Origin of the sequence: Kitasatospora hibisci, assembly GCF_043950205.1 — a bacterium.
Classification (GTDB): Bacteria; Actinomycetota; Actinomycetes; order Streptomycetales; family Streptomycetaceae; genus Kitasatospora; species Kitasatospora hibisci.
In genome coordinates, this window is sequence record NZ_CP171642.1 from 5,155,529 (window position 1) to 5,213,199 (window position 57,671).

Here is a 57,671-nt window from a genome sequence, read left to right on the forward strand (position 1 = left end):
GCTGGCCGCGCTCGGCGGGCAGGAGGGCACCCTCTCCGCGCTCACCGCCGAGTACGACCGCTACGCCGCCTCCGGCGAGATCAACAGCACCGTCGCCGACCAGGCCGACCGCGCCGCCGCCGTCCGCGCCGCCTACGCCGGCCTGGAGGGCACCACGGTGGACGAGCTGGACGGCCTCACCGTGGCCGGTCCCGACTGGTGGTTCAACCTGCGGGCCTCCAACACCGAGCCGCTGCTGCGCCTCAACGTCGAGGCCAAGGACCCGGCGAAGATGGCGGAGCTGCGCGACGGCGTCCTCGCCGTCGTCCGCGCCTGACGCACGCCCCCTGTGCCCCGGCCGGTAGGGTTTCCTCTCGGCCGGGGCACCGCCGTGCCACCCCTCCGACACCCCGCCATCCGAGACTGGGAGCCCGAACGCCATGAAGCTCGAATCCTTCCTGCTGGAGATCCTGGTCTGCCCGCAGTGCCGGGCCGCGCTCGTCGAGGGCGGCACCGAGGACCACCCCGAGCTGGTCTGCACCGGCGCGGACTGCGGCCTGGCGTACCCCGTCCGCGACGGCATTCCGGTGCTGCTGGTGGACGAGGCCCGCCGCCCGGCCTGATCCTGGGGGCGGGACGCCTGCACCCCCACCCCGCAGCCCCTCAGCGCCCAGCCAGCAGCCGGAGGCCCGCCGCATGCTCGACGACACCCTGCTCGACGACCCGGCCGCCCTCCAGCGCGCCGACCACGACCGCGCCCTGCTCGCCCTGGCCGGCGCCGGTGCGCGGGTCCGCACCGCGCTGCGCCTGGCCGGCGCGGCCGGCGTCGACGAGCTGCGCCCCGACGGCCGCCCGCGCGCCGTCCTGGTCGCCGGCCACGGCAGTGCCCTGACCGCCGGTGAGGTGCTCGCCGCGCTGGCCGGCACCGCCAGCCTGGTCACCACGCTGCCCCCGGGCGACGCCGAACCCGTCCCGCGCCCCGACCGGAGCGCCGCACCGGCCGCCTTCACCGCCGGCCTGGCCTGGCAGCTGCCCGGCTGGGCCGGACCGCTCGACCTGCTGGTGATCAGCTCCGCCGACGGCGGCGAGCGGGGCCTGATCGCCCTCGCCGAGCAGGCGTACGCGCGCGGCTGCGCCGTCGTGATCACCGCCCCGGCCGGCAGTCCGCTGGCCGAGGCCGCCCTCCAGGTGCGCGCGCTTCCGCTCCCGTACGTGCCGGCGAATCTTCCCGAGGCCGGCCGACTCCCGGCCGGCCCGGGCACCGAGCCCGACCTGCCGGCCGAGGACCCGGCGGCGCTCTGGGCCCACCTCACCCCGCTGCTGGCGCTCGCCCAGAAGCTCGGCGTCACCCAGCTCCGGTACGACGCCCTGGCCGCCGCCGCCGACCTGCTGGACGCGACCGCCGTCCGCTGCCGCCCGGACGCCGCGGCGTACACCAACCCGGCCAAGGGCCTGGCGGCCCGGCTGGCCGGCACCGTCCCGCTGCTCTGGGCCGAGGGCCCGGTGGCCGGGGCGGCCGCCGGCCGGTTCGCGGCCCAGCTCGCCGACCGGGCCGGTCGCCCGGCGTTGTCCGGGCTGCTGCCGCAGGTGCTCGTCGCGCACCGCGGCATGTTCACCGGCCAGCTCGGCGCCGGCGCCGACCCGGACGACTTCTTCCGCGACCGGGTCGAGGAGCCGGACCCGCTGCACCTGCAGGTGCTGTTGCTGCGGCACGTCCCGGAGGCTGGCGGTGCCGGTGGGGCAGGGGGCGCCGGCGGTGCCGTCGGGGCGGCGGGACGTGACGACGACGGTGGGGAGGGCACCGGCCCGGCCGAGGTGCCCGCCGACGACGAGGGCCCGCGCAGCTTCGGCGCGAGCCGGGCCCACCGGCTGGCCGCGGCCCACGACGTCCGGCTCACCGAGTACGCCAGCGCCCGGTCCGAGCCGCTGCACGCGCTGACCGACCTCGTCGCGCTGACCGACTTCGCCGCCGTCTACCTCGGGCTCGCGGCGGCGCAGTCCTGATCGCGGTCCGGCACGCCGGGTACCGTATGCGCTCGACAGGACCCGGCGGGCCCGACGGGCTCGGCGGCGACGCCGTGATGCGGCGACCGTCCTGCCACAGACCGGCCGAGTTCGACCGAACGCGACCGAGACGAGCGCGGGCTGCACGCCCCCGGCGGAGGGACCATCCCGAGCATGAGCACCGAAGGCGGTACCAAGGCCCTGGTGGCGGCCCTGTCCGCGAACCTGGGCATCGCGGTCGGCAAGTTCGTGGCCTTCGCGTTCTCCGGGTCCTCCTCGATGCTGGCCGAGGGCGTCCACTCGCTGGCCGACTCCGGCAACCAGGTGCTGCTGCTCGTCGGCGGCAAGCGTTCTCAGCGGCGGGCCACCCCCGAGCACCCCTTCGGATACGGGCGCGAGCGCTACGTCTACGCCTTCCTGGTCTCGATCGTGCTGTTCAGCGTCGGCGGCATGTTCGCCGTCTACGAGGGCTACGAGAAGATCGTTCACCCGCACGAGCTGGAGAACTGGTACTGGCCGGTCGGCGTGCTGGTCTTCGCGGTGCTGCTGGAGGGCTGGTCCTTCTTCACCGCCTTCCGCGAGGCGGTCAAGGACAAGGCCGGGCACGGCTGGCCGGCCTACATCCGCCGGGCCAAGGCGCCGGAGCTGCCGGTCGTCCTGCTGGAGGACTCCGGCGCGCTGATCGGCCTGGTGCTGGCGCTGTTCGGTGTCGGCCTGACCGTGATCACCGGTGACGGCGTCTGGGACGGCATCGGCACGATCTCGATCGGCGTCCTGCTGATCGCCATCGCGCTCGTGCTGGCCGTGGAGACCAAGTCGCTGCTGGTCGGCGAGTCCGCCCACCAGGAGGTGGTGGCCGAGATCCGCGACGCGCTGGTCGACCACGACACCGTCACCCGGGTGATCCACATGCGCACCATGCACCTCGGCCCGGAGGAGCTGCTGGTCGCCGCCAAGATCGCGGTCAACGCCGAGGACACCGCCGCCCAGGTCGCGGAGGCCATCGACGCCGCCGAGGTACGGGTGCGCCGGGTCGTCCCGATCGCCCGCGTCATCTACCTGGAGCCGGACGTCTACAGCGCCGAGAAGGAGGCCGCGGGCGAGGACCCGTTCGCCACCCCCGGCGGCCCCCCGCCCGGCGCGCACTGAGCCGAGCCCGGCCGAAAACGGCCGACGCGAGGCCGACTCAAGGGCCGCCGGTGTAGATTCGTCCCCAGAGCCAGAACGTCGCTGCTGATGGCGGTCGATCGGTGGCCCGCCCCCCACCGGGGGCGTGCACCGATTGAGGGAGAGAGGTCCTCCGACGGTTTGTGCTGAGCAGCAGGGCACCGGTGCATCGCGTTCCGTTCCGGTGGCCCCGGCGTTGCCGCGCACCCGTGCGGCCCCGCCCTGCCGCGACGCACCCGAGGACCTTGGCCGTGCCCCACCCCATCCGCGAGGAGCAGACGCATGTCGACCGACATCACCGGTGACTTCAAGGTCGCCGACCTTTCCCTGGCCCCGTTCGGCCGCAAGGAGATCCAGCTCGCCGAGCACGAGATGCCCGGCCTGATGGCGATCCGCGCCGAGTACGCGGAGTCCCAGCCGCTGGCCGGCGCCCGCATCACCGGCTCGCTGCACATGACCGTGCAGACCGCCGTGCTGATCGAGACCCTGACGGCCCTCGGTGCCGAGGTCCGCTGGTGCTCCTGCAACATCTTCTCCACCCAGGACCACGCCGCCGCCGCCATCGCCGTCGGCCCGAACGGCACCCCGGAGAACCCGCAGGGCGTGCCGGTCTTCGCCTGGAAGGGCGAGACCCTGGAGGAGTACTGGTGGTGCACCGAGCAGGCGCTCACCTGGCCGAACGGCCAGACCCCGAACATGATCCTGGACGACGGCGGTGACGCCACCCTGCTGATCCACAAGGGCGTCGAGTTCGAGAAGGCCGGTGCCGCGCCGGACCCGGCCACCGCGGACAACGACGAGTTCCGGATCATCCTGGAGCTGCTCAACCGCACCCTGACCGAGACCCCGAACAAGTGGACCGAGGTCGCCGCCACCATCAAGGGCGTGACCGAGGAGACCACCACCGGTGTCCACCGCCTGTACGAGATGCACCGCGACGGCAAGCTGCTGTTCCCGGCGATCAACGTCAACGACTCGGTCACCAAGTCGAAGTTCGACAACAAGTACGGCTGCCGCCACTCGCTGATCGACGGCATCAACCGCGCCACGGACGTCCTGATCGGCGGCAAGGTCGCGGTCGTCTGCGGCTACGGCGACGTCGGCAAGGGCTGCGCCGAGTCGCTGCGCGGCCAGGGTGCCCGCGTCATCGTCACCGAGATCGACCCGATCTGCGCGCTCCAGGCGGCGATGGACGGTTACCAGGTCGCCACCCTGGACGACGTCGTCGAGACGGCCGACATCTTCATCACCACCACCGGCAACAAGGACATCATCCTGGCCTCCCACATGGCGCGGATGAAGCACCAGGCCATCGTCGGCAACATCGGCCACTTCGACAACGAGATCGACATGGCAGGCCTCGCGAAGCTCCCGGGCGTCGTGAAGACCGAGGTCAAGCCGCAGGTCCACGAGTGGCGCAAGGCCGACGGCCGCACCGTCATCGTGCTCTCCGAGGGCCGCCTGCTGAACCTGGGCAACGCGACCGGGCACCCGTCGTTCGTGATGTCCAACTCCTTCGCCAACCAGACGATCGCGCAGATCGAGCTGTTCACGAAGACCGCGCAGTACCCGATCGGCGTCTACGTGCTCCCGAAGCACCTGGACGAGAAGGTCGCCCGCCTGCACCTCGACGCGCTGGGCGTGAAGCTGACCACCCTGACCCAGGAGCAGGCCGACTACATCGGCGTCCCGGTCGAGGGCCCGTACAAGCCGGAGCAGTACCGCTACTGATCCGGACGCGTCGGTCCGGACGCGCTGGTCCGGACGCGCTGGTCCGGACGCGCTGGTCCGGACGCGCTGGTCCGGACGCGCTGATCGAACGCCGGTGGCCGGCACCCTGCTCGGGGTGCCGGCCACCGGCGCGTCCGGGCCCGTGCGGTCCGGCCGTCGGTTCAGTTCAGGACGTCGGTGGTCCAGGCGCTCTCGTCCGCACCCGGCACCTGGGTGCGGGCGAGCAGGCCCTCCAGACCGCCGATCTGCTCCAACGACGGCGCGATGCCCGCGCCCGCGGCCACGCAGACCCGTACCTGCTTCTCCTCCCGGCAGGCCGGCGGGTGCGGGTCGGTGTAGGGCGAGCCGTCCGTCCCGGTGGCGGAGGGGCTGGGCCCGGGGCCGATCGGCTCCATGGTCACCGAGACGTTCCTGCCCTCGAACTGGAACATCAGCCACAGCTGCCAGGGGAGCGAGCCGTCCCCCGTGGACGGCTTCGAGAGCGACACGTCCGTCGCCTCGAACACCTCCGGCAGCGGCGCGAACCGCACCGGCAGCGGGACGTTCCACTTCCCGTACTCGGCCCCGGCCGCCACGCGCAGCAGCACGTCGTCGGCGAGGTCCTTCGGCAGACCGCCGTAGGCACGGATCTGCGCCCACCGGCCCGACGGGGTCTGCCAGCGCAGCAGGCGGTCCCCTTGGCCCCGGGCCCCGGCCTGCTGGTCCACCAGCCAGAAGGCCGGCTGCCCGTTGACGGCGGCCGTCGGGACCTTCTCCCGCTCCTCGCCCGGGCCCTGCTCGATCGCCGGCTCGGGGCCGGCCGGGAAGAGGCTGAGGATCATGCGCGGAGCGGACTCGCCCCTGCCGCGGGCTTCGGTGAAGGTGCCGTGGTAGCCCGTCTCGTAGCCGACACCGCTGTTGCCGCCGACCCAGTCCGGCAGCCAGCCGAACCGGACCTCGGTGGTGAGCGGGTCCACCCCCGAGCGGGTCGGTGCGGGGCTCGGCGACGCGGTCGAGGGCACGGTCACGGGCGGTGCGACCGCGGGCGCGGCAGGAGCGGTGCTGCCGGCCGGGGCGAACAGCAGCGTGCCGCCCACCACCAGGGCGGTCGCGGCGGCCACGGCCCCGATCGCCGTCCGCCGGCGGCGGCGCAGCAGGGCCTGGCCCCGGACCATCGCCCGGGCGGGGTCGTAGCCGGCCACCGGGGCGGGCTGGTCCGCCAGCGCGACCAACTGCTCGGCCAGGTCGGGGTGCTCGTTTCCGGTCATGGCGTCCTCTCTGCGGCGAGGGGGCGGACGGTGAGGGTGCGGCGGAGGGTGTCCAGCCCCCGCGAGGTCTGGCTCTTGACGTTGCCCGAGGAGCAGCCCATCGCCTCGGCGGCCTGGTCGACCGTCAGATCGCAGTAGTAGCGCAGCACCACGGTGGCGCGCTGCCGCGGCGGCAGCGCGGCCAGCGCCTGCCGGAGGTCGAGCGACGCGTCGAGATCGACGGCCGCGGCCTCGGCGTCCGGGGCGCCCCAGCCCCGGCTGGTCCGCCGCCACCACGGCGAGCGCTGCTCGGCGAGGAAGGTGTTCACCAGCACCGTGCGGGCGTAGCCGTCCAGGTTCTCCACCCGGCCGGCCCTCGCCCAGTTCACGTACAGCTTGGTGATGGCCTCCTGGACCAGGTCGTCGGCCCGATGCCAGTCCCCGCACAGCAGATAGGCGACCTTCCGCAGCCAGCCGCTCCTCGAAGCCACGTACTCGGTGAACTCCGTGTCGCGTGCCTGCTTCGCCATCCCCGCCCCCCTTCCTCCCGAACCAGCGGCGCCGTTGCGCGCCGTCCTCCCTCTAATGCGGCCGGCCGCCCCGACGTTGCATGCCGATCGCCGGAGATCGTCGACGTAGGCTTCGGGCATGCCCAACGGCCGGTACTCGCTTCACGACACCCATGACCACGTACTGCTCGGCGAGGAGCGCTTCAGCTGCGCGCCCGGCGCGGCCGGCTGGCGGTACGTCTCCAAGACGTACGGGCCGGAGGGACTGGTGCTCGGCACGTGCGACCTGACGCTGGACTCGCGGGCCCGACCGCTGCGGATGGAGCTGCGCGCCGGCGGCTGGCAGGTCCGCGGCGGCGCAGTGGACGGTGTGGCCTGGGTACGCACCGCCGCGACCGACCCGACCGGGGAGGACGCGGTGGAGGGGCACGACCGCGCCCACGGCTTCGCGGGCCGATCCCCCGGTTTTCTGGTCGCCACGGCGCGGCTGCTGCGGCTGCGGGAAGGCGCGAGCGCCCGGGTGCGCCTGGTCGCGTTCACGGAGCCGGTGCTCGCTCCGCGCACGTTCGACCAGGGCTGGCTGCTGGAGGGCGTGGACACCCACGAGACGGACACCGGCCCGCTGCTGGTCGAGAGGTACCAGGTGGCGGACCTGGAGACGGGCGAGCAGCAGGTGGTGCACCTGGCCGGTGACGTGGTGCTGGCCGCGGCCGGGGTGGAGCTGGAGGAGCTGGAGTCGCCGCCGAACGCCTGGCCGGCGGAGTTCGGCGGATAGCGCGGGGCTCAGGCGGGCGGCACGAAGCCGGTGCCGGCGGCCGGGCCGGTGGTCTGGCCGGACGTCTGACCGGTGGCCGGCTGGGGGGCGGGCGCGGACGGTGCGGCGGGGGCCGGCGCGGTGGCGGGGGCCGGGGTCTGCACCGGGGCCTGGGGTATCGAGGGCATCTCGGGCATCGGGGGCATCTGCGGCGTCGGGCCCGCCTGGGCCTGGGGGCGGGCCTGAGCCTGGGCCTGCTGGAACGCCTGACTCTGGGCCCGGGTCCACTCGCGGCGCTGCCGCTCGGTCAGCACCGCGCCGAGGTATGCCGCCGGGTGCAGCCCGTACGGGACCGGGTGGCCGGTCCGGGCGGCCAGGTCGTCGGCGAGCCGGGCCGACATCTGGTGCGCGACCGCCGGGTCCAGCTGGCCCACCCGGCCGAGCAGTTGCCGGATCGCAAGCCAGAGCGGCTCCGGTACGGCGGAGAGGTCCAACGCGACCAGCTCGCCGCCGATGGCCTGCAGCAGCTGAGGGTGCACCGGCGGAAGCGCGGCCGCGGCACCGCCGCCGCCCGGGACGCGCTCACGGACCACCAGCGTGCCGGCGAAGACGTCGCCCAGCCGTCGGCCGTCCGCCGAAACCGCGGAGCAGATGGCCGCCGGCACACCGCTCAGCACGATGATCTCGAAGAAGCCCACCAGGGCGCGGACCAGTGCGTGCCGGAACCGTACCGGCCCGCCGTCGGTGCGCACCACGCGCAGACCGAGGGCCGCCTTCCCGAGCGAGCGCCCGCGCGTGAAGGTCTCGACCATGATGGGCACCGCGACCATGAAGAAGACGGTCAGCCCGATCATGAGGGCGGCTAGGGCCGCCGGGTCGAGGTCGACGAGGGCGACGCTGAGCGTCAGGGTGCACACCAGCAGTGCGGCGAGCTCGACGGTCAGGTCCAGCCCGATCGCCAGGGCACGACTCGGAAGCTTCGCCGTGCGCAGGCCGAGGACGACCGCCTCACCCGTCACCAGGTTGCTCAAGACACCCGTCCGTTCCCGTCGGTGGTTCGTGGTCCGCTGGTCGTGGGCCCCCTGGTCGTGGGCCCGCGGTGCGCAGGTCTCGGTGCGCAGTTCGCGGTTCGCGGCGGAGAGCGTCCGCCGGATCGGCCCCGCGCCCCCGTCACTGCAGTCGTCAACATACGGGGCCCCGCGGCCACTCGGGAAGGGAGGCCCCGGGCGGGACGAACGGACCCGGGAGGTCCCGCCCGCGCCACGCGCCCCGGTGCCCTGGCATGCTGGGCCCACCTGTCCGCACCCGCCTGCCCGCGCGTCCTGCGCCGACCATGGAGCCGCCGAATGGACCTGGACGTCTTCGTCGCCACCCACCAGGGGGAGTGGGCCCGGCTGGACGCCCTCGCCAGGACCCGCCGGCTCACCGGCGAGGAGGCGGACGAGCTGGTCACCCTCTACCAGCGTGTCACCGGCCACCTCGCCAAGGTCCAGGCCGCCGCGCCCGACCCGACACTGGAGGGACGCCTGACCAGCCTGGTCTCCAGGGCCCGGGACGCGGTCACCGGCAGCCGTACCAGCGGCTGGCGCGACGTCGCCCGCTACTACACGGCGAGCTTCCCGGCCGCGCTCTACCTCTCACGCCGCTGGTGGCTGTCGGTCGCCCTCGTCTCGCTGTTCGGCACCGCCCTGATCGCCTGGTGGACGGCGAACCACCCCGAGGTCCGGAACAGTCTGGTCACCCCGGAGGCGCTGCACCAGCTGACCATGCCCGGCGGTGAGTTCGAGGCCTACTACTCGGAGCACCCGGCGAGTTCGTTCGCGGCCCAGGTCTGGACGAACAACGCCTGGATCGCGGTGCAGTGCCTGGTCTTCGGCGTCGCGCTGGGCATCCCCGTCCTCTATGTGCTCTGGACCAACGTCCTCAACCTCGGCGTCGGCATCGGTCTGATGGCCTCCGCCGGCCGGCTCGACGTCTTCCTCGGCCTGCTCATCCCGCACGGCCTGCTCGAACTGACCGCCGTCTTCGTGGCCGGCGGCCTGGGCCTGCGGTTGGGCTGGACCGTCATCGACCCCGGCCCGCGCACCCGCGCGACAGCGCTGGCCGAGCAGGGCCGCTCGATCGTCGGCATGGGAATCGGCCTTGCGACGGTCCTGGCCGTCGCCGGCGTCCTCGAAGCATTCGTGACCCCGTCCGGCCTGCCCACCTGGGCCCGGATCTCGATCGGCGCGCTGGCCGAGGTGGCGTTCCTGCTCTATGCCCTCGTGCGGGGACGGAAGGCCGCGGCGACCGGTGAGACCGGAGACCTCGACGCGGCCGACCGGGCGGACCTGCAGCCGGTCGCGGCCTGAGCCGGTGTGATCAACCAGCCTCTGACCTGCTACTCTTCTCGCATCCCGGCCGAACCATTGACGTGGTAGGGGTGGGCTAGTAGATTTGAACGGTTGGGACAGGTTGGACAACGACCTGGTCCAGGCGTTAGTGTCTACGACACCGCCGAATCGAGGTGAGTGCGCTTCACGAATGCGCGCCCTCCACGTAAGGCAAATCCCGGAACTGAGCACACCGAAAGCTTTGATAAGCTTCGGGGCGAAGTCGAAGGAAATCCCTCCAGCGGGAATTCAGAGAAACAAGCGCCGGTAAGAACGGCCGCGAGGATCTGATAAGCTGGAAACACGAAAGAACGAAGCGCCCGGAGGGCCGGTGTGAGAGCCGCCTGAAGGAAGTGTCCGTTCCTTGAGAACTCAACAGCGTGCCAAAAGTCAACGCCAGATATGTTGACATCCCCGGCCTCGGATTATCCGGGGTTGGAGATTCCTTTTGAAATAACACTAGCGAGGACGCAGTGCGCGGGGCCGCCCTATTCCGGTGGTTGCCGTGCCGCTCAACGCGGGTGTGAACCGGATAACCGGTAATCATTCACGGAGAGTTTGATCCTGGCTCAGGACGAACGCTGGCGGCGTGCTTAACACATGCAAGTCGAACGGTGAAGCCCTTCGGGGTGGATCAGTGGCGAACGGGTGAGTAACACGTGGGCAATCTGCCCTGCACTCTGGGACAAGCCCTGGAAACGGGGTCTAATACCGGATATGACCTTCCTCCGCATGGGGGTTGGTGGAAAGCTCCGGCGGTGCAGGATGAGCCCGCGGCCTATCAGCTTGTTGGTGGGGTAATGGCCTACCAAGGCGACGACGGGTAGCCGGCCTGAGAGGGCGACCGGCCACACTGGGACTGAGACACGGCCCAGACTCCTACGGGAGGCAGCAGTGGGGAATATTGCACAATGGGCGAAAGCCTGATGCAGCGACGCCGCGTGAGGGATGACGGCCTTCGGGTTGTAAACCTCTTTCAGCAGGGAAGAAGCGCAAGTGACGGTACCTGCAGAAGAAGCACCGGCTAACTACGTGCCAGCAGCCGCGGTAATACGTAGGGTGCGAGCGTTGTCCGGAATTATTGGGCGTAAAGAGCTCGTAGGCGGCCTGTCGCGTCGGATGTGAAAGCCCGGGGCTTAACCCCGGGTCTGCATTCGATACGGGCAGGCTAGAGTGTGGTAGGGGAGATCGGAATTCCTGGTGTAGCGGTGAAATGCGCAGATATCAGGAGGAACACCGGTGGCGAAGGCGGATCTCTGGGCCATTACTGACGCTGAGGAGCGAAAGCGTGGGGAGCGAACAGGATTAGATACCCTGGTAGTCCACGCCGTAAACGTTGGGAACTAGGTGTTGGCGACATTCCACGTCGTCGGTGCCGCAGCTAACGCATTAAGTTCCCCGCCTGGGGAGTACGGCCGCAAGGCTAAAACTCAAAGGAATTGACGGGGGCCCGCACAAGCAGCGGAGCATGTGGCTTAATTCGACGCAACGCGAAGAACCTTACCAAGGCTTGACATATGCCGGAAACGTCTAGAGATAGGCGCCCCCTTGTGGTCGGTATACAGGTGGTGCATGGTTGTCGTCAGCTCGTGTCGTGAGATGTTGGGTTAAGTCCCGCAACGAGCGCAACCCTTGTTCTGTGTTGCCAGCGAGTAATGTCGGGGACTCACAGGAGACTGCCGGGGTCAACTCGGAGGAAGGTGGGGACGACGTCAAATCATCATGCCCCTTATGTCTTGGGCTGCACACGTGCTACAATGGTCGGTACAAAGGGCTGCGATGCCGCGAGGCGGAGCGAATCCCAAAAAGCCGGCCTCAGTTCGGATTGGGGTCTGCAACTCGACCCCATGAAGTTGGAGTTGCTAGTAATCGCAGATCAGCATGCTGCGGTGAATACGTTCCCGGGCCTTGTACACACCGCCCGTCACGTCACGAAAGTCGGTAACACCCGAAGCCGGTGGCCTAACCCGTAAGGGGAGGAGCCGTCGAAGGTGGGACCAGCGATTGGGACGAAGTCGTAACAAGGTAGCCGTACCGGAAGGTGCGGCTGGATCACCTCCTTTCTAAGGAGCACATAGCAGCTTCGGGCGAATGTCCCGGAGTGCTCGCTCATGGGTGGAACGTTGACTATTCGGCACAGTTCAGACGATGTCTCCTAGTACTGCTTCGGCGTGGAAGAGAGGTCATGGTGTGGGTGTGTCGGGCACGTTGTTGGGTCCTGAGGGAACGGCTGTATGGTCGTTGCTTCAGAGTTGCCGGTCTCACTGAAGAGGTGCCTTCGGGTTCTTGGAGGTGGGTGACTGGTCGTTGTTTGAGAACTGCACAGTGGACGCGAGCATCTGTGGCCAAGTTTTTAAGGGCGCACGGTGGATGCCTTGGCACCAGGAACCGATGAAGGACGTGGGAGGCCGCGATAGGCCCCGGGGAGCTGTCAACCGAGCTTTGATCCGGGGGTGTCCGAATGGGGAAACCCGGCAGTCGTCATGGGCTGTCACCCGCTGCTGAACACATAGGCAGTGTGGAGGGAACGCGGGGAAGTGAAACATCTCAGTACCCGCAGGAAGAGAAAACAACCGTGATTCCGGGAGTAGTGGCGAGCGAAACCGGATGAGGCTAAACCTAGGTGGTGTGAGACCCGGCAGGGGTTGCCGCTTGGGGGTTGTGGGAATGAGCTTCAGTCGTCTGCCGGCGGCTGGGCGAGTCAGAAACCGTATGGATAGTCGAAGGACATGCGAAAGGTCCGGCGTAGAGGGTAAGACCCCCGTAGGCGAAATCTGTACGGCTTGCTTGCTCATCTCCCAAGTAGCACGGGGCCCGAGAAATCCCGTGTGAATCTGGCGGGACCACCCGCTAAGCCTAAATATTCCCTGGTGACCGATAGCGGATAGTACCGTGAGGGAATGGTGAAAAGTACCGCGGGAGCGGAGTGAAATAGTACCTGAAACCGTGTGCCTACAAGCCGTGGGAGCGTCGTCAGTGGGCTTGCCTGCTGGCCGTGACTGCGTGCCTTTTGAAGAATGAGCCTGCGAGTTTGCGGTGTGTAGCGAGGTTAACCCGTGTGGGGTAGCCGTAGCGAAAGCGAGTCCGAATAGGGCGATTGAGTTGCATGCCCAAGACCCGAAGCGGAGTGATCTAGCCATGGGCAGGTTGAAGCGCGGGTAAGACCGTGTGGAGGACCGAACCCACCAGGGTTGAAAACCTGGGGGATGACCTGTGGTTAGGGGTGAAAGGCCAATCAAACTCCGTGATAGCTGGTTCTCCCCGAAATGCATTTAGGTGCAGCGTCACGTGTTTCTTGCCGGAGGTAGAGCACTGGATAGGCGATGGGCCTCACCGGGTTACTGACCTTAGCCAAACTCCGAATGCCGGTAAGTGAGAGCGTGGCAGTGAGACTGTGGGGGATAAGCTCCATGGTCGAGAGGGAAACAGCCCAGAACACCGACTAAGGTCCCTAAGCGTGTGCTAAGTGGGAAAGGATGTGGAGTCGCAGAGACAACCAGGAGGTTGGCTTAGAAGCAGCCACCCTTGAAAGAGTGCGTAATAGCTCACTGGTCAAGTGATTCCGCGCCGACAATGTAGCGGGGCTCAAGCACACCACCGAAGTCGTGTCATTCACATAATAGGCCCAACGGCTGTGTGGATGGGTAGGGGAGCGTCGTGTGCCGGGTGAAGCGGCCGAGGAATCGAGTCGTGGACGGTATACGAGTGAGAATGCAGGCATGAGTAGCGATACAAGAGTGGGAAACTCTTGCGCCGATTGACCAAGGGTTCCTGGGTCAAGCTGATCTGCCCAGGGTAAGTCGGGACCTAAGGCGAGGCCGACAGGCGTAGTCGATGGACAACGGGTTGATATTCCCGTACCCGCTTTGAAGCGCCAACGCTGAACCTCTTGATGCTAAGCCCGTGAAGCCGGCCCGGAGTCTTCGGATGATGGGACGTGGTGGAGCCGGTGACCCAACGGGGTAGTAGGTGAGCGATGGGGTGACGCAGGAAGGTAGTCCAGCCCGGGCGGTGGTTGTCCCGGGGTAAGGGTGTAGGACGAACGGTAGGCAAATCCGCCGTTCACGTAGTCTGAGACCTGATGCCGAGCCGATTGTGGTGAAGTGGATGATCCTATGCTGTCGAGAAAAGCCTCTAGCGAGTTTCATGGCGGCCCGTACCCCAAACCGACTCAGGTGGTCAGGTAGAGAATACCGAGGCGTTCGGGTGAACTATGGTTAAGGAACTCGGCAAAATGCCCCCGTAACTTCGGGAGAAGGGGGGCCATTCCTGGTGATGACACGTGCTGTCTGAGCTGGGGGTGGCCGCAGAGACCAGCGAGAAGCGACTGTTTACTAAAAACACAGGTCCGTGCGAAGCCGTAAGGCGATGTATACGGACTGACGCCTGCCCGGTGCTGGAACGTTAAGGGGACCGGTTAGCTAGAGTTCGCTCTGGCGAAGCTGAGAACTTAAGCGCCAGTAAACGGCGGTGGTAACTATAACCATCCTAAGGTAGCGAAATTCCTTGTCGGGTAAGTTCCGACCTGCACGAATGGCGTAACGACTTCTCGACTGTCTCAACCATAGGCCCGGTGAAATTGCATTACGAGTAAAGATGCTCGTTTCGCGCAGCAGGACGGAAAGACCCCGGGACCTTTACTATAGCTTGATATTGGTGTTCGGTTCGGCTTGTGTAGGATAGGTGGGAGACTTTGAAGCGGCAACGCCAGTTGTTGTGGAGTCGTCGTTGAAATACCACTCTGGTCGTGCTGGATGTCTAACCTGGGTCCGTGATCCGGATCAGGGACAGTGTCTGGTGGGTAGTTTAACTGGGGCGGTTGCCTCCTAAAGGGTAACGGAGGCGCCCAAAGGTTCCCTCAGCCTGGTTGGCAATCAGGTGTTGAGTGTAAGTGCACAAGGGAGCTTGACTGTGAGACTGACGGGTCGAGCAGGTACGAAAGTAGGGACTAGTGATCCGGCGGTGGCTTGTGGAAGCGCCGTCGCTCAACGGATAAAAGGTACCCCGGGGATAACAGGCTGATCTTCCCCAAGAGTCCATATCGACGGGATGGTTTGGCACCTCGATGTCGGCTCGTCGCATCCTGGGGCTGGAGTAGGTCCCAAGGGTTGGGCTGTTCGCCCATTAAAGCGGTACGCGAGCTGGGTTTAGAACGTCGTGAGACAGTTCGGTCCCTATCCGCTGTGCGCGTAGGAGTGTTGAGAAGGGCTGTCCCTAGTACGAGAGGACCGGGACGGACGAACCTCTGGTGTGCCAGTTGTTCTGCCAAGGGCATGGCTGGTTGGCTACGTTCGGGAGGGATAACCGCTGAAAGCATCTAAGCGGGAAGCCTGCTTCGAGATGAGCACTCCCACCTCCTTGAGAGGGTAAGGCTCCCAGTAGACGACTGGGTTGATAGGCCGGATATGGAAGCCCTGTGAGGGGTGGAGTTGACCGGTACTAATAGGCCGAGGGCTTGTCCTCAGTTGCTCGCGTCCACTGTGTTGTTCTGAAACAACGACCCCCGCCATCGATGGGTGGGCGGTAGATAGTTTCATAGTGTTTCGGTGGTCATAGCGTGAGGGAAACGCCCGGTTACATTCCGAACCCGGAAGCTAAGCCTCACAGCGCCGATGGTACTGCAGGGGGGACCCTGTGGGAGAGTAGGACGCCGCCGAACAATTCTTCTGAAGAACCCCCGGTCCGGGAACGGATCGGGGGTTCTTCGCATTTCCGGACGATCAGGGCCTCTGGGAAATGCTGGAGGAAATGGCCTTCCACCATGCCCCGGACACCGCAGGGACCGGGTCGTGCCGGGCGCTCCGGGACGTCTTGCAGGACCCTGCCGAACGCCCTCAGAGGATCCTGAGAAGGGCCGCTTCTGCAGGGGCCGGGGGGGCCGACAACCTGGCGGCCCCGGAAGGGCTCTGAAGGCCGGGGGGAGGGATCCAGGGGGCAGGTGAGCCGACTCCGCCGCCCTCCAGGCACACCGGCCCCCAGCCGGGGAGGCGTACGCCAGAGCCCCGCTGCACTACGCAGCGGGGCTCTGGCGTGTCGGTGCAGGGCCGCGCAAGGGGCCGGCGGTCAGAGGCGGCCGGCGGCCTTGAGGGCGAGGTAGGCGTCGGCGAGGGCCGGGGCCACCGAGGCGGGCGGGGCGTCGAGGACGGTGATGCCCTGGCGGGTGAGGCGGTCGGCCGTGCGGCGGCGGTCGGCGCGGGTCTGCTCGGCCGCGGCCGCGCCGTACACGGCCTCGACGGTGCCGCGGCCGGAGGCCAGCTCGTCGAGGCGGGGGTCGGAGACCGAGGCGAGGACGACCTCGTGGCGCTTGGTGAGCATCGGCAGCAGGGGGAGCAGGCCGTCCTCCACGGGAGCCGCGTCGAGGCCCGTGAGCAGGACGATCAGCGAGCGGTGCGGTGCCATCTTCAGCGCGCCGGCCACCACCGACCGCATGTCCGTTTCGTAGAGGGCGGGCTCCAGGACGGCCATCGCGTTGGTGAAGGCCGGCAGGATCTCGCTGGGGGACCGCCCGGCCACGGAGACGCGCTTGCGCAGGTCGTGGGCGAGCAGGTCGACCCGGTCGCCCGCCTTGGTGGCGAGCGCGGTGAGCAGCAGTGCGGCGTCGAGCGAGGCGTCGAGGCGCGGTGCGTCGCCGACCCGTCCGGCGGAGGTGCGGCCGGTGTCGAGGACGATCAGGATGTGGCGGTCGCGTTCGGGGCGCCAGGTGCGGACCGCGACGGTGTGTCGGCGGGCGCTGGCGCGCCAGTCGATGGAGCGGACGTCGTCGCCGGCGAGGTACTCGCGCAGCGAGTCGAACTCGGTGCCCTGGCCGCGGGTCAGCACGGAGGTGCGGCCGTCGAGTTCACGGAGCCGGGCGAGCCGGGAGGGCAGGTGCTTGCGGCTGTTGAACGGGGGCAGGGCGCGGACCGTCCAGGGGACGAGGTGCGAGCCCTGACGGCCTGCCAGACCGAGCGGGCCGAGGGAACGGATCGTCACCTTGTGGGCGTGGTGGTCGCCGCGCCGGGTCGGGGTGAGGAGCGTGGTGACGCGGCGCCGCTCGTGGCCGGGGATGCGCAGGCCGTGCCGGGAGGCGGCCGACTCGGTGTCGGGCCGCCAGGCGGACGGGGCCCAGGCGTCGCGGATGCGGGCGCGGAGCGTGCGGCCGGAGGGGTTGGTGACGGTCAGTTCCACCGACGCGGTCTCACCGAGCCGGACGTTGGTGTCGCCGCCGCGGGCGAGCCGGAGGCTGCGGACCGGGGCTGCGAGCACCAGATCGACGGCGACGGCGATCAGGACGGTGCCGGTGACGGCGGCGAGGCCGACGGCGGAGGGCAGGAGCAGGCCCACGACGAGCGCGCCGAGTGCGGCGAGGAGGGCGGTACGCCCGGTGAGGGCCATGCGTTGCGCTCTTTCGTCGAAGCGGGGTCGTCAGGTGTGGGAGTCGTCGTTAGCGGGGCGGGCGTCGCACGCCCGCCCCGCCGGACTGCTCGGCTCAGCGCGGGGCGGGCGTCTGGGCGAGGACGGCCTGGATGACGGAGTCGGCGGTGACGCCCTCCATCTCGGCCTCGGCGCGCAGCGCGACGCGGTGGCGCAGGGTGGGCAGGGCGAGCGCCTTGACGTCGTCGGGGGTGACGTAGTCGCGGCCGGCCAGCCAGGCCCAGGCGCGGGAGGCGCCCAGCAGCGCGGTGGCGCCGCGCGGGGAGACGCCGATGGAGAGCGAGGGGGACTGCCGGGTGGCCCGGCAGAGGTCGACGATGTAGGCGAGGACCTCGGGCGAGACGGTGAGCTCGGCGATCTGCTCGCGGGCGGCGGCGATGTGCTCGGGGCCGGCCACCGGCCGGACGCCGGCGGCGGCGAGGTCGCGCGGGTCGAAGCCGGAGGCGTGCCGGGCGAGGACCTGGAACTCCTGGTCACGGTCGGGCAGCGGCAGGATCAGCTTCAGCAGGAAGCGGTCGAGCTGGGCCTCGGGCAGCGGGTAGGTGCCCTCGTACTCGACCGGGTTCTGCGTAGCGGCGACCAGGAACGGGACGGGCAGCGCGCGGGGCTCGCCGTCGACGGTGACCTGGTGCTCCTCCATGGCCTCCAGCAGGGCGGCCTGGGTCTTCGGCGGGGTGCGGTTGATCTCGTCGGCGAGCAGCAGGTTGGTGAAGACCGGGCCGGGCTGGAAGGAGAACTCGGCGGTGCGGGCGTCGTAGACGAGGGAGCCGGTGACGTCGCCGGGCATCAGGTCGGGGGTGAACTGGATGCGCTTGGTCTCCAGGCTGAGCGCGGTGGAGAGGGTGCGGATCAGCAGGGTCTTCGCCACGCCGGGGACGCCTTCGAGCAGCACGTGGCCGCCACACAGCAGGGCCACGACGAGGCCGGTGACGGCGGCGTCCTGGCCGACCACGGCCTTGGCGATCTCGGCGCGCAGGGCGGTGAGCGCCTGACGCGGGTCACTGGTGGTGCCGGGGGTGGCGGGCGCCGTGCCGGGGGTGATGCGGAGCTGGGCGGTGGCCTGTTCGGTCACGGCTTCCGTACCTGCCTTTCGAGGGCGTCGAGGTCGTCGGCGAGCCGCAGCAGGGCGGCGTCGTCGGTCGGGGGCGGGCCGTACAGGAGGGCCTGGACGTCGCCGGCGGGGCGGTCGGGGAGGCGGCCGAGGACGGCCGCGCAGAGCGCGGTGGGGTCGGGGAGTCCGGCGTCGAGCGGGACACCCAGGGCCGGGGCGAGGCGGTGCGCGGCGGCGCGGCGCAGCGCGTCTGCGGCGCGGCCGCGGGCTTTCGCCCGGTGGTAGAGCCGGGCGCGGCCCTCGGTGGTCTCCGCCGCCCGGACCACCACCGGGAGGTTCTCGCCGATGACGGGGCCGAGGCGGCGTGCGCGCCAGAGGGCGGCGAGCAGGACGGCGGCGACCAGCTGGTAGCCACCCCAGCGCCAGCCGTCGGGGACGAAGTCGCCGAGCTCCTTCCGGCTGCCGCCTTCGGCGAGCAGGGTGCCGTAGTCGGGCAGTTGCCAGGTGACGTCGGGCCGGGAGCCGAGCAGGCCGAGCGCGAGCGAGGCGTTGCCGTCCTTCTTGACGAGCTCATTGGTGAGGAAGTCGCCGCTGCCGAGGACGACGACCTCGGTGTCCTTGCCGGTCCGGAGGGTGACCAGGGGGTATCCGTGGCCGCGCGGGTAGCAGCCCTCGCCGCGGCTGCCGGCGGTGTAGAGCAGGCCGCCGAGGTGGGCGGTGCCGGCCCGGACGGCCTCGGGGAGCGAGCACTGGGCGGCGGTGCTGCGGACGGCCGCGTAGGGGGCGCCGCCGCCCTCGTCGGAGGGCCGTACGCCGGGGGCCAGGGCGCTGAGCGCGGCCGGACCGGGGGAGAGCAGGACCAGGCGGGTGTGCTTGGCGGCGGCGAGGGTGCGCAGTTGCTCGGGGGTGAGCAGGTCGGGCTCTTGGATGACGAGGGTGCCGCTGCCGGCAGGGCGTCCGCTGGGGTCCTCGGTGATGTCGACCCTGAGGCCCTCGCGCTGGAGCAGGGCGACCACGCCGTGGGTGCCGGTGGCGTCGTAGGAGCGCGGGTCGAGCCGGGGGTAGCGACGGTCCTGGTTCAGGCCGGCCAGCACGGTGGCGGCGAGCAGGAGCAGCGCGGCGCTGAGCAGGTACCAGCGGGAGCGGCGCCAGAGGCTGCGGCCGGTGGGCGCGAGACTGGTGGCGCTGCCCGGCGCCTGCGGCGGGCCGGCGGGTGAGGTCTGGGCGGCGGGGGAAGCGGCCGGGGCGGGCTGCGGCGGCCGGGCCGGTCCGGGGCCGGTGGTCGTCATGCCGCTCCTCCCGGCGCCGCGGCGAGGGCCGGGCGGGCGCGTTCGAGGGCCTGGTCGAGGTCGCGGAGCAGTTGGTAGGCGGCCCGGTCGGCGGTGCGGTCGCCGTAGGCGATGTCGTCGAAGGTGAGGGCGGCCGCGGTGAGGGCGGCGGCGTGCTCGGGCAGCGAGCGGCCGGCTTCGGCGGCGGCCTCGTCGGCGGTGCGGCCGGGGCGGGTGTCGAGCAGGGTGCGCTCCTCCAGGGCCCGGACCAGGGCGCGCATCTGTTCGCGGACGGCCTCGGCCCACTCACCGGCGGTGGCGTGCCGCTCGGCGTCGGCCCGGTACTGGGCGGCGGTGCGCGGTCCGGCGGTGCCGAAGACGTCGAGGGTGGTGCGGGCGGCCCGGCGGGGGGCGCCGAGCCGCCACCAGAGGCCGACGCCGACGAGGACGGCGACCACCAGGAAGACGATCAGCCCGGTGGTTCCGCTGGTGCCGTCGCCGGCGATGACGCCCAGCGCGTCGTTGATCCGGTCCATGATCCAGTCGTAGACCCGCTCCTGGAGGCTCGGGTCGTGGCGGTGGTAGTCCGCCTTGAGCAGCTCGTCGCGGGCGGCCTCGCGGGCCGGGTCGCGCGGCACGGTGATCGGCGCACCGCCGGCCGCCCGCGGAAGGTCCCCCCAGTTCGGCATCCGGCTCAGAGCCTCGCCGCGCTGGGGTCGCTCTGGCCGCTCCAGCCGGTGGCGCCGTACTCGGACAGGCCGGCGGCGCGGGCCAGCTCGATGTCCAGTGCCTCGCGCCGGATCCGCTGGTCGACGTAGAGGAGCACGCCGATGGCGGCGGTGAACGGGATGGTGATCGTGGCGGAGATGACGCCGGCGATGGCGGTGGTGATCAGCATCGCGGCCGGCAGGGTGGCGGCCTCGCCGTTGTCGACCTGGCCGACCAGGTCGTCGAAGCCGAGCACGAGGCCGACGACGGTGAACGGCACGCTGATCATCCCGGCGACGAGGGCGGCCATCAGCTGGCTGAGCAGGTTGATGCCGAACAGCCGCCACCAGGAGCCGCGGACCAGACGCCTGGAGCGGGAGAGGGCGGTCAGGATGCCCTGCTTCTCCAGCATCAGCGCGGGCGCGGCCAGGCTGAGCTGGATCCAGAGCCAGAGGGCGACCGGGAGGCTGAGCAGGCCGACCACGACGAGCAGCGCCGCGATCACCGGCTCGTGCGCCCCGGAGAGCAGGTAGCCGATCAGCGGGGTGAAGCCCAGCAGGACCACGCCGGCGCCGATCAGGCCGGTCAGCAGGGTCAGGCCGGTGAGCTGCAGCATCCGGGGGCGGGCGTCGCGCCAGGCGTCCCGGACGGTGGCGTTCTGCCCGAGGATGGCGCGGCTGACGACCATGGTCAGCAGGGCGGTGGCCACGACGCCGAGCAGCATCGTGAGCGGCAGGCTGACCAGTGTGCCCAGGACCGGGGTGAGGTCGCCGGTGTCGCCGTTCACGGCGAACTGGGTGCCGGTGACGGCGGCCTGGTGGACCACGGCGACGCCGAGCGAGAGGCCGAGCGTGGTGCGCCAGTGCTTGCGGATGGTGGAGACGGCTCCGTCCATGAGCTCGCCGAGGCCGAGCGGGCGCAGCGGGATGACGCCGGGCTTGGGGCTGGTCGGGACGCCCCAGCCGTACGGGCCGGGCCCGCCGTAGGGGAGCTGCCCGCCGGGGCCGGGCTGCGGGCCGCCGTAGCCGGCGCCCCAGGCGGGCGGCGGGGCGGGCACGCCCTGGGGTGGTACCGACTGCCCGGGCACGGCGGCGGGCGTGTCGGCCGGGGGCCGGGGCTCGTCGCGGGGCGGCTCGGACGAGCTGGGCGAGGCCCAGCCCGGAGTGTCGGTCATCACTGCTCCTCGGAGGGCTTCAGGTTCGCGGCGCCGGGTGGATCTTCATCAGGGCGCAGCGCCCATCGTGCCATGGTGGTCGGACGGGCCCCAGGGGTGTCCGGTTGCTGTACGGCAACGGGCGCGCGCGTGGTGGCCGCGCGGTGGCGGCCGGGCGGCCGGGCGGGGTCGGGCGGCGGTTATTCGCCCGGTATGGCCGGAATTCGCCGGGGTGGCTTGTTGGCCGTTCTGGAGCAATGGGACTGCTGTGCGGCAGGTCACAATCCGGTAATGAGAAGATGGACGCATGAAGGGACGCGTCCTCGTCGTTGATGACGACTCCGCACTGGCCGAGATGCTCGGCATCGTGCTGCGTGGTGAGGGTTTTGAGCCGTTTTTCGTCGCGGATGGGGACAAGGCGCTAGCCGCGTTCCGGGAGACCAAGCCCGACCTGGTGCTTCTGGACCTCATGCTGCCCGGTCGGGACGGTATCGACGTCTGCCGGCAGATCCGGGCGGAATCGGGCATTCCGATCGTCATGCTGACCGCCAAGACGGACACCGTGGACGTCGTGGTCGGCCTGGAATCGGGTGCCGACGACTACGTCACCAAGCCGTTCAAGCCCAAGGAGCTGGTGGCCCGGGTGCGCGCGCGGCTGCGCCGTGCCGAGGAGCCGACGCCCGAGCAGCTGACCATCGGCGATCTGGTGATCGACGTGGCCGGCCACTCGGTGAAGCGGGACGGCCGGGGCATCCCGCTGACCCCGCTGGAGTTCGACCTGCTGGTCGCGCTGGCCCGCAAGCCCTGGCAGGTGTTCACCCGCGAGGTGCTGCTGGAGCAGGTCTGGGGCTACCGCCACGCGGCGGACACCCGCCTGGTCAACGTGCACGTCCAGCGTCTCCGCTCGAAGATCGAGAAGGACCCGGAGCGTCCCGAGATCGTGGTGACCGTCCGTGGCGTCGGCTACAAGGCCGGGCCCAGCTGACGTGATGTACCGGGCTGACGAGACCCCGTCGGGTACCGCGACCGGCGGGGCCGGCGCCGTGCGCGGGGACGTGCTGAGTTCGACGACGCGCAGCCGCCGCCGGCGCGGGCCGCGCTCCCTGTTCGCGATGGTCGCCCGTCAGCTGCGCTGGCCGGTCCAGCGGGTGGTGGCCCTGTACCGCCGCTCGATCCAGCTGCGGGTGGTCGCGGCCACGCTGCTGCTCTCCGTCGTGGTGGTGCTGGTCCTGGGCGTGGTCGTGGTGGCCCAGGTCCGCAACGGCCTGCTGGACACCAAGAAGGATTCGGCGCGCAACCAGGCCAAGTCCGGTTTCCTGACCGAGCTGAAGAAGATCGACGAGGCGAAGGACCTGCGCCTCAAGGTGGGCGCGACCGCGGACCCGTCCACCGAGGAGATCGGCACCTGGCTGCTGAAACAGGTCGGCGACCTCGCGGCCGGCGGGCAGGGCGTCTACTCGGTGATCGCCACGCTGCCCGGAAGCGGCCAGACGGTCACGCCCGAGCAGACCGGCCTCGGGCCGCGCTACTCCGGCGACATCCTGCCGAACAGCATCCCGGACAGCCTGCGGGCCAAGGTCTCCTCCGAGAGCGGGATCTTCGACCAGCCGACCGTGATCCACCGCGCCGCCGAGAGCGGTGGGCGGACCGAGCCCGGCCTCGCCATCGGCACGCAGTTCTCCGGCCCGACCGGGGCCCGGTACCAGCTGTACTACGTCTTCTCCTTCGGCCAGGAGACCAACACCCTCGGCCTGGTCACCGGGACGCTGGCCACTGCCGGCGTCTTCGTGGTGATCATGATGGGGGGCATCGCCTGGCTCGTGGTGCGCCAGGTGGTCACCCCGGTCCGGATGGCCGCCGGGATCTCCGAGCGGTTGGCCGCCGGGCACCTGGAGGAGCGGATGAAGGTCACCGGGACGGACGACATCGCCCGCCTCGGCGAGTCCTTCAACCGGATGGGCAACGCGCTGCAGGCGCAGATCCGCCAGTTGGAGGAGCTCTCCCGGGTGCAGCGGCGCTTCGTCTCGGACGTCTCGCACGAGCTCCGCACCCCGCTGACGACGGTGCGGATGGCCGCGGACCTGATCTACGACAGCCGCGACGACCTCGACCCGATGGCCGCCCGCTCGGCCGAGCTGCTCCAGGGCCAGCTGGACCGCTTCGAGTCGCTGCTCGCCGACCTGCTGGAGATCAGCCGCTTCGACGCCGGCGCCGCGATCCTGGACGCCGAGCCGGTCGACCTGCGCGAGATCGTCGGCCGGGTGGTCGAGGCCGCCGATCCGCTGGCCCAGGCCAAGGGCAGCGCCGTGGTGATCCGCGGCGACGGCGAGCCGGTGCTGGCCGAGGTCGACTCCCGCCGGATCGAGCGCATCCTGCGCAACCTGGTGGTCAACGCACTGGAGCACGGCGAGGGCCGTGACGTCGTGGTCCGGCTGGGCTCGGCCGACGGTGCGGTCGCGGTCGGCGTGCGCGACTACGGCATCGGGCTCAAGCCCGGCGAGGCCTCCCGCGTCTTCCACCGCTTCTGGCGGGCCGACCCGTCGCGGGTGCGGACCACCGGCGGCACCGGGCTCGGCCTCTCCATCGCGGTCGAGGACGCGCACCTGCACGGCGGCTGGCTGCAGGCCTGGGGCGAGCCCGGCGGCGGCTCGCACTTCCGGCTCACCCTGCCGCGCACCCGCGGCGGCGAGATCAGCCGCGCGCCGTTCCGGCTGGAGCCGGAGGACTCACGCAACAACCGGGGCCTCGGCACGTACGGGACGCCCTACCGCCGGGCGATCCGGCCGGCCGGCGCCACCGCGCTGACCGCCGCCGAGGACGCCGTCCCGGAGACCCCGGAGGCCTCCGGCAACGGCTTCGGCAGCGGGCTCGGCGGTGTGCTGAGCATCGGCCCCGGCCTCGGCAACCCCCGGTTGCCGGAGGGACCGCGCTCCGACCCCTCGGACGTGCGGACCGCGGGCGCCGGGTACGGTGCCACGGGTGCCCAGGTCATGGTGGACCCGGCGCCCAGGCGGCCGTCGGTGGCACAGCGGACGGCGGGGCCGGACGAGACGGGCGGGCCCGAGGCTGCGGAGGCCGCGGTCGGCACCGGCGGCGGGACGGACATGGAGGGGTCGCAGCGTGCGACGGATCAGCAGGACTGAGCCGCGGCTGGCCGCGGTGGCCGGCGCGGTGGTGGGCACCCTGCTGGTGGGTGGCTGCGCCGCGATGCCGGACTCCGGCGGCATCGGCAAGGTCGAGCTCTCGCAAGGGACGGCCGACAAGAACCTGCAGGTCAGGGTCTTCCCGGTGGGGCCGGCCAAGGGTGCCAAGCCGGGCGACCTGCTCGCCGGCTTCCTGGACGCGCTGACCTCGGACGAGAGCTACGACACCGCCCGCCAGTACCTCACCGCCGAAGCGGGGATGCGCTGGAAGCCGGACGCCGGCATCAAGGTGCTCGCGGCCAATCCCACGGTGCAGCCCAGCCAGACCGTGACGGACGCCGACACGGCGTTCGCGATCCGCGCCTCCAGCCGGGTCGTCGCCGAGGTGGACGACAAGCACGCCTACCGGTTCGCGGACGGCCAGCGGGACGTCGCGCTCCCGTTCTCCTTCGTCCGGGAGAAGGGCGGCGAGTGGCGGATATCCGAGCTTCCCGACGGCGTGGTCATCAACGAGACCAACTTCCGCAACAGCTACCGCCAGGCGGACCGCTTCTTCTACGCGAAGCAGGACCCGTCCGCGGCCGCCGCCCCGGAGGTGCTGATCGCCGACCCGATCTACCTGCGGCGCCGGACGGACCCGCTGACCTCGGCCGCCCGCGCGGTGGTCGCCGGCCCGTCCGACTGGCTCTCCCCGGTGGCCCAGACCGCCTTCCCGACCGGCAGCACCGTCGAGCAGGTGAGCGTGGACGAGAGCCGCACCGCCCGCGTGGTGCTCAGCGGCGTCGACCTCGGCAGCACCATGCTCTGCCGGCGGATGGCCACGCAGCTCTTCTACACCCTCGCCGACCAGGGCAAGGGGCAGATCGAGCGGCTGGACCTGAAGGGCCCGCACGGAGCCGGCTGCCAGGCGAGCCGCACCGACGTGCCGTTCACCGGCCCCGGCGCGCTGGTCGGGCCGTCCGCCGGTCAGCAGTACCTCCAGCGTGCCGAGGACGGCGTGCTGATGGAGGTCAACGACGCCGAGGGCACCACCGTCCGCGGCCCGCTCGGCAAGCCGCAGCCCGGCAAGCAGCCGCTCGGCACCATCGCGGTGGCCCGGGACGGCGCCCGGGCCGCGGCGATCGGGGCCAACGGCCACCAGCTCTACACGGTCGGGCTCTCGGACAACGTGCGGACGATGCCCGAGCCGCTGCTCACCACCCCGGTTCGCGCCGGGGACAAGGCCGAGGACGGCCTGGCCTCGCCCAGCTGGGACGGCCGCGGCGACCTCTGGGTGGTGGACCGCGACCCGCAGAACCGCCGGGTGCTCATGGTGCGCGGTGACAAACCCGTCACCGTGCCGGTCGAGGGCCTGGACGGGCACACCGTGCAGGACCTCAAGATCTCCTCCGACGGCGTCCGGGTCGCCCTGATGCTCAAGGACGTCCGCGGCACCCGCTCGCTCTGGCTGGGCCTCGTGGTCCACGGCGGCAGCATCGAGGCGCCGACCGCGCAGGTGGTCGGGCTGCGCCCGGCCGCGCCGCTGCTCACCGAGGTCGCCTCGGTGTCCTGGGCGGAGGCGGACCAGCTGCTCGTGCTGGGCAAGGAGAACGGCCGCCTGCCGCAGCTGCACTACATGAGCACCGACGGCTCGCAGAACAGCGAGGCCCCGCTCCAGGGCGGCGAGGGGATGTCCTCGGCGGAGGCGTCCGAGGCCCGCGGGGACGTCCTGCAGGAGGTCAAGCCGGTGCTGGCGCGGCAGGCCGCGGACGGCAAGGTGTACCGGCTGGTGAACAGTCAGTGGCGGGAGGTCAACCCGACCTTCCGGGCGTCCGCCTTCGTCTACCCGGGCTGAGGCCCTCGGCGGGGGACGGCGGCCGCCACGGCGGCGGCCGCCTTCGGGGCGAGCCCGGCGGCGGTCAGGGCCCGCGCGGCCTCGGCCAGGCTGGCGCCGGTGGTCACCAGGTCGTCCACCAGTACCGGTTGACGCCCCTTCAACCGGCAGTCGGCCCGCGGCAGTACGGTGAGTGCGCCGTGCAGGTTGCGCCGCCGTTCGGCGGCGGTGAGCCCGGCCTGGTCCGCGACCGGGCGGGTGTGCCGCAGCAGGGACGCCGAACGGGCGTCCAGTCCCGACCGGCGCAGGGACCGGGCGGCCGCGTCGGCCAGCCGCAGCGTCGGGTCGTGGCCGCGGGCGCGGACCGCGGCCGGGGCGGAAGGCATCGGGACCAGCAGCAACGGCGCCAGTGCGGCGCGCGGCCCGAGCGAGGAGCGCACGGCCCTGGCGAGCGCGTCGCCCAGCGGGCCGGCCAGCCGTAGGGCCCCTCGTTCCTTGTGGGCGAGCAGCAGTTGGCGCACCGGGTCGGCGTAGGGGGCGGCGGCGTGCACCCAGGGCAGCGCGGTGGGCCCGGGCCGGGTGGTGGCCAGCGCACCGCGGCAGACGGGACAGAGCTGAGTGCGGTCGGTGCCGCAGCCGGCGCAGCGGGTCGGCAGCAGGGTGTCCAGAAGGCCGGCCAGTGCGTGGGCGAACGGGCCTTGGGCGGTCTGCGGACGGGTGGGTACGGGGGTGGGCGGCACGGCTGCTCCTGGCGGCTGAAGGCACGGAGAGTGAGCAAAGGATCCGCCGTACGGGGGGTGTTGTCCAGGTATTTACCCATGTTTCACTCGCTGGAGGGTAGACAGGGTGCAACAGTTTGACGGCCAGGCCACAGCATCGGGTCATACCCACTTATCCGCCTGGGGAGGCGAAAACCCCCTGTGAGGTGTTCGATGAGGCTCCAGGGGGTTTCAACCGTCCCTGATGGGGAGGAAGTGAGGTGAGGGCCAGTCGCTTCCGCCGTTCACGGTGGAGCGGGGGGCCGGCAGTGGATGGGCTGGTCCAGCTGGGTCTCAGCCCGATTCGGTAGCACCCGGATCGGCGTCAGCACGAGGGATCGGAGTTCTGCGTGGACATCGTCGTCAAGGGCCGCAAGACCGAGGTGCCCAAGAGGTTCCGGGATCACGTGGCCGAGAAGCTGGAGAAGGTCCAGAAGTTCGACACCAAGGCGATCAGCCTCGATGTCGAGGTGTCCAAGGAACACAACCCGCGGCAGGCCGACCGGTCGGACCGCGTGGAGATCACTCTCCGTACCCGTGGCCCGGTGATCCGGGCCGAGGCCGCCGCCGGCGACCCGTACGCGGCGCTCGACCTGGCCTCGGCGAAGCTCGACGCGCAGCTGCGCAAGTCCGCAGACCGGCGCCGGGTCCACAAGGGCGGCAACGGCCGCACCCCCATCAGCGTCGCCGAGGCGACCGCGGCCCTGGCCGCGCTGCCCGAGCCGTCGCACCCGGAGGGCGTGACCAACGGGGCCGTCCGCAAGACCATGATGGGATCCCTGGAAGTGGAGGGCGAAGGCCCGCTGGTGGTCCGGGAGAAGACCCACCCGGCCGCCCCGATGGCGCTCGACCAGGCGCTCTACGAGATGGAGCTGGTCGGGCACGACTTCTACCTCTTCGTGGAGAAGGACAGCGGTCTGCCGAGCGTCGTCTACCGCCGGCACGGCTACAACTACGGCGTCATCCACCTGAAGGCCGACGGTTCGGCCATGGCGGGTGGCGGCGCGGGCGGTGCGATCGGCGGGGTCGGCGACGAGGACTGACCGTTCGAACAGTGTGGGAGAGGTGACCCCGGTGGCGGCTGCCGCCGGGGTCACCGGCCTTCCGGGGCGCTCCCGAGGTCACCCGATGCGAGGCGATCGGCGCCGGAGGGTGACCGCAGGGCCTCCCGGCCGTGGAATGATTGGCGCACGACTACCGGCGACGGGGGAGGAGCGGATGGGGGATCACTTCGGGCTGGGGCCCGCCAAGGGGCCTGTCGCGGGGGTGGCGACCGGGCCCGAGGGGGAGCCCGGGTACGCCCTGCACCGGGGGGAGCCGATCCGCGTCCTGGTGGTCGACGACCACGCGCTGTTCCGCCGCGGGCTGGAGATCGTGCTCGCGGAGGAGGAGGACATCAAGGTCATCGGCGAGGCCGGGGACGGTGCCGAGGCCGTGCTCAAGGCCGCCGACCTGCTGCCCGACATCATCCTGATGGACGTCCGGATGCCCCGCCGCAGCGGGATCGAGGCGTGCACCGCGATCAAGGACGTGGTGCCCAGCACCAAGATCATCATGCTGACGATAAGCGACGAGGAGGCCGACCTCTACGAGGCGATCAAGGCGGGGGCCACCGGCTACCTGCTCAAGGAGATCTCCACCGACGAGGTCGCCACGGCGATCCGCGCCGTTGCCGACGGGCAGTCCCAGATCAGCCCGTCGATGGCCTCCAAGCTGCTCACCGAGTTCAAGTCGATGATCCAGCGCCGCTCCGACGACCGGGAGCTGGTGCCCGCACCCCGGCTGACCGACCGGGAGCTGGAGGTGCTGAAGCTGGTGGCCACCGGGATGAACAACCGGGAGATCGCCAAGGAGTTGTTCATCAGCGAGAACACCGTGAAGAACCACGTGCGCAACATCCTGGAGAAGCTGCAGCTGCACTCCCGGATGGAGGCCGTGGTCTACGCGATGCGGGAGAAGATCCTCGAAATAGGGTGACGGCGGCGGCCCTGTGCACCCGCGCGGCGGGCCGGACTCAGCTGTCGAGCAGCTTCTCCAGGGCCGGGCGCAGCGACTCGTCCCGCAGGGCCCCGACCCGCACCGCGTCGCAGCCCACCCACGCGGCCGCCTCGCGCAGGGCGGCGGCCAGCGCCTCGACGTGCCGCGCGGCGTCCAGCGAGACCTGACGCGCCACCAGGGTCCTTCCCTCGCGCGCCGGATCGACCCGGCCGACCAGCCGGCCGCCGGCCAGCAGCGGCATCGCGAAGTAGCCGTGCACCCGCTTGTGCTTGGGCGTGTAGGCCTCCAGCTTGTGCAGCATGCCGAAGATCCGCTCGGTGCGCGGGCGGTCCCAGATCAGCGAGTCGAACGGCGAGAGCAGCGTGGTGCGGTGGCGACCGCGCGGCGCGGCGGCGAGTGCCGCGGGGTCGGCCCAGGCGGCGGCGGTGGCGCCGGCCGGGCCCCACCCGACGACCTCCACCGGGACGAGCCCGGAGTCGGCGACCACGGCGTCCACCTGTTCGGGGCGGAGCCGGTGGTAGTCGAGCAGGTCGGCCCGGGTGGCCACGCCGAGCGCGGCGCCGGACTGGGCGACCAGGGTGCGCAGGCACTCCTCGTCGGTCGGCTCCGCGTGGAACAGCTCGGCGGGGACGGCCCGTTCGGCCAGGGCGTAGACGCGCTTCCAGCCGCGGCGCTCGGCGCAGACCACGTCGCCGAAGGCCAGCGCCCGCTCCACCGCGATCTTGGTGTCGGACCAGTCCCACCAGTCCGCCGTCTTCTTGGCGCCGCCCAGCTCGGTGGAGGTCAGCGGACCGTCGGCGCGCAGCCGGGCCAGCACCCCCTGGTAGGTGGCCTCGTCCACCTGCTGGCCCCAGAGGTGGTTGCGCTCGCGGTACCGCCGGCGCCGGAAGGCGAACAGCGGCCACTCCTCGACCGGCAGGATGCAGGCCGCGTGCGACCAGTACTCGAAGGTGGTGCCCGCGCTCCAGTAGGCCGCCTCGACGGCCGGTCGGCCGACCGCGCCGAGCCGTGCGTACGGGACCAGCTCGTGCGAGCGGGCCAGCACCGAGATGGTGTCGAGCTGGACGGAACCGAGGTGCCGGAGCATCGCGCGCACACCACCCCGGCGGTCCGGCGCACCGAGCAGGCCCTGGGCGCGCAGGGCGATGCGACGGGCCTCGTCGGCGCTCAGGGTCGCGACGGGGGAGGGGGTCGGAGCGGTGGGCATGGCGGTCATACCCGCGAGCGTAGACGGGGAGTACGACAGCGGGGCTTCCGGAGGACGGTCCCGGGGCCCGGCGGGCTCACGGGGCCCGTGGGCGCCGGGCCACCGGTACCCGGGGCGCCTCAGCCGGCGGGCTCGGTGCGGCCGTCGGCGCCGGCGAGGTCGGTGGCGAGCAGCGCGCCGATCCAGGCGTCGTGGAACCGGCCGCGCTGCTCGGCGTACGAACGCAGGGTGCCCTCCATGCGGAAGCCGACCTTCCCGGCGACCGCACGGGAGGGTTCGTTGCCGACGTATGCCACCCACTCCAGCCGGCGCAGGCCCAGCTCGGTGAGGCCGTAGCGGGCCACCGCGCGGGCGGCCTCGACGGTGTACCCGCGGCCGCGGTGCTCCTTGGTCGCCCACCAGCCGATCTCGGCGGTGCCGGTGCGGCCGGGGTTGCGGGTCAGGCCCTGGGCGCCGACCAGGGCGCCGCTCTCACGCTCGAACACGCACCAGACGGGGGCGTCGCCGGTGCGCCAGCCGTTGGCTGCGAGGTCGTGGACGAAGAACTCCGCGTCCTCGCGCCGGTACGGCACCGGGACGACCGTCCAGCGCTGGATCTCCTCGTCCTGACAGGCCTGGTGGATCGCGTCGACGTCGGACTCCTGCGGGGCCCGCAGCACGAGGCGCTCGGTGGTGAGGGTGACCGGGCCGGCGGCCGGCCGGCCGGGCTTCTGGTCCTGCTGTTCCGTGGTCTCTCCCATACACGGATTATTCAGTGCAGAGAGGAATTCGAGCATTCGATTAACCATCGTTACCGCCCAACTGCCCGGGAGGCTGACCGATTTGCCCCGGTGGGCGGCGCTATCGTGGCATGTGCTCGCACGAGTGACACGGGAATAGCGTGCTGACGCACCTCCCGGGGTGTTGGACTCCTCGCATACGATGGCCCGTGCGGTGGGGTGGACCCGCCGTGCAGTCGTCCAGTGCCAATACAGGCAAGGAGCCCGCTCAAGTGTCCGTCTTCGACAAGATCCTGCGCGCCGGCGAAGGCAAGATCCTTCGCAAGCTGCAGCGGATTGCTGCCCAGGTCAACTCCATCGAAGAGGACTTCGTCAACCTCACCGACGCCGAGCTGCGCGCGCTGACCGACGAGTACAAGCAGCGGCTCGCCGACGGCGAGACCCTGGACGACATCCTCCCCGAGGCGTTCGCCACCGTGCGCGAGGCCGCCAAGCGTGTGCTCGGCCAGCGCCACTACGACGTCCAGCTCATGGGCGGCGCCGCCCTGCACCTCGGCTACGTCGCCGAGATGCGCACCGGTGAGGGCAAGACCCTGGTCGGTACCCTGCCCGCGTACCTCAACGCGCTCACCGGCAAGGGCGTGCACCTGATCACCGTCAACGACTACCTCGCCGAGCGCGACTCGGAGTGGATGGGCCGGGTGCACCGCTTCCTCGGCCTCGAAGTCGGCGTGATCCTCGCCAACATGACGCCCGCCGAGCGCAAGCGCCAGTACGGGATGGACATCACGTACGGCACTAACAACGAGTTCGGCTTCGATTACCTGCGCGACAACATGGCCTGGTCGAAGGACGAACTCGTCCAGCGCGGCCACAACTTCGCGGTGGTCGACGAGGTCGACTCGATTCTGATCGACGAGGCCCGCACCCCGCTGATCATCTCCGGCCCGGCCGACCAGGCGACCAAGTGGTACGCCGACTTCGCCAAGCTGGTGCAGCGCCTGAAGATCGACCGCGACTACGAGGTCGACGAGAAGAAGCGCACCGTCGGCGTGCTGGAGGAGGGTGTCAGCCGGGTCGAGGACTACCTCGGCATCGACAACCTCTACGAGTCGGTGAACACCCCGCTGGTCGGCTTCCTGAACAACGCCATCAAGGCCAAGGAGCTGTACAAGCGGGACAAGGACTACGTCGTGATGAACGGCGAGGTCATGATCGTCGACGAGCACACCGGCCGCATCCTGGCCGGACGCCGCTACAACGAGGGCATGCACCAGGCGATCGAGGCCAAGGAGGGGGTGGAGGTCCAGAACGAGAACCAGACGCTGGCCACCATCACCCTGCAGAACTTCTTCCGCCTGTACGACAAGCTGGCCGGCATGACCGGTACCGGCACCACCGAGGCGGCCGAGTTCCACCAGATCTACAAGCTCGGCGTGGTGCCGATCCCGACCAACAAGACGCCGCTGCGCATCGACCAGCCCGACCTGATCTACAAGTCGGAGCCGGCCAAGTTCGCCGCCGTGGTCGAGGACATCGCCGAGAAGCACGAGAAGGGCCAGCCGGTGCTGGTGGGCACCGTGTCGGTCGAGAAGTCCGAGTACCTGTCGCAGGAGCTGCGCAAGCGCGGCATCCCGCACGAGGTGCTGAACGCCAAGCACCACGAGCGCGAGGCGCAGATCGTCGCGCAGGCCGGCCGGAAGGGCGCCGTCACCGTCGCCACCAACATGGCCGGCCGTGGTACCGACATCATGCTCGGTGGCAACGCCGACCACCTGGCGGCGGCCGAGCTGGCCCAGCGCGGGCTCTCCGCGGTCGACAGCCCGGAGGAGTACGAGGCCGCGTTCCCGGCCGCGCTGGAGAAGGCCAAGACGTCCGTGAAGGCGGAGCAGGACGAGGTCAAGGAGGCCGGTGGCCTCTACGTCCTCGGCACCGAGCGCCACGAGTCCCGCCGGATCGACAACCAGCTGCGCGGCCGTTCCGGCCGCCAGGGTGACCCGGGCGAGTCCCGCTTCTACCTGTCGCTCGGCGACGACCTGATGCGCCTGTTCAAGGCCGGCATGGTCGAGCGCGTCCTCTCCATGGCCAACGTGCCCGAGGACGTGCCGATCGAGTCCAAGATGGTCACCCGTGCCATCGCCTCGGCGCAGACCCAGGTCGAGCAGCAGAACTTCGAGATCCGCAAGAACGTCCTCAAGTACGACGAGGTGCTGAACCGCCAGCGCGAGGTCATCTACGGCGAGCGCCGCCGCGTGCTGGAGGGCGAGGACCTGCAGGAGCAGGTCGGCCACTTCATGGACGACACCGTCGAGGCCTACGTCAAGGCGGCCACCGGCGAGGGCTTCGAGGACGACTGGGACCTGGAGAAGCTCTGGTCCGCCCTCAAGCAGCTCTACCCGCTCACGCTGGACCTCGAGGACCTGGAGGAGGAGGCGGGCGGCGTCGCCGGGCTGACCCCGGAGTTCCTCACCAAGGTCGTCCAGGAGGACATCCAGGCGCAGTACGGTGCCCGCGAGGACCAGCTCGGTGCGGAGATCATGCGCGAGCTGGAGCGCCGCGTCGTCCTCTCGGTGCTGGACCGCCGCTGGCGCGAGCACCTCTACGAGATGGACTACCTGCAGGAGGGCATCGGTCTGCGGGCCATGGCGCAGCGCGACCCGTTGGTCGAGTACCAGCGCGAGGGCTTCGACATGTTCACCGCGATGATGGAGGGCATCAAGGAGGAGTCCGTCGGCTACCTGTTCAACCTGGAGGTCCAGGTCGAGCAGCAGGTCGAGGAGGTCCCGGTCGAGGACACCGAGGTGATGCTCGACAAGCTGGAGAAGGACGCCGCCCGCCCGGAGATCAAGGCCAAGGGCCTGGAGGCCCCGAAGCCGCAGCGGCTGCACTACACGGCTCCCTCGGAGGAGGTCGGCGGCGGTGTGGTCGAGGGCGAGTTCGAGGACTACGTGCCGGAGGACGAGGGTGACGGGATGACCCGCGCCGAGCGCCGCAAGGCCGCCAAGTCGGCCAAGGGCCGCCGCCGCAAGGGCTGATCCGCGGCCGGGCCGACCGGTCCGCCGCCACGCAGGGCGCCGCTCCCGTACGGGGGTGGCGCCCTGCGCCGTTCTGCGGGCGGGCCGGGCGGGCCGGGCCGGAACAGGCCTTGCGGGCGCAGGCCGCACGGCGGCAGGGCGGCCGGGCCCGGTCCGGCGCGGGGCGGCCGGCGCCGTGGTGGCGCTCACCGGGCCTCCACCGCGGTGCACTGCCACTGCCCGGCGGGCCCGCGCAGCTCCAGCCGGAACGCCACCATGTGGTGCCGGCTGCCGAGGTCGACCCGGACGCAGGCCTCGACCGCGTCAGGGGAGGGCGACCGGTCGTGCACCGGCCCGAGCCGCGGCCGCGCGGCACCGCCGCGCCGCAGCGCACCCGCGCGGACCAGCGAGGCGAGTTGGCCGTAGCCGTCCAGCGAGGTGTGGCGCATCAGCTGGCCGGACGGCCGGGCGCCGACGAGCACCTCGACCAGCTGGTGGGCGAAGCGGGTGGTGAGCCCGGCCCGCAGGCGAGGGTCGGTGGCAGCGGTGCCGGGGGCGGTGGCACAGGCGGCCCGGGGGTGGCGCGGCTGCCGCCCGCCCGCCGGCGGCCGGCAGGGTCGGACGCCGGGGCGCGGGTGGGGCCGGTGCGGGCGACTGCCGCCGTGCGGCGCGGACGACGGGTACAAGGCGGTCACGGGTGCTCCTCGTGGAGGTCGTGCGACTACGGACGGACCTTTGGTAGCCGGCTCCCACACGGGCCGGCAACCGTGTTGTGGCGCGCCCCCGAGGGGCCGGAAGGTTCACCTATCCGGATGAACGGGCCAGGGCGGTGGCGGGGCCCCACAGCGCCCGCACGGCACCCGGTTGACGTGCGGGCACGGGCGGGAGGGCCCGAAAGGGGACGGTCCGGCTCCACCCGTCCCCCGTCGCGGCCGCCGCGGGTGGCGTTGCGCCGCCGACCGCTCGGCGCGCACGATCGGAGCCGGACCGGAAACCACCGCCGGACGGACCGCAACGCCCGGCACGGCGAGAACCGCCCCGACGACGACAGGCGGCCGGCATGACGACACGGGCATCTCAGCCCCCACCCGCGGGGGCCGGAGCGGCGGCGCAGGCAGCTCACGCACGGCCGGCGGAGACCGGGGCGCCGCCGCCGGACACCGCCGACGCCACCCCGAGGCGCGGCCTGGTCCTGGGCGGCGGCGGGATGCTCGGCGCGGCCTGGACCGTCGGTGCGCTGTGCGCCGTCGAGGAGGTGACCGGCCGCCGCCCGGGCGGCGACGAGGTGCTGCTCGGCACGTCGGCGGGCGCGATCCTGGCCGCGCTGCTGGCCGGAGGGGTCGGCGCCGACCAGCTCCGCGACCATCAGCGAGGCCTGCCCGTGACCGCCGGCCCGCTGGCCGGGCTGGACTTCGACTACGACACCGCGGTCGGCGGCGCCCTGCCGCCGCGCCCGCGCGTCGGGATCGGCTCGCCCGGTCTGCTGCGGGACGCCGTCCGGCACCCGCGCGCCCACCCGCTGCTGACCACGGTCTCCGCGATGGCGCCGCACGGCCGCGGCTCGCTGGCCATGGTCGGCGAGCTGGTGCGGGGCCTGCACGGCCCGGGCGGCTGGCCGGACGCCTCGCCGCTTCGGGTGGCCGCGGTGGACTACCGCACCGGCCACCGGGTGGTCTTCGGCGACCGCGGTGCGCCGCCCGCGGCGATCGCCGACGCGGTGATGGCCTCCTGTGCGATCCCGGGCTGGTTCACCCCGGTCCGGGTGGACGGCTCCGCGTACGTCGACGGCGGATGCTGGTCGGCCACCAACGCCGACCTCATGATCGGCCGAGGCCTGGACGAGGTCTTCGTGCTCGCCCCGATGGCCCTGCGGCTGCAGCCCCGCGAGCGTGACGAGACCGGCCGGGGCACCCTGGCGGCGCTGCACGAGTTTCGCGAGTGGTACGCCGCCCGGGACCGGCCGCGCGGGGTGCTCGCCCAGCTGGTCGGCGGCTACCGCCGGGCGGTGACCCGCCGGCTGGTGCGCGAGGCCGGGCTGCTGCGGGCGAGCGGCGTCCGGGTGCACCTGCTCGCGCCGACGCCCGCCGACCTCGCGGTGATGGGCCCGAACCTGATGGATACGGCCCGGCGCGCCGCGGTGCTGGAGAGCTCGCTGCGCACCAGCCGGGCCGCCCTGGACGGTGTCCGCTGACCGGACCGGGGACGACGGCGTCCGCTGACCGGCCCCGGGGCGCACGCCCCGGCGGCGTACCGCGAACGGCCGCGCGCCCGGCGCACACGGCGCGGGCATGCGCCGAACGGTGATCACGAGCGCCCGTGCGCAGCTTATTCTTGGGGACGCTGGAAGCTGTGCCGCTGGACGAACCGGAGAGTGCCACCGATGCGCGTGTACGTGCCCACCACCCTGACCGGCCTGGCGGCGGCGCACCCGGGCGGCGCCCTGGACCAGACCGCGGCGTACGCCGTCACCCCCGCCCTGCGCGAGTGGTACGTCAGCGACGACATCGAGGAGCTGGAGTACGCGGCGCTCAACCGGGCCGCCCAGTCCTCGCTGCGGCTGCTGGCCGGCGACCCCCAGGCGCCGCGCCGCCGGGTCGTGGTGGCCCTGGACGTCGCGGACTCCGCGGTGAAGCCGTTCCCCGGCGACGAGTACCAGGACCAGGCCTCGCTCGGCCGCGTGGTGCTGGCCGGCCCGGTGCCGCTGGCCAAGGCGGCGGCCGTGCACGCGGACGTCTCCGACACGGACGTGGTCGCGGACGTCACGGCGGCGGTCGAGGCGGTCGCCCGGGCGGACGCGGGCGACCAGGACGCCCAGTTCACCGTGGACGGCGCCGAAGACCACGAGCTGCTCTGGTTCGCCACCCAGGAGATCCCCGGCCTGCTGGCCTGAGCCCGCGGCCCCGGCCTGCGGCGGCGTGAGCCCCGTCCTACCGATCGGGTGACGGGCGGGGCTACCGTTCCCTCCGTGCGCACTCATATCGTCTGGGACTGGAACGGGACGCTCTTCCACGACATGGAAGCGGTGCTCGGCGCGAGCAACGCCGCGTTCGCGACCGTCGGCATCGGGCCGATGACCATGCAGGAGTACCGGGAGCAGTACGAGATCCCGATCCCCCGCTTCTACCAGCGGCTGCTCGGTCGGCTGCCCTCCGAGACCGAGTGGCTGCTGCTGGACGACGCCTTCCACGAGCGCTACCGGGAGCTGAGCACGGCCTGCGGCCTGACCGACGGCGTGCTGGAGCTGCTGGCCGGCTGGCTGGCGGCCGGCCACAGCCAGTCGCTGCTGTCGATGTACGAGCACGAGAAGCTGGTGCCGGTCGTCGACGGCTTCGGGCTGACCGGTCACTTCCTGCGGGTCGACGGGCGCAGCGGCCCGGCCGGCGGCCAGAAGGCGGAGCACCTCACCCGGCACCTGGCCGCGCTCGGCGAGCGCGTGGACCCGGCCCGGACGGTGCTGATCGGCGACGCCGCGGACGACGCGCTGGCGGCGCTGCACGCGGGAGCGCACGCCGTGCTGTACACCGGTGGCTCGCACACCCGGGAGAAGCTGGAGCCGGTCGGCGTGCCGGTGGTGGACAGCCTGGCAGAGGCGGTCGAGCTGGCCGGACGGATCGCCGGCTGAGCCGCCGGGCCCGGCCGGGCGAACCGGGCGAACCGGGCCCCGCCGCGGACGGCGCGGACCGGCCGACGTGGCGCGGACCACGTCCACCGGTGGCGTGTCTGAGCGGGCGAACCGGCCCTTCCCTCGGCAGGCTGGATTGACGCCAGCCCACCCCGGCGAGGAGAGCGAGAGCCGCCATGCCCATCGACGCAGTCACCCAGGTCCCGACCCCGGGCAACGAGCCGGTGCGGGGCTACGCGCCCGGCAGCCCGGAGCGGGCCCGGCTGGTGCGCCGGCTGGACGAGCTGGCGGCCGAGCGGATCCCGCTGCCGATGACCATCGGCGGCGAGCAGCGCTTCGGCGGCGGCGAGCGGATCGACGTGGTCCAGCCGCACCACCACGCGGCCAAGCTCGGCGTCCTCGGCAACGCCACCCGGGAGGACGCCCGGGCGGCGGTGGACGCGGCGCTGGCGGCCGGGCGGGAGTGGCGCTCGCTCTCCTTCGACGACCGGGCCGCGGTCTTCCTGCGCGCCGCCGACCTGCTCGCCGGGCCCTGGCGGGAGACGCTGAACGCGGCGACCATGCTCGGCCAGTCCAAGACGGTGCAGCAGGCCGAGATCGACTCCGCCTGCGAGCTGATCGACTTCTGGCGGTTCAACGTCGACTTCGCCCGGCGGATCCTGGCCGACCAGCCGATCTCCTCGCCGGGGGTGTGGAACCGGACCGACCACCGCCCGCTGGAGGGCTTCGTCTACGCGATCACCCCGTTCAACTTCACCGCCATCGCCGGCAACCTGCCGACCGCGCCCGCGCTGATGGGCAACACCGTGGTCTGGAAGCCCGCGCCGACCCAGACGCTGGCCGCGCACCACCTGATGCGGCTGCTGGAGGCGGCCGGGCTGCCCCCGGGCGTGATCAACCTGGTGACCGGCGACGGGCAGCAGCTCTCCGCGGTGGCGCTCGCCGACCCGGCGCTGGCCGGACTGCACTTCACCGGCTCCACCGCCACCTTCCAGTCGCTCTGGCAGACCGTCGGCGCCAACATCGCCGGCTACCGGACGTACCCGCGGATCGTCGGCGAGACCGGCGGCAAGGACTTCCTGCTGGCCCACCGCTCGGCCGACCCGGACATCCTGCGGACCGCGCTGGTCCGCGGCGCCTTCGAGTACCAGGGCCAGAAGTGCTCGGCGCTCTCCCGCGCCTACCTGCCGCGCAGCGTCTGGCAGCGGATCAAGGACGACTTCCTGGCCGAGGTGGACGCGCTGGCCGTCGGGGACGTCACCGACTTCTCGAACTTCATGGGCGCGCTGATCGACAAGCGGGCCTTCGAGAAGAACCGGGACGCGATCGACCGGGCGAAGGCCGACCCCACGGTGGAGCTGGCGGCCGGCGGCCAGTACGACGACGCGATCGGCTGGTTCGTCCGCCCGACCGTCCTCGTCTCCTCCGACCACCGCAACGAGATGTTCCGGACCGAGTACTTCGGTCCCATCCTCGCCGTGCACGTCTACGAGGACTCGCGCTGGGAGGACGTGCTCGGCCGGGTCGACGGCGGGGCCCCCTACGGCCTGACCGGGTCGGTGATCGCCCAGGACCGGTACGCGATCGCCCAGGCGGTGGAGGCGCTGCGCTTCACGGCGGGCAACTTCTACATCAACGACAAGCCGACCGGCGCGGTGGTCGGCCAGCAGCCGTTCGGCGGCGGCCGGGCCTCCGGCACCAACGACAAGGCCGGCGCGGCGCAGAACCTGCTCCGCTGGACCTCCGCCCGCTCGATCAAGGAGACCTTCGTCCCGCCGACCACGTACGGCTACCCGCACATGGGCTGACCGGCCCGCCGGGGGCGGAGGGGCGTCGTCGCTGGTGGCGAAGCCGGCGGCGAACATGACCGGCCGGTTTGGACACGGTGTCCAGGACGGACGGATCTTCCTGCAGGATTGCGCCTCCCTGTCCCCTGACACCTTGGATTCCTCCCGTTAGGCTGGCTGGCGTCGTCGGGTGGCTGCAGGCCGAATGTCTCGTCCTACCCGCTGAAGAGGCTTTTCATGCGTGCCATGGAAGTCTTTCAGTCGGTCGGTGCGGCAGGATTGCGGAAGACCCGGCGGTGCACATCCACACACCACCGAGTCACGCAACGGCGCGCGACAGGAGCCAAGAAGTCATGCAGACCAAGCTGGACGCAGCCAAGGCCGAACTGCTCACGAAGGCAGCAGCAGCCGCTGAGAACAGCCAGGTGGGGGGAGCGGCGCCGGGGGAGGGCCTGAGCAACGGCGCTCTGACCGCGTACCTGCACCACTACTACCTCCACACCGCGCCCGAGGACCTGGTCGACCACGACCCGGTCGACGTGTACGGCGCGGCCGCCTCGCACTACCGTCTCGGGCTCAAGCGCCCGCAGGGCACCGCCGAGGTGCGGGTGCACACCCCCTCGGTGGAGGAGAACGGCTGGTCCTGCGGCCACACCGTGGTCGAGGTCGTCACCGACGACATGCCGTTCCTGGTCGACTCGGTCACCAACGAGCTGTCCCGCCAGGACCGCGCGATCCACATCGTGATCCACCCCCAGCTGGTCGTCCGCCGTGACATCACCGGCAAGCTGCTGGAGATCCTGGACATCGACGCCTGCGCCCGCAGCAAGGCCGCCGGCGCCGAGTGGCCCGCCGACGCCATCGTCGAGTCGTGGATGCACATCGAGATCGACCGCGAGACGGACCGCGAGGACCTCCGCTCGATCGAGGCCGACCTGCGCCGCGTGCTCGGCGACGTCCGCGAGGTCGTCGAGGACTGGGCCAAGATGCGCGAGTCCGCGCTGCGCATGGCCGACGAGCTGGCCGAGCAGCCCCCGGCCGGCCTGCCCGAGCAGGAGGTCGGCGAGGCCTGGGAGCTGATGCGCTGGCTCGCCGACGACCACTTCACCTTCCTCGGCTACCGCGAGTACGACCTGGTCGAGCACGAGGGCGAGGAGGTCCTGAAGGCCGTCGCCGGCACCGGCCTCGGCATCCTGCGCTCCGACCCGCTCAGCCACGACGACGACCACCACCCGGTCAGCGAGGCCTTCGGCCGGCTCTCCGCGCCGGTGCGCGCCAAGGCCCACGAGAAGAAGCTGCTCGTCCTCACCAAGGCCAACAGCCGCGCCACCGTGCACCGTCCGGCCTACCTCGACTACGTCGGCGTGAAGAAGTTCGACGCCAACGGCGAGGTCGTCGGCGAGCGCCGCTTCCTCGGCCTCTTCTCGGCCGCCGCCTACACCGAGTCGGTCAGCCGCATCCCGGTCGTGCGCCGCAAGGTCCAGGACGTCATCGCCCAGTCCGGCTTCTCCACCGAGAGCCACGACGGTCGCGACCTGCTGCAGATCCTGGAGACCTTCCCCCGGGACGAGATCTTCCAGACCGCGGCCGACGAGCTGCTCCAGATCGCCACCAGCGTCCTCTACCTGCAGGAGCGCCGCCGGCTGCGGCTGTTCCTGCGCCAGGACGAGTACGGCCGCTACTTCTCCGCGCTGGTCTACCTGCCGCGCGACCGCTACACCACCCGCATCCGGCTGCGCCTCATGGACATCCTGATGCAGGAGCTCAACGGCGCCTCGATCGACTACACGGTCTGGTCGACGGAGTCGGTGCTGACCCGTCTGCACTTCGTCGTCCGGGTCACCCCCGGCAGCGAGCTGCCGCACCTGACCGACGCCGAGATCGAGCGGATCGAGGCCAAGCTGGCCGAGGCCGCCCGGTTCTGGATGGACGGCTTCAACGACCAGCTGCACCTGGAGCTGGGCGAGGAGAAGGCCGCCGAGCTGTCCCGCAGGTACGGCAACGCCTTCCCCGACGGCTACCGCGCCGACTTCACCGCGCGCACCGCCGTGGCGGACATCAAGCAGATCGAGTCGCTGCACGGCGAGGGCGACTTCCGGCTCAACCTGTACCAGCCGGTCGGCGCCGGCGACGACGAGCGCCGCTTCAAGATCTACCGGGTCGGCGGCCCGATCTCGCTCACCGAGGTCCTGCCGGTCCTGCAGCGCCTGGGCGTCGAGGTGCTCGACGAGCACCCGTACGCGCTGACCCGCGCGGACGGCACCACCGCCTGGGTCTACGACTTCGGCCTGAAGCTGCGCGAGGCCACCGACCTCACCGACGAGGCGCGCGAGCGCTTCCAGGAGACCTTCGCCGCCACCTGGACCGGCAAGGCCGAGAACGACGGCTTCAACGGGCTGGTCCTGACCGCCGGGCTGACCTGGCGCCAGGCGATGATGCTGCGCGCGTACGCCAAGTACCTGCGCCAGGCGGGCTCCACGTTCTCCCAGGACTACATGGAGGACGCGCTCCGCAACAACACCCACACCACCCGCCTGCTGGTCAACCTCTTCGAGGCCCGGCTGAGCCCCAGCCACCAGCAGGGCGCCGCCGAGCTGACCGAGGGCATCCTGGAGGAGCTGGCCGGCGCGCTGGACGAGGTCGTCTCGCTGGACGAGGACCGCATCCTGCGCTCCTTCCTGCACCTCATCAAGGCCACCCTGCGCACCAACTTCTTCCAGCACACGGGCGACTCGGGCGAGTGGCACTCCTACGTGTCGATGAAGTTCGACCCGAAGGCCATCCCGGACCTGCCGGCCCCCCGCCCGGCGTTCGAGATCTGGGTCTACTCGCCGCAGGTCGAGGGCGTGCACCTGCGCTTCGGCAAGGTCGCGCGCGGCGGTCTGCGCTGGTCCGACCGGCGTGAGGACTTCCGCACCGAGATCCTCGGCCTGGTCAAGGCGCAGATGGTGAAGAACACCGTCATCGTGCCGGTCGGCGCCAAGGGCGGCTTCGTCGCCAAGCAGCTGCCGGACCCGTCGGTGGACCGCGACGCCTGGCTGGCCGAGGGCATCGCGTCCTACAAGACCTTCATCTCGGCGCTGCTCGACATCACCGACAACCTGGTCGGTGGCGAGGTCGTCCACCCGGCCGACGTGGTCCGGCACGACGAGGACGACACCTACCTGGTCGTCGCCGCCGACAAGGGCACCGCGACCTTCTCCGACATCGCCAACGGTGTCGCCGAGTCGTACGGCTTCTGGCTGGGCGACGCGTTCGCCTCCGGCGGTTCGGCCGGCTACGACCACAAGGGCATGGGCATCACCGCCCGCGGCGCGTGGGAGTCGGTCAAGCGCAACTTCCGCGAGCTGGGCGTCGACACCCAGGCCGAGGACTTCACGGTGGTCGGCATCGGCGACATGTCCGGTGACGTCTTCGGCAACGGCATGCTGCTCAGCGAGCACATCCGCCTGGTCGCCGCCTTCGACCACCGGCACATCTTCCTCGACCCGAACCCGGACGCGGCCGTCTCCTACGCCGAGCGCCGCCGGCTCTTCGACCTGCCGCGCAGCTCCTGGGACGACTACGACAAGTCGCTGATCTCCGCGGGAGGCGGCGTCTTCCCGCGCAGCGCCAAGTCGATCCAGCTCAGCCCGCAGGTCCGGGCCGTGCTGGGAATCGAGGACGCCCGCCTCACCCCGGCCGAGCTGATGAAGGCGATCCTGCAGGCGCCCGTCGACCTGTTCTGGAACGGCGGCATCGGCACCTACGTCAAGGCCGCGGCCGAGACCAACGCCGAGGTCGGCGACAAGGCCAACGACGCCATCCGCGTCAACGGCGAGCAGGTCCGGGCCCGGGTCATCGGCGAGGGCGGCAACCTCGGCTGCACCCAGCTCGGCCGCATCGAGTACGCGGCCTCCGGCGGCCTGCAGAGCACCGGCGGCTGGGTCAACACCGACGCCATCGACAACTCGGCCGGCGTGGACACCTCGGACCACGAGGTCAACATCAAGATCCTGCTCAACCAGGTGGTCGCCGACGGCGACATGACGGTCAAGCAGCGCAACGCCCTGCTGGCGGAGATGACCGACGAGGTCGGCCGCCTCGTGCTGCGCAACAACTACGCGCAGAACGTGGTGCTGGCCAACGCCGTCGCCCAGGCGCACAGCATGGTCAACGTCCACTCCCGGATGATCAACCGCCTGGAGGCCGGCGGCCAGCTCGACCGGGCTCTGGAGTTCCTGCCCGCCGAGCGGCAGATCCGCGAGCGCCAGCAGAGCGGCCGCGGGCTCTCCCAGCCCGAGCTGTCCGTGCTGCTCGCGTACACCAAGATCACCCTGGCCGAGGAGCTGCTCGCCACCGAGCTGCCCGACGACCCGTACTTCCGCGCCGCGCTGCACGAGTACTTCCCGAGCGCGCTGCGGGCGAAGTTCGCCGACGCGATCGACCACCACGCGCTGCGCCGCGAGATCATCACCACGCTGATCGTCAACGACACGATCAACCGCGGTGGCTGCACCTTCGCCTTCCGGCTGAAGGAGGAGACCGGCGCCACGTACGAGGAGATCGCCCGGACGCACACCGCCGCGCGGGCCGTCTTCGGCCTGGAGGAGATCTGGTCCGAGATCGAGGCCCTGGACAACGAGGTCCCGGCCCGCGCCCAGACCAAGATGCGCCTGCACTCGCGCCGGCTCGTCGAGCGCGCCACCCGGTGGATGCTCAACAACCGCCGCCAGCCGCTCGACATCGCCGGCACCATCGAGTTCTTCCACGACCGGGTGAACCAGGTCTGGGGCTCGCTGCCCAAGCCGCTGCGCGGTGAGGACCTGGCGTGGTTCGAGTCGGTCTACGACGAGCTGGCCGCGGCCGGCGTGCCCGAGGCCCTGGCCACCCGGATCGCGGGCCTGTCCTCGACCTTCCCGACCCTGGACATCACCGAGGTCGCGGACCGGTCCGACAAGGACGTCGCCGAGGTCGCCGAGCTGTACTACGACCTCGCCGACCGCCTGCAGATCACCCACCTGCTCGACCGCATCATCGAGCTGCCCCGGGTCGACCGCTGGTCGTCGATGGCCCGCGCCGCCATCCGCGAGGACCTCTTCGCGGCCCACGCGGCCCTGACCGCCGACATCCTGGCCTGCGGCCCCGAGGGCGCCACGCCCGAGGAGCGGTACGCCGCCTGGGCGGAGCTCAACGCCACCCTGCTGAACCGCGCCAAGAGCACCCTCGACGACATAAGGGGCTCGGACAACTACGAGCTGTCCAGCCTCTCGGTCGCGATGCGTGTCATCCGTACCCTGCTGCGCACCGGTTCGATGCGCTGACGGCAGCCGGCTCCACCGGCGGGGCCCGCGTCTCCGGACGCGGGCCCCGCCGCGTTTCCCGGACATGCGGCGGGTGCGGTTGCGCGCGAACGAGGGGAATGATCACTGTGCGGCAGACGTGGTCACCATGGACGGCCCGGAGGTCGCCGGCCTCGCTCTGGTCGAGCGCGGAGCGTGCTGCTCCCGGCCGCCCGGCCCCCGCCGCCGCCTGACCCTTCGTCGGGCGGCGGGCCGGAAGGCCGGTGGTACCACCCCGCCGTCAGTGCTTGGCGGCCCGCTGGAGGGCGCTGGCCAGCAGGGCGAGGTCGGTCGGCCCGTTGCCCAGCTCGCGGACCGGCCGGCGGGCCGGCGGGGCGCCGAGCTTGAGCGGCTCTATGGCGACGACGGTGGGCCGCAGCGTCGCGGTGCGGGGGATGCGGCCGCTGATCCGGGCGGTCTGGAAGGCGGTCACGCCGCCGTCCGGCAGCCGCAGGTAGCCGCGGCCGGGGGTGTCCTCGGCGAGCGAGGCGGCGTCGCCGAGGTGGATCAGCAGGTCGGAGTCGGCGGGGTCGTCCGTGCGCAGGGCGATCCGGAGCAGGGCCGCGTCGTCGACCTCGGTGCCGGCGCTCTCCTCCGGGCGGCCGGTGGTGACCGCGAGGTGGACGCCGAGCGGGCCGCCGCGGCGGGCGACCGCTGCCAGGGCACGGGCGAGCGGCCGGCCGGCCGGGGAGGTGGGGGAGAGCAGGGCGTCGTAGTCGTCCACCACGACGACCAGCCGGGCCGGCAACGGCGCGGCCGCGGGTCGGCGGGGCTCGGCGGTGCGTGGCGGGCCGCCCTTCGAGGCCTGAGCCGGGACCGGGGCCACCGCCCCGGCGGCCCCGACCACGGCCGGCACCGGCACGGCGGGCCGTTCCGCGCCCGGATCCCCGCCGGCGAGGCCCCGCTCGCCGTCGAGGATGCGTGCGGCGTGCCAGGAGGCGAAGTCCAGGCCGTCGAAGAGCCTTTCGCGCAGGGTGAGTTCGTCCTCCAGTGCCTCGGCCGCGAGCAGCGCGGCGCGCGGGTCGGAGGCGGCGTTCACATGGCGGGTGACGTGCGGCAGCTCGGTGCAGCCGTCGAGGCCGTCCTCCACCGCGCGGCCCTCGATGACGGTGACGGCCAGCCGCTCGGGCCGCTCGGAGACGGCCAGCGAGGCGATCAGGGTGCGCAGCAGCTCGGTCTTGCCGGAGCCGCGCGCGCCGCCGACGAGCAGGTGTGGGCCGCCCGGGTCGGGGGAGGGGAGGGTGAGCTCGGGGTCGGCGAGGTCGAGCGTGCAGAGCTCGTCGCGGGTGGTGCCGAGCAGGGCGGTGGCCGCGCCGATGCCGTCGGCGTGGGCCGCCCAGCGGGCGGACAGCTTGGCCGGGGTCACGGTGTCGAGCTGGAGCAGGTCGAGCAGGCGCAGCGCGTCCGGCAGCGGGCCGCGGGCGGCCGGGACGGCCTCGCGCAGTGGGGCCAGCACCCGGGCCAGCCGCTCTGCCCAGGCGTCCGAGACGGCGTCCAGCGCGATCTCGTGCAGGGTCTCGCGGCCGCGCGCGACCGGCCGGTCGAGCGAGAGGTGGGTGCCGACCTCCCCGGTGACCAGGGCGGTGGCGCCGAGCCCGCGCGGCAGCAGCTCGGGCTGCTCGGCGAGGCAGATCGGGAAGATCCCGACCGCCGGGCCCTGGCGCAGCAGCAGGTCCAGAGCCTGCCGCGCGGCCTCGGTGGCCGGGCGGCCGTCGACCACGACCACGGTGGCCGGGTGGCCGCCGAGGCCGACCGGGCCGCTGAGCCGGGCGGTGAGCTCGCCGAGCCGGGCGGTGGCCTGCTCGTCGTCGAGGCCGATCAGCAGCCGGCAGTCCTGGCCGTCGGTGGGGCGCAGGTGCGGCAGCCAGAGGGCCCAGGCCCAGGTGTCGGCACGGTCCTGGGCCGGGCGGGCCGGGTCGGCGTCGACCACGACCAGGCTGAGGCCGGTGGGCGGGTGCAGCGCGGCGAGTTGGGCGACGACGGCGCGCGTGAGGGCGTCGAGGCGCTCGCGCGGGCCGCTCAGGCCGAGGCTGCCGGCGGTCTGCAGGTCCAGGGTGACCGGGACGGCGGGCAGGAGCGTGCCGGGGCTGGTGCCGGGGCCGCCGGGCCGGTCGCCGGTGCCCAGGCGCAGGGTGAGCGCGTCGGGGTGGCCGGGGCCGCGTTCCCAGAGCCGCGGGCCCGGGCCGAGGGCGTTGAGCAGCAGGGTGGCGAGGTCGGGGAAGCGCTCGCGCTGGGCGGCGGTCTGGCGGAGCCGGACGGCGGCGTGGTGGCGCTCGGCGCTCTCCTCTGGCGGTTCGGCGGCGGAGCGGCCGAGCCGGAGCGAGAGCAGACCGCGACCGCGGCCGGCGGCGGGCTCGGGGGCGGCCGGCGGTTCGGCGGCCGGCGGGGCGGGCCGGGTCGGTGGGGGCGGGGCGAGCTGGAGGTGGCCGTGGCCGTCGGGCAGCGCCGCGCGGACCGGCGCCCCGGAGCCGTCCCCGGGGTCGGGGGCGGTGACCTGGAGGGTGGACTCGCCGATCCGGAGCAGGGCGGTGCCGTCGAGCGGGACGGCCTCCTCCGGTGAGCCGGGCGGGACGAGCCGGCCGTCCAGCGTGGTGCCGTTGGTGGAACCGAGGTCGCGGACGGTGACCCGGCCGTCCTCGCCGAGGTGGAGGGCGAGGTGGAGGCGGGAGACGTCCGGGTCGTCGAGCGGGACGTCGGCCTCGCCGGAGCGGCCGACCCGGATCTCCCGGCCGTGCAGCCGGTGCACGCCGCCGGCGTCGGGGCCGCCGACCACGCGCAGCTCGGCGGCCGCCGTGCCGTCGTCCGGGTCGTCGGCGGTCGGGTCGGGCTCGTTGAGGCTGAGTACGGCGCCGTCGAGCAGTGGGGGGTGGCCGAGGAGGGTGTGCTCGTCCACCCGGTGCGCCCCGGCGTAGAGGTGCACGTGGGTGGCGGCCCGTGGGCCGCGCACGCCCACGGCGCCCGCGAGGGCGCCCGCGACGGAGCCGAGCGCGGTGCCCACGGGTGCGGTGACCAGCACGTCCACGTAGGGGATGGCGGAGCCGGCGGCTGCCGGGCCGCTGCGCGGTCGGAGGACGGTCAGCCGGATCTGCATCTCGCCCGCGGTCCCTTCTGCTGGTGATGACGCCTGGTGCTGACGCCCGCTGCCCTGCCTGCCGGCGGTCGGCGCGCCGGTCGGCGGCCGTGACGGCACTGGGCCACAAGAGTGGCGAGTGTCATCCTGCCATCCGTCACCGACAGTCCGCGCACGGTACCGGATTTGACGATCTTGCGATCATCGCCATGTTGCGGTCGACGGGGAGTCAGGTCAACCGCCGCCCTCCGGCCCCCGGCCCGGCGGCCTCCGGGGACCCGTAGGGGATGTCCCCGAGACCCGTGCGCGCCCCTCGCCGGTCACCTCAAAAACGTGAACGGACACCGTTAGAGTGGCCGGAACACGGGCCCGGCAGGCTCACCCGCACCGGCGGAGGAGCGCACCGCGGCCGGCACGGCGAGGAGTGCGACAGGTGCGGCCAGTCGGCAGCAAGTATCTGCTTGAGGAGACCCTCGGACGGGGGGCCACCGGCACCGTCTGGCGCGGACGGGTGCGCGGCGACGTCGCGGTGTCCGGCAGCGAGCCGGGGCAGCAGGTGGCGATCAAGGTGCTGCGCGAGGAGCTGGCGGCCGACCCGGACGTGGTGATGCGGTTCCTGCGGGAGCGCTCCCTGCTGCTGCGGCTCACCCACCCCAACATCGTCAAGGTCCGCGACCTGGTCGTCGAGGGCGAGCTGCTGGCCCTGGTGATGGACCTGATCGAGGGGCCCGACCTGGCCCGCTACCTGCGCGGCAACGGCCCGTTCAGCCCGATCGCCGGCGCCCTGCTGATGGCCCAGGTGGCCGACGCGCTGGCGGCCAGCCACGCCGACGGCATCGTCCACCGCGACCTCAAGCCGGCCAACGTGCTGCTCGCCTCCACCGTGGTCGAGGGCACCGAGCAGATGCACCCGATGCTGACCGACTTCGGCATCGCCCGGCTCGCCGACTCCCCGGGCATCACCCGCACCCACGAGTTCGTCGGCACTCCGGCGTACGTCGCGCCGGAGTCCGCCGAGGGCCGCCCGCAGACCTCCGCGGTGGACGTCTACGGCGCCGGGATCATGCTGTACGAGCTGGTCACCGGCCGGCAGCCGTTCCAGGGCGACGGCCCGCTGGCGATCCTCCAGGCCCACCTGTCCCAGGAGCCGCAGCGCCCGTCCACCATGCCCGACCCGCTCTGGACGGTGATCGAGCGCTGCCTGCGCAAGGACCCGGCCCAGCGTCCGAGCGCGGTCTCGCTGGCCCGGGCGCTGCGCGTGGTGGCGGCCGGCGTCGGCGTGCACGCCTCCCCCGCCGCGGTGGACGCCGCCCTCGCGGTCGGCGCGCTGCTGATGCCGGACCCGCAGCCGGCCGCCGTTCCCGGCAGCGCTCCGGAGGGCCCAGGCCCCCTCGGGGCGCCCGGGGCCGACGACCGCACCCAGGTGCTGCCGGGCGGGCAGTTCGACCCGGCGGCCGCGACCCGGGTGATGGGCACCCAGCCGCCGGCGGCCCCGTACGGCGCCGCCGACCGCACCCAGGTGATGCCGCCGACGGCGGTTCCCCCGACCCCGCCCGGACCGCCGCAGGCCGAGGCGCCTCACCCGTGGCAGACCCAGCTGCGGGCCGCCCGGGACCGCAACCAGCAGACCGAGATCGGCTACTTCGACCCGGCGGACCTCGACGCCCCGCCGGTGGCCCCGCCGCCCTACCAGGCCGGGCAGGGCGGTCAGGCCGGTCCGCCCGGATACCGGCCGCCGCAGCCGCCGCCGCGCGGCTACCAGCAGGCCCCGCCGCCCGGGTACGCCCAGCGCCCGCCGGTGGCCCCGCCGCCCTACCAGGCCGGGCAGGGCGGCCACGCGCCGTCCGGCGGCCGCCCGCAGCCGCCCGGCGGCTACAACCAGCCGCCGCCGCCCGGGTACGGGCAGCCGCAGGGCCGTCCGGCGCAGCAGCCGGGCGGCTACCAGGCGCCGCCGCAGCCGGCCGCGCCCGCCGTGCCGCGCCGGGCCGAGCCGCCCGCGCCGCAGTACCGCGAGGCCCCGCAGCGCCGGGAGGCGCCGCCGCAGCCGGCCCGCCGGGAGCCCAGGCCGGCCCGCGAGCCGCGCCCGCGCAGCCGCAACCGGATGTACATCCCGGGCCTCGGCTGCCTCAAGGGCTGCCTGATGGTGCTGCTGGTGCTGGCCGTGGCGGCGGTGGCGCTGTGGAACTTCACACCGCTGCCGGAGTACTGGGCCACCGTGCAGAGCTGGTTCCACACCGCGAGCGACTGGGTGAGCAACCTCTTCGGGAGCTCGAAGGCCTGACCCGGGAGTGCCGTCGGGCAGGGCACGGCCGTTCCGGGAGCCCCACCCGGCGGCAGTTTTGACGCTTTGTCGACAATTTGTGGGAATTCCTGCCCGCCAGGACCCGCCGAGCGGCCTCAGGCGGCCCGCGGAGGGGTCCGGGGCGCGTAGGTTGGTCGCTGTTGTCCCGCCCCACCGAGCGCCCCGGACCCTCCCGGTGCGCTCCCGCCGCCCACGGAGCAGCATTGGCACGCAAGATCGGCAGCCGCTACACCGTCCACCAGGTGATCGGCCGGGGCTCGGCCGGGACGGTCTGGCTCGGCGAGGGCCCGGACGGTCCGGTGGCGGTCAAGCTGCTGCGCGAGGACCTCGCCGCCGACCAGGTGCTGGTCGGCCGCTTCGTCCAGGAGCGCGCCGCGCTGACCAGCCTCGACCACCCCCGGGTGGTCGGCGTGCGCGACATGGTCGTCGACGGCAGCGACCTCGCCCTGGTCATGGAGCTGGTCCAGGGCACCGACCTGCGCTCCCGGCTGGAGCGCGACGGCGCGCTCGCCCCGCAGACCGCGGTCTCGATCATCGCGGACGTCGCCGACGGCCTGGCCGCCGCGCACGCCGCCGGCATCGTCCACCGCGACGTCAAGCCCGAGAACGTCCTGCTCGACCTCGCCGCCGTCCCCGGCCCCGGCGGCGCCCCGCGCGCCAAGCTGACCGACTTCGGTGTGGCCCGGCTGGTCGACGCCCCGCGCCGGACCAGGGCCACCCGGATCATCGGCACCCCCGACTACCTCGCGCCCGAGATCATCGAAGGTCTGGAGCCGCGCGCGGCCGTCGACATCTACGCCCTCGCCACCGTGCTGTACGAGCTGCTGGCCGGCTTCACACCGTTCGGCGGCGGCCACACCGGCGCGGTCCTGCGCCGCCACGTCACCGAACAGGTGCCGCCGGTGCCCGGCCTCCCCGACGGACTCTGGCGGATCATCGCCGAGTGCCTGGCCAAGGCACCGGCCTCCCGGCTGCGCGCCGCCGAGCTGGCGAACCGGTTGCGCGAGCAGTTGCCCGCGCTGGCCGGGCTGCCGGCGCTGGCGGTCCCGCAGCAGGGCCGCGCCCCGGCCGAGGAGGTGCTGACCCCCGGCGAGGCGGTCTACGCCGAGGTGGACACCGGCCCCGGCACCCACAAGCGCCGCCGTGGCCCGGCCGTCCCGCTGGTGCCCGGCGCCGCCCCCGACTCCACCCGCGACACCCACACCAGCCTGCGCCGCCCCTCCGCGCAGGAGCTGGCCTCCTACGCGGCGGAGTCCCGCGCCCAGCGCACCACCCCCGGCGCCGCCCACCGGCGGGACCGCCAGGCCCTGCTGCGCCGCCGCCGGATGCTGGCCGTGCTGGTGGCCGTCGTCCTGCTGCTGGCCGGTGCCGCGGCGGCCTGGACGGCCTTCGCCGCGACCGCCCCGGACGCCGGCCGTCCGGCCCGTCCGGCGGTCCACTCCACCGCCCCGCGGGCCCCGTAGCGGACCGGATGACCCCGGTGTCGTCATGACCACCCCCGGAACCATTACCCTGGGGGCGTGGCAGCCGTCGATCCTTCCGAAGAGCTCAAGAACCTCGAAACGACCATGGGGTCGATCGAGGCCGTCCTCGACCTGGACAAGATCCGGGCCGACATCGCGCGCCTGGAGGAGGAGGCAGCCGCCCCCGACCTGTGGGACGACGTCGCGAACGCGCAGAAGGTGACCAGCCGGCTCTCCTTCCTCCAGGGCGAGCTGCGCCGGGTCGAGACCCTGCGCGGCCGTATCGAGGACCTCGGTGTCCTGTTCGAGCTCGCCGAGGCCGAGGACGACGCGGACACCCGCGTCGAGGCCGAGAACGAGCTGGAGGCCGTCAAGAAGGCGGTCGAGGAGCTGGAGGTCCGCACCCTCCTCTCCGGCGAGTACGACGCCCGCGAGGCGCTGATCAACATCCGCGCCGAGGCCGGCGGCGTGGACGCCGCCGACTTCGCCGAGCAGCTGATGCGCATGTACCTGCGCTGGGCCGAGCGGCACGGGTACCCGACCGAGGTGTACGACACCTCCTACGCGGAGGAGGCCGGTATCAAGTCCGCGACCTTCACCGTCAAGGCCCCGTACGCCTACGGCACGCTCTCGGTCGAGCAGGGCACGCACCGCCTGGTCCGCATCTCGCCGTTCGACAACCAGGGCCGCCGGCAGACCTCGTTCGCCGGTGTCGAGGTCCTCCCGGTCGTCGAGCAGTCCGACCACGTCGACATCGACGAGTCGGAGCTGCGCATCGACGTCTACCGCGCATCCGGCCCCGGCGGCCAGGGCGTCAACACGACCGACTCGGCGGTGCGCATCACGCACATCCCGACCGGGATCGTGGTCTCCTGCCAGAACGAGCGCTCGCAGATCCAGAACAAGGCGTCCGCGATGAACGTCCTCCAGGCCAAGCTGCTGGAGCGGCGCCGCCAGGAGGAGAAGGCGGCGATGGACGCGCTCAAGGACAGCGGCAGCTCCTGGGGCAACCAGATGCGCTCCTACGTGCTGCACCCGTACCAGATGGTCAAGGACGTCCGCACCGAGTTCGAGGTCGGCAACCCGCAGGCCGTGCTGGACGGCGACATCGACGGCTTCATCGAGGCCGGCATCCGCTGGCGCAAGCAGCGCGAGACCGCCGCGTAGCGGTCGAGCACCGAAAGGGCCCCCCGGCAACGGGCGGGTTCTAGCGATCCCCGCAACACCCTGTAGTTCAGGGAGTTGCGGGGATCGTGGATTTCGGGGTGTTGAAGGCGAGGTTCTTCGAGGCGTTGGACCGGGAGGACGGCAGCGTCTCGGGTGCTGCCCGGATGGTCGGGGTGAGTCGTCATACGGCGGCCGGCTGGGCGCGGAAGGCCGGTGTCCGCGGCCGGGGGAAGTCCGGTACGGGCGGGCATCCGGGCCGGGCGGAGTACGAGCGGCTACGCGCGTCCGGGGTGCGACGCCGTGATGCCGCGGCACGGGTTGGGGTCCACGAGCGCACCGCCCGGGACTGGGACCGCGGGATCCGCAAGATCGGCAACGCGCGCCTATACCCCGATGGGCGCAGGATCGACTACACAACGGGGATGACCAGCACCGTTTCCTCCAAGGCCACACCGTCCCTCGCGGCGGTCGAGGCCGAGCTGCATCCCCGGTTCTTGACGGTGGCCGAGCGGGAGCTGATCGCGGACCTGCACCGTGAGGGCCGGTCGCTGCGGGCGATCGGACGGGCATTGGGCCGGCCGGCCTCCACCGTCAAACGCGAGATCGATGCCCGTTCCGTCGACGGCCTCTACCGGCCGCACCGCGCCCAGCGGGCCTGGGCCGGGAGCCGGGCGCGCCCCAAGGACTCCAAGCTCGCCCAGGACGGTCCACTGCGCGAGTTCGTCACGGACGGGCTGCGGAAACGGTGGTCGCCCGAGCAGATCTGTCACGCTCTGGTCATGGAGTTCCCCGACGACGACAGCATGCGGGTGAGTCCGGAGACGGTCTACCAGGCGATCTACGTCCAGGCCCGCGGCGGGCTGCGTCGCGAGGTCGCACTCGCACTGCGCACCGGGCGCACCCGACGCAAGCCGCAGCGCAGCCCGGAGCAGCGCACGTCCCGGTTCGTCGACGAGATGGTGATGATCTCCGAACGCCCTGCCGAGGTCGAGGACCGGGCGGTTCCCGGCCACTGGGAAGGCGATCTGATCGTCGGCACCCGCAACGAGAGCGCGATCGTGACCCTGGTCGAGCGCTCCACCCGTTACGTCCTGCTCGGACACCTGCCCGGCGGGCACACCGCCGAGGAGGTCCGGGAAGTGCTGGTGCCCCTGATCCAGACCCTGCCCCAGCACCTACGCGGCTCGCTGACCTGGGACCAGGGCTGCGAGATGGCCGCGCACAAGCAGTTCACCGTGGCCACGGGCGTGCCGGTCTACTTCTGCGATCCGCACTCACCCTGGCAGCGCGGATCGAACGAGAACACCAACGGCCTGCTACGGCAGTACTTCCCCAAGGGCACCGACCTGTCCGTCCACAGCCCCGAAGACCTCGAACACGTCGCCCAACAACTCAACGGCCGACCACGCAAAACGCTCGACTGGAGAACCCCAGCCGAGCGCCTGCGTGATCTACTAACGACCACATAGCCATCAGGTGTTGCGAGGACCCCAAGAATCCGCCACGGCCGGGGGGCCTTTCGCACGTCTGACGCGTCAGGCCAGCGCCTGCCGGGCGATCAGCGCCACCGCGAGCAGTCCGGCCAGCAGAGCCAGCAGCATCGCGGGGGAGAGCGCGGCGAACGGACCGTGCTGCTCCTGCAGTCGCGCCCGGTTGGCCCGGCACACCGGGCACCGGCCCTCGCTCACGCGGCCGTTGCAGTTGGCGCACACCAGATGGTCGCAAGTCATGCGATCTCCTCCTTGCTGCTGAGCCAACGCACCGGACGGGGCTTTGGTTCCTTCTCGTGCCCTGTGCGGGGGAGCGGCCGGTCACGGCCACCACCTCCACTCTGCCAGGTTCCGGGCGTTCCGGCCCCCGCGCTGTGAGATGCCTCCTAATCTTCCGGGCATAACGGGGCATTGTCCCCCAGGTTTCGCCAAATGTCGCGGGCGGGCCCTGCGAGCCCTGCGCCGCTTCGCGTATGGTCCCAAGCCGGGAGCGGCCCTCCGCTCCCTCCGCCCGTCCCCGGGCCGGGCGGCCCTGGGGTGGATCGACCGAGGACTGGCGCCGCCTAGGATGGCCCCCGTGATGCAGCCGTGATCAGATTCGACAACGTCTCCAAGACCTATCCCAAGCAGAACCGTCCCGCCCTGGACAACGTCTCGCTGGAGATCGAGAAGGGTGAGTTCGTCTTCCTGGTCGGCTCGTCCGGCTCGGGCAAGTCCACCTTCCTCCGCCTGTGCCTGCGCGAGGAGCGCCCCAGCACCGGCGAGGTGCACGTGCTCGGCAAGGACCTGGGCAAGCTGTCCAACTGGAAGGTGCCGCACATGCGCCGCCAGCTGGGCACCGTCTTCCAGGACTTCCGCCTGCTGCCCAACAAGACGGTCGCGCAGAACGTGGCCTTCGCCCTTGAGGTGATCGGCAAGCCCAAGAGCGCCATCAACAAGGTGGTGCCCGAGGTGCTCGACCTGGTCGGCCTCGGCGGCAAGGAGGACCGCATGCCCGGCGAGCTCTCCGGTGGTGAGCAGCAGCGCGTCGCGATCGCCCGGGCGTTCGTCAACCGCCCGATGCTGCTGATCGCGGACGAGCCCACCGGCAACCTCGACCCGCAGAACTCGGTCGGCATCATGAAGCTGCTCGACCGCATCAACCGCACCGGGACCACGGTGCTGATGGCCACGCACGACCAGGCCATCGTCGACCAGATGCGCAAGCGCGTCATCGAGCTCGACAAGGGGCTGCTGGTCCGCGACCAGGCCCGCGGCGTCTACGGGTACCAGCACTGACCCCGTAGGCCGCCGGCCGTCTCGCCAGACCAGCAGTACCGACCCTGGAGTTGTTGAACGCATGCGCGCCCAGTTCGTCCTGTCGGAGATCGGTGTGGGTCTCCGCCGCAACCTGACGATGACCATCGCGGTCGTCGTCAGCGTCGCGCTCTCCCTCGCCCTCGCCGGTGCCTCCCTCCTGGTCCGTGACCAGGTGAACTCCATGAAGGGGTACTGGTACGACAAGGTCGAGGTGAGCATCTACTTCTGCACGAAGTCGGACGCCCGCAACTCGCCGCAGTGCCAGGCGGGCGCGGCGACCGACCAGCAGATCGCCGACATCAAGTCCCAGCTGGACAAGATGGACTCGGTGGTCCAGTCGTCGACGTTCGAGAACTCGACGGAGGCGTACAAGCACTGGAAGGAGATGAACCCGGAGAACCCGCTCATCTCCGTCCTCGGCCCGGAGGCCATCCCGCAGTCCTGGCGGGTGAAGCTCAAGGACCCCACCAAGTACGACGTCATCCAGAGCGCCTTCGCGGGCAAGCCCGGCGTGAAGTCGGTCGAGGACCAGCGGAAGATCCTGGAGAACCTCTTCGGCCTGCTGAACGGTCTGCAGACCGCGGCGTTCGTGATCATGGTGCTGATGCTCTTCGTGGCCCTGCTGCTGATCGTCAACACCGTCCGGGTGTCGGCGTACAGCCGCCGGCGCGAGACCGGCATCATGCGTCTGGTCGGCGCCTCGAACTTCTACGTCCAGATGCCGTTCATCGCCGAGGCCGCGTTCGCCGCGCTGCTCGGCGCGGTCATGGCCTCCGGGCTGCTGCTCGGCGGGCACTTCTTCGTGCACAACTGGCTCGCCGACCGGGTGCAGTTCATCCACTTCATCGGGCTCGGTTCGGTGCTGGCGGTGATACCGCTGCTGGTGGTGGTCGGTATGGGAATGGCCGGCATCGCGGCCTTCTTCACCCTCCGCAAGTACCTCAAGGTCTGACCCGCCCGGCCCCCGACGGCCCCGTACGGCACTGCGCCGTACGGGGCCGTCGGCGTTCCGCCGTCACCCGTTCCGGCCCGCCGTGCCGCGCGCTGCGCCTACACTCCGATGCCATGCCAGAAACTCCGCGCAGGGCACGTCAGGCGGCCACCCTCAGCCTGGTGTTCGGCGTCGTGCTGCTGGCCGGCGCCGCGGCCGGCGCCTGGGGCGACCCGGGCGCGCCGGGGCGGCGCGTGTCCGCCGACGCCGCCCCGGCGGCCGTCGCCACCCTCGCGGCGGGCCAGGACCCGGCCGGCGCCGCGCTCTCCGAGCAGCAGGCCGAGCACCTGATCGGCGCCAACGGCGACCGCTGGGGGGCCTACTACAGCGCGCAGGAGTACGCCGAGTTCAGCCAGGGGCTGGACGGCCGCTATCTGGGCGTGGGGCTCTCGGTCGGCCGCGGCCAGGACGGCGTGACCGCGGTCTCGCAGGTGCAGCCGGGCGGGCCGGCGGCCGAGGCCGGGATCGCGGCGGGCGACCGGCTGCTGCGGATCGGGACGGACGAGGCCGACCGCCTGCCCGTCACCGAGGTGGTGGCCCGGCTGCGCGGGCGCGAGGGCGAGCGCCGGGTCGGTTCGGAGGTCGTGCTGGCCGTCCGGCGCGACGAGGGGGAGGTCCGCGAGGTCCGGCTGCGCCGGGCTCTGCTGGACAGCCAGCAGGTCGCGGTCGAGCGGCTGGACCGGGGCGTCGTCCGGATCGCGGTGCGGGCCTTCACCAGCGGCGTGGCCGAACAGGTGCGCGCCGTCCTGCGCGGCCCGCACTCCGGCGTGGTGCTCGACCTGCGCGGCAACTCCGGCGGGCTGGTCGAGGAGGCCGCCGGCACCGCCGCGGCCTTCCTGGACGGCGGCCCGATCGGCTCCTACCAGGAGCGCGGCGAGACCCGGGAGCTGACCGCCCCGGCCGGCGGCGACCAGCGGACCCCGCTGGTGGTGCTGGTGGACGGCGGCACCATGAGCGCGGCCGAACTGCTCACCGGCGCCCTCCAGGACCGCAGCCGGGCCGTCGTGGTGGGCGCCCGGACCTTCGGCAAGGGCACCGTCCAGCAGCCCAGCCGGCTCGCCGACGGCGCGGTGCTGGAACTCACCGTCGGCCGCTACTTCACTCCGTCCGGCCGGTCCCCGGAGGGCGGCGGCCTGACCCCGGACGTTCCCGCGGCCGGCACCGAGGACGCC

At 72.0% G+C, this 57,671-nt stretch carries 39 protein-coding genes and 3 rRNA genes (2 of these 42 running past the window's edge); 28 read left to right on the plus strand and 14 right to left on the minus strand.

Features of this window, described 5'->3' with window-relative positions; translation table 11 throughout:
- The 5 genes from ACF9IK_RS22620 to ahcY form a co-directional block, all read left to right on the plus strand.
- Nucleotides 1-316, plus strand: partial view of a phosphomannomutase/phosphoglucomutase gene (locus ACF9IK_RS22620; RefSeq protein ID WP_395295954.1) — the final stretch only. The gene continues 1,070 nt to the left of window position 1, outside the view; the window shows 316 of its 1,386 coding nt (coding positions 1,071-1,386); the start codon falls outside the window, past its left edge; its stop codon occupies nt 314-316.
- 103 nt (nt 317-419) lie between these two features.
- A complete protein-coding gene (locus tag ACF9IK_RS22625; protein ID WP_395295955.1) occupies nt 420-602 on the plus strand; it encodes a Trm112 family protein in 183 nt (60 codons plus the stop codon).
- 73 nt (nt 603-675) lie between these two features.
- Nucleotides 676-1,983, plus strand: coding sequence for an SIS domain-containing protein (locus ACF9IK_RS22630; protein WP_395295956.1), 1,308 nt, complete (start codon nt 676-678; stop codon nt 1,981-1,983).
- 174 nt (nt 1,984-2,157) lie between these two features.
- Nucleotides 2,158-3,132: a cation diffusion facilitator family transporter gene (locus tag ACF9IK_RS22635; RefSeq protein ID WP_395295957.1), complete on the plus strand. Its 975-nt coding sequence runs from the start codon at nt 2,158-2,160 to the stop codon at nt 3,130-3,132.
- A 300-nt stretch (nt 3,133-3,432) separates the two neighbouring features.
- Nucleotides 3,433-4,881 carry an adenosylhomocysteinase gene (gene ahcY, locus ACF9IK_RS22640; RefSeq protein WP_395295958.1) on the plus strand — a complete coding sequence of 483 codons (1,449 nt, stop codon included), beginning with the start codon at nt 3,433-3,435 and terminating at the stop codon, nt 4,879-4,881.
- A gap of 161 nt (nt 4,882-5,042) precedes the next feature.
- On the opposite strand, the gene ACF9IK_RS22645 is transcribed toward ahcY, so the two are convergent.
- Both ACF9IK_RS22645 and ACF9IK_RS22650 read right to left on the minus strand, forming a co-directional pair.
- Complete coding sequence (locus tag ACF9IK_RS22645) at nt 5,043-6,128, minus strand: hypothetical protein (protein WP_395295959.1); 1,086 nt, start codon at nt 6,126-6,128, stop codon at nt 5,043-5,045.
- Nucleotides 6,125-6,637, minus strand: a complete 513-nt coding sequence (locus ACF9IK_RS22650) for a SigE family RNA polymerase sigma factor (protein ID WP_395295960.1) — start codon at nt 6,635-6,637, stop codon at nt 6,125-6,127. Before ACF9IK_RS22650 ends, ACF9IK_RS22645 begins: the two co-directional genes overlap by 4 nt.
- 118 nt (nt 6,638-6,755) lie before the next feature.
- Here ACF9IK_RS22650 and ACF9IK_RS22655 point away from each other — a divergent pair, with 118 nt between their 5' ends.
- Nucleotides 6,756-7,391 (plus strand): hypothetical protein, encoded by a 636-nt coding sequence (locus ACF9IK_RS22655; RefSeq protein ID WP_395295961.1) that lies wholly within the window; start codon nt 6,756-6,758, stop codon nt 7,389-7,391.
- An 8-nt stretch (nt 7,392-7,399) separates the two neighbouring features.
- On the opposite strand, the gene ACF9IK_RS22660 is transcribed toward ACF9IK_RS22655, so the two are convergent.
- Complete coding sequence (locus ACF9IK_RS22660; RefSeq protein WP_395295962.1) at nt 7,400-8,401, minus strand: RDD family protein; 1,002 nt, start codon at nt 8,399-8,401, stop codon at nt 7,400-7,402.
- A gap of 315 nt (nt 8,402-8,716) precedes the next feature.
- Here ACF9IK_RS22660 and ACF9IK_RS22665 point away from each other — a divergent pair, with 315 nt between their 5' ends.
- The 4 genes from ACF9IK_RS22665 (at nt 8,717) to rrf (ending at nt 15,401) form a co-directional block, all read left to right on the plus strand.
- Nucleotides 8,717-9,721: a stage II sporulation protein M gene (locus ACF9IK_RS22665; RefSeq protein WP_395295963.1), complete on the plus strand. Its 1,005-nt coding sequence runs from the start codon at nt 8,717-8,719 to the stop codon at nt 9,719-9,721.
- Between the two features lie 567 nt (nt 9,722-10,288).
- Nucleotides 10,289-11,805: ribosomal RNA gene (locus tag ACF9IK_RS22670) — 16S ribosomal RNA — on the plus strand.
- A 280-nt stretch (nt 11,806-12,085) separates the two neighbouring features.
- Nucleotides 12,086-15,205 (plus strand): 23S ribosomal RNA (locus ACF9IK_RS22675).
- A gap of 79 nt (nt 15,206-15,284) precedes the next feature.
- A 5S ribosomal RNA gene (gene rrf, locus ACF9IK_RS22680) occupies nt 15,285-15,401 on the plus strand.
- The 16S, 23S and 5S rRNA genes sit together here, the layout of an rRNA operon.
- A 404-nt stretch (nt 15,402-15,805) precedes the next feature.
- Here the strand turns inward: rrf and ACF9IK_RS22685 are convergent.
- The 5 genes from ACF9IK_RS22685 to ACF9IK_RS22705 all read right to left on the minus strand — a co-directional run bounded on the left by ACF9IK_RS22685 (nt 15,806) and on the right by ACF9IK_RS22705 (nt 21,356).
- The gene (locus ACF9IK_RS22685; RefSeq protein WP_395295964.1) at nt 15,806-17,116 is read right to left on the minus strand and encodes a DUF58 domain-containing protein; all 1,311 of its coding nucleotides are present in this window, start codon (nt 17,114-17,116) and stop codon (nt 15,806-15,808) included.
- 94 nt (nt 17,117-17,210) lie between these two features.
- The gene (locus ACF9IK_RS22690; protein WP_395298655.1) at nt 17,211-18,197 is read right to left on the minus strand and encodes an AAA family ATPase; all 987 of its coding nucleotides are present in this window, start codon (nt 18,195-18,197) and stop codon (nt 17,211-17,213) included.
- Between the two features lie 26 nt (nt 18,198-18,223).
- Complete coding sequence (locus ACF9IK_RS22695) at nt 18,224-19,495, minus strand: DUF4350 domain-containing protein (RefSeq protein ID WP_395295965.1); 1,272 nt, start codon at nt 19,493-19,495, stop codon at nt 18,224-18,226.
- Entirely contained in the window at nt 19,492-20,163 is a 672-nt protein-coding gene (locus ACF9IK_RS22700) for a DUF4129 domain-containing protein (RefSeq protein WP_395295966.1), read from the minus strand. The genes ACF9IK_RS22695 and ACF9IK_RS22700 overlap by 4 nt, the downstream gene beginning before the upstream one ends.
- A gap of 5 nt (nt 20,164-20,168) precedes the next feature.
- Nucleotides 20,169-21,356, minus strand: coding sequence for a hypothetical protein (locus ACF9IK_RS22705; protein ID WP_395295967.1), 1,188 nt, complete (start codon nt 21,354-21,356; stop codon nt 20,169-20,171).
- 286 nt (nt 21,357-21,642) lie between these two features.
- Here ACF9IK_RS22705 and mtrA point away from each other — a divergent pair, with 286 nt between their 5' ends.
- From mtrA to ACF9IK_RS22720, 3 genes are all read left to right on the plus strand, one after another.
- Nucleotides 21,643-22,320, plus strand: a complete 678-nt coding sequence (mtrA, locus tag ACF9IK_RS22710) for an MtrAB system response regulator MtrA (RefSeq protein ID WP_030061806.1) — start codon at nt 21,643-21,645, stop codon at nt 22,318-22,320.
- A 127-nt stretch (nt 22,321-22,447) separates the two neighbouring features.
- On the plus strand, nt 22,448-24,478 hold the full coding sequence (mtrB, locus tag ACF9IK_RS22715) for an MtrAB system histidine kinase MtrB (protein ID WP_395295968.1): 2,031 nt from the start codon (nt 22,448-22,450) through the stop codon (nt 24,476-24,478).
- Complete coding sequence (locus tag ACF9IK_RS22720) at nt 24,456-26,312, plus strand: LpqB family beta-propeller domain-containing protein (protein ID WP_395295969.1); 1,857 nt, start codon at nt 24,456-24,458, stop codon at nt 26,310-26,312. Before mtrB ends, ACF9IK_RS22720 begins: the two co-directional genes overlap by 23 nt.
- Here ACF9IK_RS22720 and ACF9IK_RS22725 read toward each other — a convergent pair.
- Nucleotides 26,300-27,031 carry a ComF family protein gene (locus tag ACF9IK_RS22725; RefSeq protein WP_395295970.1) on the minus strand — a complete coding sequence of 244 codons (732 nt, stop codon included), beginning with the start codon at nt 27,029-27,031 and terminating at the stop codon, nt 26,300-26,302. The two genes, ACF9IK_RS22720 and ACF9IK_RS22725, sit on opposite strands and share 13 nt — an antisense overlap.
- A gap of 368 nt (nt 27,032-27,399) precedes the next feature.
- Between ACF9IK_RS22725 and hpf the strand changes: the two genes are divergently transcribed.
- Together hpf and ACF9IK_RS22735 are read left to right on the plus strand one after the other, a co-directional pair.
- Nucleotides 27,400-28,092, plus strand: a complete 693-nt coding sequence (hpf, locus tag ACF9IK_RS22730; RefSeq protein ID WP_395295971.1) for a ribosome hibernation-promoting factor, HPF/YfiA family — start codon at nt 27,400-27,402, stop codon at nt 28,090-28,092.
- Nucleotides 28,093-28,267: 175 nt separating this feature from the next.
- Nucleotides 28,268-29,026, plus strand: a complete 759-nt coding sequence (locus tag ACF9IK_RS22735; protein ID WP_395295972.1) for a response regulator — start codon at nt 28,268-28,270, stop codon at nt 29,024-29,026.
- Between the two features lie 37 nt (nt 29,027-29,063).
- Here the strand turns inward: ACF9IK_RS22735 and ACF9IK_RS22740 are convergent, their stop codons facing one another.
- Together ACF9IK_RS22740 and ACF9IK_RS22745 are read right to left on the minus strand one after the other, a co-directional pair.
- Nucleotides 29,064-30,263, minus strand: a complete 1,200-nt coding sequence (locus tag ACF9IK_RS22740) for a winged helix-turn-helix domain-containing protein (protein WP_395295973.1) — start codon at nt 30,261-30,263, stop codon at nt 29,064-29,066.
- 110 nt (nt 30,264-30,373) lie between these two features.
- The gene (locus tag ACF9IK_RS22745) at nt 30,374-30,994 is read right to left on the minus strand and encodes a GNAT family N-acetyltransferase (RefSeq protein WP_395295974.1); all 621 of its coding nucleotides are present in this window, start codon (nt 30,992-30,994) and stop codon (nt 30,374-30,376) included.
- Nucleotides 30,995-31,245: 251 nt separating this feature from the next.
- Here ACF9IK_RS22745 and secA point away from each other — a divergent pair, with 251 nt between their 5' ends.
- Complete coding sequence (gene secA / locus ACF9IK_RS22750) at nt 31,246-34,008, plus strand: preprotein translocase subunit SecA (protein WP_395295975.1); 2,763 nt, start codon at nt 31,246-31,248, stop codon at nt 34,006-34,008.
- Between the two features lie 185 nt (nt 34,009-34,193).
- Here the strand turns inward: secA and ACF9IK_RS22755 are convergent, their stop codons facing one another.
- A complete protein-coding gene (locus tag ACF9IK_RS22755) occupies nt 34,194-34,682 on the minus strand; it encodes an Rv3235 family protein (protein ID WP_395295976.1) in 489 nt (162 codons plus the stop codon).
- Nucleotides 34,683-35,047: 365 nt separating this feature from the next.
- On the opposite strand from ACF9IK_RS22755, the gene ACF9IK_RS22760 reads away from it, so the two are divergent.
- The 5 genes from ACF9IK_RS22760 (at nt 35,048) to ACF9IK_RS22780 (ending at nt 44,699) form a co-directional block, all read left to right on the plus strand.
- Nucleotides 35,048-36,178 carry a patatin-like phospholipase family protein gene (locus ACF9IK_RS22760; protein WP_395295977.1) on the plus strand — a complete coding sequence of 377 codons (1,131 nt, stop codon included), beginning with the start codon at nt 35,048-35,050 and terminating at the stop codon, nt 36,176-36,178.
- Between the two features lie 189 nt (nt 36,179-36,367).
- Nucleotides 36,368-36,877, plus strand: coding sequence for a DUF6912 family protein (locus ACF9IK_RS22765; RefSeq protein ID WP_395295978.1), 510 nt, complete (start codon nt 36,368-36,370; stop codon nt 36,875-36,877).
- Between the two features lie 75 nt (nt 36,878-36,952).
- Nucleotides 36,953-37,609 carry an HAD family hydrolase gene (locus ACF9IK_RS22770; RefSeq protein ID WP_395295979.1) on the plus strand — a complete coding sequence of 219 codons (657 nt, stop codon included), beginning with the start codon at nt 36,953-36,955 and terminating at the stop codon, nt 37,607-37,609.
- 182 nt (nt 37,610-37,791) lie between these two features.
- Nucleotides 37,792-39,417, plus strand: a complete 1,626-nt coding sequence (pruA, locus tag ACF9IK_RS22775) for an L-glutamate gamma-semialdehyde dehydrogenase (RefSeq protein ID WP_395298656.1) — start codon at nt 37,792-37,794, stop codon at nt 39,415-39,417.
- 332 nt (nt 39,418-39,749) lie between these two features.
- On the plus strand, nt 39,750-44,699 hold the full coding sequence (locus ACF9IK_RS22780; RefSeq protein ID WP_395295980.1) for an NAD-glutamate dehydrogenase: 4,950 nt from the start codon (nt 39,750-39,752) through the stop codon (nt 44,697-44,699).
- 259 nt (nt 44,700-44,958) lie between these two features.
- Here ACF9IK_RS22780 and ACF9IK_RS22785 read toward each other — a convergent pair whose 3' ends face one another.
- A complete protein-coding gene (locus ACF9IK_RS22785; RefSeq protein WP_395295981.1) occupies nt 44,959-47,808 on the minus strand; it encodes an FtsK/SpoIIIE domain-containing protein in 2,850 nt (949 codons plus the stop codon).
- Between the two features lie 412 nt (nt 47,809-48,220).
- Here ACF9IK_RS22785 and ACF9IK_RS22790 point away from each other — a divergent pair, with 412 nt between their 5' ends.
- From ACF9IK_RS22790 to ACF9IK_RS22805, 4 genes are all read left to right on the plus strand, one after another.
- Complete coding sequence (locus ACF9IK_RS22790; protein WP_395295982.1) at nt 48,221-50,068, plus strand: serine/threonine-protein kinase; 1,848 nt, start codon at nt 48,221-48,223, stop codon at nt 50,066-50,068.
- Between the two features lie 224 nt (nt 50,069-50,292).
- Complete coding sequence (locus ACF9IK_RS22795) at nt 50,293-51,552, plus strand: serine/threonine-protein kinase (protein WP_395295983.1); 1,260 nt, start codon at nt 50,293-50,295, stop codon at nt 51,550-51,552.
- A 57-nt stretch (nt 51,553-51,609) separates the two neighbouring features.
- A complete protein-coding gene (gene prfB, locus ACF9IK_RS22800; protein ID WP_238862824.1) occupies nt 51,610-52,719 on the plus strand; it encodes a peptide chain release factor 2 in 1,110 nt (369 codons plus the stop codon).
- Nucleotides 52,720-53,009: 290 nt separating this feature from the next.
- Nucleotides 53,010-54,188 (plus strand): IS30 family transposase, encoded by a 1,179-nt coding sequence (locus tag ACF9IK_RS22805; RefSeq protein WP_395298423.1) that lies wholly within the window; start codon nt 53,010-53,012, stop codon nt 54,186-54,188.
- 66 nt (nt 54,189-54,254) lie between these two features.
- Here the strand turns inward: ACF9IK_RS22805 and ACF9IK_RS22810 are convergent, their stop codons facing one another.
- Complete coding sequence (locus tag ACF9IK_RS22810; protein WP_238862823.1) at nt 54,255-54,449, minus strand: hypothetical protein; 195 nt, start codon at nt 54,447-54,449, stop codon at nt 54,255-54,257.
- A gap of 348 nt (nt 54,450-54,797) precedes the next feature.
- Here ACF9IK_RS22810 and ftsE point away from each other — a divergent pair, with 348 nt between their 5' ends.
- The 3 genes from ftsE to ACF9IK_RS22825 all read left to right on the plus strand — a co-directional run.
- Entirely contained in the window at nt 54,798-55,487 is a 690-nt protein-coding gene (gene ftsE, locus ACF9IK_RS22815; RefSeq protein ID WP_148644607.1) for a cell division ATP-binding protein FtsE, read from the plus strand.
- 61 nt (nt 55,488-55,548) lie between these two features.
- Nucleotides 55,549-56,460, plus strand: a complete 912-nt coding sequence (ftsX, locus tag ACF9IK_RS22820) for a permease-like cell division protein FtsX (RefSeq protein ID WP_238862822.1) — start codon at nt 55,549-55,551, stop codon at nt 56,458-56,460.
- A gap of 113 nt (nt 56,461-56,573) precedes the next feature.
- Nucleotides 56,574-57,671, plus strand: the 5' portion of a protein-coding gene (locus ACF9IK_RS22825) for a S41 family peptidase (protein WP_395295984.1). The gene runs 48 nt beyond the window's last position; 1,098 of the gene's 1,146 nt are visible here — the first part of the coding sequence; it begins with the start codon at nt 56,574-56,576; the stop codon falls past the right edge of the window.

Coding starts and splice junctions, on each gene's coding strand:
- ACF9IK_RS22625 (WP_395295955.1), top strand. CDS start 420: ATGAAGCTCGAATCCTTCCTGCTGGAGATCCTGGTCTGCCCGCAGTGC.
- ACF9IK_RS22630 (WP_395295956.1), top strand. CDS start 676: ATGCTCGACGACACCCTGCTCGACGACCCGGCCGCCCTCCAGCGCGCC.
- ACF9IK_RS22635 (WP_395295957.1), top strand. CDS start 2,158: ATGAGCACCGAAGGCGGTACCAAGGCCCTGGTGGCGGCCCTGTCCGCG.
- ahcY (WP_395295958.1), top strand. CDS start 3,433: ATGTCGACCGACATCACCGGTGACTTCAAGGTCGCCGACCTTTCCCTG.
- ACF9IK_RS22645 (WP_395295959.1), bottom strand. CDS start 6,128: ATGACCGGAAACGAGCACCCCGACCTGGCCGAGCAGTTGGTCGCGCTG.
- ACF9IK_RS22650 (WP_395295960.1), bottom strand. CDS start 6,637: ATGGCGAAGCAGGCACGCGACACGGAGTTCACCGAGTACGTGGCTTCG.
- ACF9IK_RS22655 (WP_395295961.1), top strand. CDS start 6,756: ATGCCCAACGGCCGGTACTCGCTTCACGACACCCATGACCACGTACTG.
- ACF9IK_RS22665 (WP_395295963.1), top strand. CDS start 8,717: ATGGACCTGGACGTCTTCGTCGCCACCCACCAGGGGGAGTGGGCCCGG.
- ACF9IK_RS22685 (WP_395295964.1), bottom strand. CDS start 17,116: ATGGCCCTCACCGGGCGTACCGCCCTCCTCGCCGCACTCGGCGCGCTC.
- ACF9IK_RS22695 (WP_395295965.1), bottom strand. CDS start 19,495: ATGACGACCACCGGCCCCGGACCGGCCCGGCCGCCGCAGCCCGCCCCG.
- ACF9IK_RS22700 (WP_395295966.1), bottom strand. CDS start 20,163: ATGCCGAACTGGGGGGACCTTCCGCGGGCGGCCGGCGGTGCGCCGATC.
- ACF9IK_RS22705 (WP_395295967.1), bottom strand. CDS start 21,356: ATGACCGACACTCCGGGCTGGGCCTCGCCCAGCTCGTCCGAGCCGCCC.
- mtrA (WP_030061806.1), top strand. CDS start 21,643: ATGAAGGGACGCGTCCTCGTCGTTGATGACGACTCCGCACTGGCCGAG.
- mtrB (WP_395295968.1), top strand. CDS start 22,448: ATGGTCGCCCGTCAGCTGCGCTGGCCGGTCCAGCGGGTGGTGGCCCTG.
- ACF9IK_RS22735 (WP_395295972.1), top strand. CDS start 28,268: ATGGGGGATCACTTCGGGCTGGGGCCCGCCAAGGGGCCTGTCGCGGGG.
- ACF9IK_RS22740 (WP_395295973.1), bottom strand. CDS start 30,263: ATGACCGCCATGCCCACCGCTCCGACCCCCTCCCCCGTCGCGACCCTG.
- ACF9IK_RS22745 (WP_395295974.1), bottom strand. CDS start 30,994: ATGGGAGAGACCACGGAACAGCAGGACCAGAAGCCCGGCCGGCCGGCC.
- ACF9IK_RS22760 (WP_395295977.1), top strand. CDS start 35,048: ATGACGACACGGGCATCTCAGCCCCCACCCGCGGGGGCCGGAGCGGCG.
- ACF9IK_RS22765 (WP_395295978.1), top strand. CDS start 36,368: ATGCGCGTGTACGTGCCCACCACCCTGACCGGCCTGGCGGCGGCGCAC.
- ACF9IK_RS22780 (WP_395295980.1), top strand. CDS start 39,750: ATGCAGACCAAGCTGGACGCAGCCAAGGCCGAACTGCTCACGAAGGCA.
- ACF9IK_RS22785 (WP_395295981.1), bottom strand. CDS start 47,808: ATGCAGATCCGGCTGACCGTCCTCCGACCGCGCAGCGGCCCGGCAGCC.
- ACF9IK_RS22810 (WP_238862823.1), bottom strand. CDS start 54,449: ATGACTTGCGACCATCTGGTGTGCGCCAACTGCAACGGCCGCGTGAGC.
- ftsX (WP_238862822.1), top strand. CDS start 55,549: ATGCGCGCCCAGTTCGTCCTGTCGGAGATCGGTGTGGGTCTCCGCCGC.